Here is a 57671-nt window from a genome sequence, read left to right on the forward strand (position 1 = left end):
CCCTAAATAACGGCCCTGCTTGAGCAGCACAAGGGTCGGCCAAACAGTAAAGTTATAGCGTCCCTGCAGACTCTTTTCCGCATCACGGTGAATTACCGCAGGGACTAATTGAGGAAAAACTTTCAACAGTTCGGGCAGAATCACCGCGACATCCAACGACTCAGGAAAGCGGCTAGAATCTTCCGTAAAGAACAGCACCGAGTAAGGTTGCTGCTGAATAAAGTCATCGACGTTAGCGTGATCCAGTAATGGATACCCTAACTCACTCGTTAAGCGTTCAATCAATACAGACATACCTTTATGACTCCTCTATTGAGCTGCGAAGATGCTCCGGCAGCTGTGGCTCCCGTTGGACAAGATCGGCGAACACCCGATCAAGATCGACCGCCTCCCCTCGCATAACACTGCGTAAAGCATTGACAGCCTCCGCGGTTTCTTTCGCCTGCTGAACGCTAAGATGTTCACGGGCCGTGCCAAGAAATACTAATACCCAGCTACCCAACGCTAATTCGCCCACCAAGCTCAGGTCCACCGTTTGCTGTTCACCATCAGCCTCGCACACCGCCTGCAAACCGTTACAGCTCACAACTTGCATAGGGATACCGATACACATCAGTCTTGACGCTCATTAAGAAAGCGCTCATCACCGACCCGACAAGCATCGGCCTCTGAAGGACGTTCGGCTTCATAGCGATGTTGCTGTAATTCTGTCGGAGCCAACTGCTCTTGGGGTGGCAGAGGCTGCTGACGAGGCTGAGGGATAACCCCAAAACCCTGTAGGTAATCCAAGGCGGTACGAATGGCTGGATCCACTTGAGCCTGTACGGCAGGCCTTAAACTGCCGCCAAAGTCCTCAAGCTCAACCGGTTGCACACCAATCAAAAGCAGATGCTGCGGATAGTTACCGGTAAACTCCGACATCGCTAACACCTCCTGAAAACCGGTCTGGTGTAAGCTCATCTTTTTTGCCCCCATATATTTAGGCACATCATCACCCTGAATCACCTTCATGGTGCCGGGAGCCAAGCCATAATCAATGGCATCAAACACCACCAGCAGGTCGCAGCGCTGCACATGCTGCACCAGGTAAAGCCCTTGCGTGCCGCCATCCATCACTTCAACATTGTCAGCAAACTGATAACGCTGATGCAGGGTTTCCACGGCTCGAATACCAAAGCCTTCGTCGGCCCAGAGCAGATTACCGATACCCATAATGATCACCCGCAATGGCTGCGTCTGATCCGCTGAATTGACTGACCCACTGCTTCCGCTAAGTTCTGATTGAGATCCTGACATGCGACCTACCACTCCCTGCACCGATTATGTTGTTACTCATCACTAAGACTACAAGCTTTATGCCAATTCGAACGATTTCGCCGAAGCACCTAATATGGGGGTGTTACAGAGGGGGTTACAGCCGGCAGGAGAAGACTAAGTGGATAGTTAGTTATCAGTTTGGTATCTAGGTGATCAAATCTTTAGCTTGATTCTCGTCCCACTTGATACAGATCCCAACGTTGTTGTTTTTCCAACCAAAACATCGGCGAGGTCTGAAAGAAGTGAGCTAATCGTAATGCGGTATCGGCGCTAATTGCTCGCTGGCCGTTAACAATTTCATTGACCCTGCGGCGGGAAATACCTAACTCTTTAGCCAAACGGGACTGGCTGAGATGCAGCGGCGTTAGATAGCAGCGTTCCAGAAGGGCGCCGGGGTGCTCAGGGCGTCGTCCATGAAACCGTAGCGGCTGCATCAGCGTCTCCTCGACTGATTGATAAACAAAAAAGGCCGGAGCATGGCTCCGGCAAACTCACTCGCCTGTGATTCATAGCGCATAAATCACCCGATCATCGATCACTGATTCAATCGGGGCGATTATCTTTAAACATACGCCAGCCGCCGATCATGGTCGAAATCAGACTCTGCCGCGACATAATATCTTCACGAATAGCAACATAGACATGCATCATGATAAAGGTGACTAGATACCACATACCCAGATGGTGCCAAGTATGCGCATCCTGACTCTGCCCCATCAAGGGAATCACCCAACCAAACAGCGTATCCGCCCAACTACCCCGCCCGAGTCCTTCGGCGTACAGCGCAAATCCGGTAATGATCATAAAGGTGATACCGATGACAAAAAAACAGAACATCGACAGCTGACCCAACGGGTTATGACCAATATATTTTTTCGGAGTTTTCTCAAGAAACAGATACCAGCGCACCTCATGGAGTACCTCTTTCCACCACCTCTTACTGAAAAAAGGGACCAGGAACAGCTCCCGGGAATGGCTGTTACCGACAAAAGCCCAATAGATGCGCCCTAAAAAACCAACCGCCACAACGTAACCGGCAGCAAAGTGCGCAAAGCGAATATAGCCCATCAGAAAGTGATCACTGGCTTCACCGGGCATCGTTGGCAAAGGCGAGCCAATAAAGTAACCGGTGATACACAGTACAATAATCGACAATACCGTTGTCCAGTGCCATAGACGCAGCGGCGCCTCGTACACATACACCGCGGTCTGCGTTCTCTGTTTGATTGTTTCCATAGCATACCTCCAACATACGGGCCGCAGGGCGACCCGCATGGGGCTCGTCTTAACGAATTTTGACCTTAGTCAGCTCTTGACCATCTTCAGACATCACATGGGTAGAACAGGCCAGACAAGGATCGAAACTGTGCAGCGTCCGCAGTATTTCAACCGGTTCATCCGGACGCTCCATCGGCGTATTCATCAAGGCCGCTTCGAATGCACCGATATTGCCCTCACCATCGCGCGGCGAACCGTTCCAGGTAGTCGGTACAATCGCCTGATAGTTTTCGATTTTGCCATCCTTAATCTTAATCCAGTGACCTAGCGCTCCCCGGGGCGCTTCGTTAGTACCCACCCCGATCGCCTCTTTTGGCCAGCTAGCCGGATCCCATTTTTCAACATTGGCGGTCGAGCTATCACCATTCTTGATATTGCCAACCAACTGATGCCAATCATCCAACATCGTATCAACACATAATTGACACTCCAGCGCCCGTGCCAAAGTACGACCAAGAGTAGAAGGTAGGAACTGCTTTAAGCCCAATGACAAGCCTGTATTTTGATTAAAGGCGGCTAACGAACGGTCCACTTGATCCTGTACATAATCATTACCCGAAGCATACGCGATGATATACCGTGCCAACGGGCCCACTTCCATCGCGTGCCCTTTCCAACGTGGCGCCTTAATCCAGGAATATTTAGCGCCTTCATCGATCTCTTTGATATTAGTGCGACTGCCGACAGTATTCGGCCCTAGCTCAAACTTAGGCGCGGTTTCACCGTCCCAAGGATGCAGACCTTTCTTATCACCTTCGTAGGTGTACCAAGAGTGATCAACAAACTCTTTGATCTGTTCAGGATCGCGGACATCGACCTCATGTACTTCGTTCCAGTTACCATTGACGATCGCGCCACCCGGCAATAGATCGGTGGATTTGTCATAAGGCACTTTTTGATAGGTGCCGTAAGCCAATACATTCTGCGAGGCTAACCCACCACCATAGAGCCAGTCTTTATAAAGGCCGGCAATGGCCAACACGTCCGGCAGATAAACATTGTTGGTAAACGCTTGAGCTTCTTTAATACGCTGCAAAACAAAGTTAAGCGAGGTCATATTCACCGGCGCACCGGATGCACCAATCCCATCGATATTAATCGCGCAAGCAACCCCACCCACCATAAAGTTAGGATGTGGGTTTTTACCGCCAAAGATCGTGTGAATTTTGACGATCTCTTTCTGCATATCCAACGCTTCAAGATAGTGAGCCACCGCCATCAAATCCGCTTCGGGAGGTAATTTATAGGCGGGATTATCCCAATAGCCGTTAGAGAACAGCCCGAGTTGACCAGTCTCAACAAACTTTTTTAATCGCGTTTGCACATCTTTAAAATAACCAGGACTCGATTTTGGATGGTGCGGTGATACCATTTTTTGTAGATCTGAAGTCCCTACTGGGTCGGCCTTCAAAGCATTAACCGGGTTAACCCAATCCAGCGCGTGCAGGTGATAGAAATGCACAATATGATCATGGGCCTGCAGGGTTTTATCCATCAAATGACGTATCAGGTGCGCATTCAACGGAATTTGAATACCCAAGGCATCTTCAACAGCCCGCACCGATGTCAGTGCATGGGTACCGGTACAAACACCACAGATTCGTTCTACAAAGGCCCATGCATCACGGGGATCACGACCTTTTAGAATCACTTCTAGCCCGCGCCACATCGTGCCGGTCGATACCGCATTACGGATTACATTATTTTCATCGACGTTGACTTCACAACGCATATGCCCTTCGATCCGGGTCACGGGATCAACCACAATACGGCGACCAGAGTTATCAAGATCGTTAGTATTCATCGGGGTATTCATTATTCCTGATCTCCTTTGTGCTGCGCCCGCTTAATGGCACTCACGGCTGCATGCGCCGCCACGGCCGCGCCAACACCACCGGCAACCGCCATACCGATCTCATCGGCATTTTTCTCAATACCAAACTGGGGAATATTGGTTAGGCGGTCATAGAATGAGCCCTTATCCCAGAAACCATCTTCAGAGCAACCGATACAACCGTGACCGGCCTGAATCGGGAAGGAGGTGCCTTCGTTCCAGCGCACCGTTGAGCAGGCGTTGTAGGTGGTCGGCCCTTTGCAGCCCACCTTATAGAGGCAATAACCTTTGCGCGCACTTTCATCATCCCAATGCTCAACAAACTGACCAGCATCAAAATGCGGACGTCGATAGCATTTATCATGAATTCGTTGGCTGTAAAACATCTTAGGACGACCCTGACGATCCAGTTCGGGCAACCGACCAAAGGTCAACATATAGGTGATCACCCCAGTCATCACTTCGGCTATTGGTGGGCAACCAGGCACTTTGATAATCGGCTTATCGGTAATCACTTTATGGATTGGCACAGCTTGTGTGGGATTAGGTCGAGCCGCCTGTACACAGCCCCAAGATGCACAAGAGCCCCAAGCGATAACGGCGGCGGCATCTTTGGCCGCATGTTTCAATTGATCAAGAAAAGGCTTACCGCCGACAATACAGAACATACCGTCTTCGTTAAGCGGAGGATTACCCTCAACCGCCAGAATATATTTACCTTTATATTTCTGAATAGTTTCTTCTAGCGCCGCTTCTGCCTGATGACCTGCGGCGGCCATTAGCGTGTCATCGTAGTCGAGCGAGATCATCGACAGCACGACATCTTTCACCAACGGGTGTGCCGAACGGATAAAGGATTCAGAGCAACAGGTACATTCCAAACCATGCACCCAGATAACCGGGGTGCGTTCCTTCGTTTCCATTGCATGGGCAATACGGGGGGCAAACGCCGGCCCCAGACCCAATGCAGCAGCCGTCAGGCTACAGTACTTCAGAAAACTACGACGCGTAATTCCCTGGCGTCGCATCACTTCATAGAAGGTTTCAATCGATTGAGGCATTGCGGTTATCTCCGTCAGCAGGCTCGCCTTGTGGAAGGTGCAAAGAGTCCGCTTTACGATCGGCTCATCCTCTGCCCGGAGGAAATGCAAACGCTAAGGAACTGTTCGTACCGTCTCTCGTTATTATTAATCTTATTGATTTCAGCAAATTACGTTCCAACTCGACCAAGGCGTTGATCCACGGGTGCTACAAAGCATTCACTCATACTCAGAGGACAACTATCTATCCAGCCGTTCACCAAAGCGGTTAATCACTTGCCACCGTGATTGACGCCCTATAGATGGGTCAACACATTTACGATGAATCTAAAATTATGAGCACAATCGACGTGGGGCCAACATGGATGAACGGTGATAGACATGCTTAGGCGATATAGCGAACCCATAACACGAGATCGCTAATCTGCCGTGATCACAGCAAAAGCAACACAGGGAATATGATGAGCGTCACAACAGGTGACATACAATCATGGAAAGGAAAACGAAGAAGCAAGACAAACACAAAAGAAGCGTTAATCGCTCATTGAAAAAATATAAAAAAAGGCCCCGCACGACGGTGCAGGGCCTAAGCGTGAAGTGAAACGCACGATCCTTGATAGGGAGGCCCGAACGTCTGACTGCCACTTCGACAGGGAAATATGCCGGCGATCGCAACTGTCGCCGGACATATCATTCATTTCATCAATAGATCAGAAGCTGTTACCGGGAATACGTACAAAACCTTCCATCAAGACTCGAGCGCTACGGCTCATTACCGCTTTTTTCGCGGTCCAGTCGCCATTGGCTTTTTGCTCTGCCGCCGCACCAACCCGCAATGTGCCAGACGGATGCCCAAAGGTGACGGCTTCCCGCTCACCACCACCGGCCGCCAGATTAACTAACGTGCCCGGAACTGCCGCGGCAGTCGCGATCGCTACGGATGCTGTACCCATCATGGCGTGATGCAGTTTACCCATCGACAAGGCGCGTACACAGACATCGATATCAGACGCTGAAATCTGTTTGCCACTGGAGGATGTGTAATCAGTCGCAGGGGCTACAAAAGCAACCTTTGGCGTATGCTGACGGGCAACGGCTTCGCTAATATCACTGATCAGCCCCATTTTGACCGCACCGTAAGCCCGGATGGTTTCAAAACGCGCTAGCGCCGCCGCATCTGAATTAAGATCTTTTTGCAGCTCGGTACCGGTATAATCAATATCCGCCGCATTCAGGAAGATCGTTGGGATACCCGCATTAATCATGGTCGCCTTAAAGGTGCCAATGCCCGGCACTTCAAGCTCATCCACCAAATTACCGGTTGGGAACATAGACCCTTCGCCATCAGCGGGGTCCATAAATTCGATCACCACTTCGGCGGCGGGAAAGGTCACGCCATCGAGTTCAAAATCGCCGGTTTCCTGTACTTCACCGTTGGTGATCGGCACATGGGCGATAATGGTTTTGTTGATATTTTTCTGCCAGATACGCACCACGCAGATACCATTATCCGGTATACGCGCAGCATCGACTAAGCCATTACTAATGGCAAAAGCGCCGACCGCAGCAGTGAGGTTACCGCAGTTGCCCGACCAATCAACAAAGGCTTTGTTAATCGCGACCTGACCAAACAGATAATCAACGTCATGGTCCGGTTGTTCGCTCTTATCCAAAATCACAGTTTTACTGGTACTGGACGTTGCGCCCCCCATTCCATCGATCTGCTGACCATAAGGATCAGGGCTACCAATCACCCGTAAGAGTATATTATCCCGTGCGGCACTCGGCTCCTGAGCCTCTTCAGGTAAGTCCTGACGACGAAAGAAAACACCTTTACTGGTACCGCCACGGATATAGGTGGCGGGAATTTTGATCTGCGGTACAAATGTCATGGTTATCTTCCTGTGTCTCTAAACATCATCCCTCGATGATGTTTCTGTTCAGAAAATGCTTAATCAGGTCATCGCGTTAAATGCCGTAGGATAGTGAGCAATCAACTGATTAAGCAATTTCAAAGAGTTAACTAAAGGGTCAGACAACAGCGCTGTCCAACCCTCGTTTACCCGTACGGTATTATGCGTTTGCTTCGAGGAAATCCTGTGCAAAACGTTGCAAGACACCACCGGCACCGTAGACATGCACCTCTTCTGCAGTATCCAGACGGCAAGTCACCGGAATCTCAACCACCTCACCATTGCGACGTGTCATCACGACTGTTAGGTCACAGCGTGGGCTAATTTCGCCAACAACGTCATAGGTTTCAGTACCATCAATACCGTAAGTATTGCGATTATCACCGGCTTTAAACTGCAGCGGTAACACCCCCATACCCACGAGGTTGGTACGGTGAATACGTTCAAAACCTTCAGCAACGATGGTTTCAACACCCGCCAGCCGTACCCCTTTCGCAGCCCAATCGCGGGAAGAACCCTGACCATAGTCTGCACCGGCAATAATAATCAGCGGTTGTTTACGTTCCATATAGGTTTCAATCGCTTCCCACATGCGGCTTTCAGTGCCTTCAGGTTCGATACGTGCCAACGAGCCCTGCTTCACTTCACCGTTTTCATCGCGGCACATCTCATTCAGCAGCTTAGGATTGGCAAACGTGGCCCGCTGTGCGGTGAGATGATCGCCTCGGTGAGTCGCATAGGAGTTGAAATCTTCTTCCGGCAAGCCCATTTTGGCGCAGTATTCACCGGCCGCACTGGATGCCTGAATCGCATTCGATGGTGACAGGTGATCGGTGGTGATGTTGTCACCCAATACCGCCAACGGCACCATACCTTTCATGGTTCGCTCACCGGCCAACGCACCTTCCCAATAAGGAGGACGACGAATGTAGGTGGTCTGTGGACGCCAGTCATAGAGAGGGCTGATCGATTTTTCGACCTTACCCAGATCAAACATCGGGATATAAACCTGTTTAAACTGTTCAGGTTTAACACAGCTGGCGACGATCGAATCGATCTCTTCATCACTTGGCCAGATATCTTTCAGCGTAATCGGGTTGCCCTCTTTATCGGTTCCCAATACATCTTTTTCGATATCAAAACGAATCGTACCGGCAATCGCGTAGGCAACCACTAAGGGAGGAGATGCCAAGAACGCCTGTTTCGCGTAAGGATGGATACGGCCATCGAAGTTACGGTTGCCCGACAGAACCGCCGTAGCATACAGGTCACGGTCGATAATCTCTTGCTGAATCTTAGGATCAAGCGCACCGCTCATACCATTACAGGTCGTGCAGGCATAACCGACGATACCGAAGCCCAGCTTTTCCATCTCAGACAGCAGGCCTGCTTCTTCTAGGTAGAGCTTAGCTACTTTAGAGCCCGGCGCAAAAGAGGTCTTAACCCAAGGCTTACGCACCAAGCCTAACTCGTTCGCACGACGGGCGATCAAACCAGCCGCCACCACGTTACGCGGGTTAGAGGTATTCGTACAGGAGGTGATCGCCGCAATGATAACGGCGCCATCCGGCATCAGCCCTTCGGCTTCTTCTGCCAGCGCTTCATCAAGATGAACCGCAATACCGCGGGATTCTAAATCGGCGGTTGGCAAACGACGGTGTGGGTTAGAAGGCCCGGCCATGTTACGGCACACGCTCGACAGATCAAATTCCAACACCCGACCATATTCAGCATCAACCAAGTCATCCGCCCACAGGCCGGTTTCTTTGGCATACTGCTCAACCAGTGCCACCTGTTCAGGTTCACGGCCAGTCAGCTTCAGATAATCAATGGTCTGCTCATCGATATAGAACATACCGGCAGAGGCACCGAATTCGGGGGTCATATTGGAGATCGTCGCACGGTCACCGATGGTCAGGTCTTTAGCGCCCTCACCAAAGAATTCTAGATAGGCAGAAACAACTTTCTCGTTACGCAGAAACTCAGTTATCGCCAGTACAACGTCCGTCGCAGTAATGCCTGGCTGGCGTTTACCGATCAACTTAACACCGATAATATCCGGTAGGCGCATCATGGATGGACGACCGAGCATAACGGTTTCGGCTTCGAGTCCGCCTACACCGATAGCGATAACACCCAGTGCATCAACGTGTGGGGTATGGCTATCCGTGCCGACACAGGTATCAGGGAAAGCAACGCCATCACGGGACTGAATCACCGGTGACATCTTCTCAAGGTTGATCTGGTGCATAATGCCATTACCGGCAGGGATCACATCAACATTGTCGAAGGCGGTTTTACACCATTCGATAAAGTGGAAACGGTCATCGTTACGACGGTCTTCAATGGCACGGTTTTTATCAAAGGCATCGGGATCAAACCCCGGCGCTTCAACTGCCAGCGAGTGGTCAACAATCAGTTGAGTAGGAACCACTGGGTTTACTTTGGCTGGATCGCCACCTTGATCGGCAATCGCATCACGCAGACCGGCAAGGTCAACCAGCGCCGTTTGGCCAAGAATATCATGACAAACAACACGGGCCGGATACCATGGAAAATCCAGATCCTGTTTGCGTTCGATCAGCTGTTTCAGGGAATCGGTCAGCGCTTCAGGTTCGCAGCGACGCACCAGCTGTTCTGCCAATACCCGTGAGGTGTACGGCAGTTTTGCATAAGCACCCGGCTGAATTGTGTCGACAGCCGCACGGGTATCGAAATAATCCAGGTCGGTGCCTGCTAATGATTTACGGTATTCAGTGTTCATATAACACCTGTCTTGAAAATATTATCGTCAGTCAGAAGGGGCAACGCCCCTTCTTGCCTTACTCAAAGGCTTATTGGAGAGGGCTTAAGCGCGATCGGCAATATCAACCCACTCAGCACTTTCTGGACCGGTGTAATCGGCTGATGGACGAATGATACGGTTATTGGCCCGCTGCTCCATCACATGTGCCGCCCAACCGGCTGCCCGAGAGCACACAAAGATTGGTGTGAATAGCTCGGTTGGAATACCCATGAAGTTATAGGCAGACGCGTGGAAGAAATCAGCGTTACAGAAAAGTTTCTTCTCCCGCCACATGACCGCTTCAACCCGTTCAGACACAGCGTAGAGGTATTTATCACCCGCCTGCTCTGAAAGCTTTTTCGACCACTCTTTAATGATCGCGTTACGCGGATCCGATTCACGGTAGATCGCATGACCAAAGCCCATAATCTTATCCTTACGCGCCAACATGCCCATGACTTCCGCCTCGGCTTCCTCAGGAGAACGCCAATCTTGGATCATCGCCATAGCCGCTTCGTTAGCCCCACCATGCAGAGGTCCTCGCAGCGAACCGATCGCCGCCGTGATACAGCTATGGATATCCGACAATGTTGAAGCGCACACCCGAGCCGTAAAGGTCGAAGCATTAAACTCATGCTCGGCATACACAATCAGCGAGGCATGCATCACATCCACATGCAGTGGCTCTGGCTTTTTGTCATGCAGCGTCCATAGGAACTGCTCACCAATAGAGTCCGCATCGGTTTCAACATTGATACGTTTGCCGTGGTGGCTAAAGTTGTACCAGTAGTTGATCATGCCCGGGAAGACTGCCAGCATACGATCAATATGATCGTGTTGCTCAGCAAAGCTCATTTCCGTTTCTAAGTTGCCCAGCATTGAACAACCCGTGCGCATCACATCCATCGGATGAGCATCGGCCGGGATCTGTTCCAATACTGTTTTCAGAGCGTCCGGCAGAGCGCGCATCCCCTTAAGGCGGGCTTTATAGGCATCTAACTCACCTTGGTTAGGGAGTTTGCCGTACAGCAGCAGATAAGCCACTTCTTCAAACTGGGCTTTATCCGCCAGTTCTTTGATGTCATAACCACGGTAAGTCAAACCTGCGCCTGACTGCCCAACCGTACAGAGTGCTGTTTCGCCGGCGGATTGACCACGCAAACCCGCACCACTCAGTTTCTTAGCTTCTGCCATCCTATCTCTCCTTTCTGCTTCCGAGCCTGGACAACCATGGCGACCCGTTACAGTATTATTGCTTTAAGGTTGTTTTATACCCGGCCAGATAAGACCGGGCTCAGCTACAGGCTGATTACTTGTTCTTACCTTCTTTAAACAGCGCATCAAGCTTCTGTTCAAAGTCGTGGTAGTTAAGGAAATCATACAGATCCATACGGGTCTGCATGGTATCAACCACGGCTTTCTGATCGCCGTCACGCAGAATCGCTTCAAATACATTCAGCGCCGCTTGGTTGGCCGCTCGGAATGCCGACAATGGATAGAGCACCATGTTCACGCCGGTTTCAGCCAGTTCAGCCGTATTAAACAGAGGGGTTGCGCCAAATTCAGTAATATTGGCCAGCAAGTTCGCGCCATTGATACCTTCAGCGAAAGCTTTGTAATCGTCCAGCGTATGCACCGCCTCAGCGAAGATGCCATCAGCACCGGCTTCTAAACAAGCTTGAGCACGGTCAACCGCAGCATTCAGACCTTCCATTTGGAACGCATCAGTACGGGCAATCAGGAAGAAATCATCATCGGTTTTGGCATCCACAGCCGCTTTAACACGGTCGACCATTTCAGCGGTTGATACGATCTCTTTATTCGGACGATGACCACAACGCTTCTGCGCTACCTGATCTTCGATATGACAACCCGCCGCACCGGACTTAATCACTTCTTTAATGGTACGGGCAATATTGAACGCCCCACCCCAACCGGTATCGATATCAACAATCAGTGGCGTTTCAACAGCACTGGAAACACGACGAACATCTTCAAGCACGTCATTCATGGTCGTCATACCTAGATCAGGCAGACCATAAGATGCGTTAGCGATACCACCACCGGACAGGTAAACCGCACGATGGCCAACACGCTCAGCCATCATGGCGTGATACGCATTAACAGTACCGACGATCTGTAATGGATTAGTCTCTTCTAGTGCTTTGCGGAAACGGCCGCCTGCGGTTAGCTTGCTCATGGGTTACTCCCTCTCTTCTTTGTTCGTTGGATTCAGACGTTCTTCAATGTTGCGGCGTGCTCGGCCTATATGCCGACGCATCAGCAGCTCTGCTAACTCGCCATCCCGCTCTTCTATCGCATCCAGAATGCGATGGTGTTCCTTTAGGGCGCGTTGTGGACGCGATTTAGAAACGCTGAATTGATAACGGTACATCCGTACCAGGTGATAAAGCTCGCCACCAAGTAGTTCAAACAGCTTAGCATTCTTGCTGGACTGAACAATTCGGTAGTGGAAATCCAAGTCGCCCTCTTTTTGAAAGTAAGCGCGACCATCGATCTCCTGAATATTTTTCTCATGCTGATAAAGCAGCTCGCGCAGACTGTTAATCTCATCTGTCGACATGTTTTCGGCGGCCAAACGACAAGCCATGCCTTCGAGTGCTTCACGAATACGGTAAATCTCAATCAGCTCTTCCGGTGTCAAAGACACCACACGGGCGCCAACATGGGGAATTCGAACCACCAAACGCAGCCCTTCCAGCTGACGAATCGCTTCACGTAGTGGCCCACGACTGATGCCGTAAGTACGCGCTAATTCCGGTTCACTGATTTTTTGACCCGGGGGGATATCGCCGCGCACAATGGCGGTAATTAACTGCCCACTTACTCGGTCTGCTAAGGTGCGTACTGCGGCGGCACTCTCGCTTGATTCAATTATTTCTGTCATTACAACCTTCTTGGTGGATTGTCGACAATCTTGTTATTTCGGTAACAATACAGCCCAATAAGTAGATCGTCAACCATACTAAAGGCGAAACTGTCGACATACCACAAAAGTATAGGGGTATACCCTAGCATCACCCTAGGGTATAGGAAAGATACAAAAAAGCCCCGGAAATCGAGGCTCTAAGTCTAGTAGAGAAGTTTAGGTCAGGCCAGAAAGCGGCTTAACTCCGCATCCATAATACGGGCAATCTGGCGAGGTTTCTGGAATGGCAGGGAATGATCGGTGCCTGGCACGATAAAATAATGCCAATTTGGCAGGCGTTCAGCCAGATCACGCTGGTACTGATGCATCTGTTCGACACTGTGACCACCAATAAAACTGGTCACATCACCTTGAGCGGCGACAAGTGCCTCCCGATCAATCCCATTAATGGCTTCAGTGACACAGTTCAAGGCATTCGCAAAGCCCAGTGGTCGAGCGCCGAGCCTTTGGATTGTCAACAACTCGGTCTGAGGCGTTACTTTACGATGGGGTGAAATCGTATCGAGAAACGCTTTAATACCGCTTTCCGCCTGGTCCTGTTTAAGTTGTTCGGCCGCCGCACTAAACTGAAGACGAAGATCAACCGTCGATGCCCAACTCGGCCTATCCAATACTGCCGCTTCCAACAAAAACTGTTTTTGCACCCGATCATGGTAACGCTGCTTATATAACAGTGCGACCATCCCCCCCATCGAATAGCCCGCCAGATCGAACGCCCACCACCCCAGGTGATCCACGAGACCACTGAGATCATTTACCAGCTCATTCACCGTAAAAGGATATTCTTCACCATCAGGATAACGGGTATTACCGGTGCCCCGCTGGTCTGGAATTAAAATCTCATCCCACTGGGTCACCAGCATCGCAATGGCAGCCCAAGTATCTTGGCCAGCAACACCCGCGCCATGCAACACCACTAGACGGCGGGGCGTCCCCTCACAGGTTTTGCGATAAAGCTGATAACTGATCTGTTGATCGGGAAGATTAAATTGGTGCAAACTGATCTTGTACGGGTGTTTCATCATCGTTCTGTCTGATTACTCTGGTTTATACGGATCCGGGCGAGACAAAAAAGAAGAATGATAGCCTGTTGCGCGGCAGAATGCCTGTCGTGGGCGAAAAAACCTGTGCATCTCGCTTTCACTACCCCAGCCAGCTACAATCGGCTTTCACATTCGCTTGAAACCTTGGCTTCAGAGCGTTAGTACGACATGAATAAGTGGGTTTAACAATCCGACTTTAACGGCACCGCTATACATTGGTAGCGAGTCACTGACATAACAACGACCGGTCTTAACGCAAGACAGGCAAGAACGAAGGTTTATCGGGTGTACAGACTTTTTCCGCTTCCTTATTTGCCCAACTCAACCCACTATTTTGAACGTATCCGCCACTTAGCGGCGCCAGTTTTTCTCGATAGTGGTAAGCCCGCAGGTTTATACGGACGATACGATATTATCGCTGCCGACCCTGACGCGCAGTTAAGTTATCAAAACCAAGTCACCCGGATTAACCGTCAGTCCAGTGAACAGCAATTCAGTGGTAACCCTTTTACCCACCTACAACAGCTGTTTAATCAATATCAAATCCGTTGCCCACACCCGGAACAGGCCGATGTCCAAGCGCTGCCTTTCTGTGGGGGGATCCTGGGCTATTTCGCCTATGACCTCGGCCGCAGCCTTGAAACCCTGCCTGAACAGACCCTTTGTGATATTGATCTACCGGATATGCAGGTGGGCATCTACGGCTGGGCCGTTATCGTCGACCATGAGTTACAAACAGCCATCTTAATGACCACGCCGCTGGTGAATGAGACCGAGGCCACCACGATTCTGCAGCGACTTAACGGTGAACCAGTAGCGCAAACCGACGACTTTCAGCTTAGCTGCCCTTTTAGCAGCAATATGAGTGAAGCGGAATATCACGCCTCTCTGGCGCGTATAAACGACTATATCCACTCAGGTGATTGCTACCAGGTGAATTTTGCCCAGCGTTTCAGCAGCCGTTATCAAGGCGATCCTTGGAATGCCTATAAACGCTTAAGAGAACATGCGCCAACACCCTATTCAGCCTATATCGAAACTGCCAACGGCGCGATCCTATCCCATTCGCCCGAGCAATTTCTAGAAGTCCGTGATGCGAAAGTCACCACCAAGCCGATTAAAGGCACCCGCCCACGGGGTGACAATCCAGCGTTGGATGCACAGCTTAAACTGGCACTGCATGACAGCGAAAAAGACCGGGCTGAAAATCTAATGATTGTTGACCTGATGCGCAACGATATCAGCAAAGTGTGTGAACATGGCAGTGTCCGCGTGCCTAAACTCTTTGCCGTCGAATCCTATGCCAACGTGCACCACCTCGTGAGTACCATTACCGGCAAACTCGCAGCGGATAAAAGCCCGATAGAATTACTCGAACACAGCTTCCCTGGCGGTTCAATCACCGGCGCTCCCAAAATTCGCGCCATGGAAATTATCGAAGAACTCGAACCCCACCGCCGCTCAGTTTACTGTGGTTCAATCGGCTACCTTAGCTTTTCCGGCCAGATCGATACCAGCATCACCATCCGTACCCTGATCTGCCAAAAAGGAGAGGTCCACTGCTGGGCCGGCGGTGGCATCGTCGCCGATTCAGAAACCGCCAACGAATATCAGGAGACTTACGACAAGGTGAACAACCTATTGTGGCCGTTGGAAGAGACAATTGGTAAGCGCAGTGGCTAGGCGTCACTGCGTCGCTTTCTAGTAGTTACATTGCTATACAAAGTGTTGGTTTGTTACACAATGCTATGTACAGGGTCTATTCAGTCCCTAGCCGAGCTACATAGACCGATCAAAGTTACCAACTAAAATACGGCTACGCCAGTAACCTACCGGATTTAACGCTATCGCAATTGTCCCATCGATGACGACAACCGTTGTGTTTTCTAGTGAGTAGCACTGCGACGCTCTAGCATGTGGCGAAGCCACATCTAACAACTCGCACCAGCCTTCATGCTTTTACGCTATACTGCGCTCTACTCTCCTTTGCCGAGCTCCCCGAACCTCTATGCCATTTTCAAACCTTGGATTATCCGATCCGATTCTACACGCCATTAACGAACTGGGTTATACCGCCCCTACACCGATCCAGAAGCAAGCGATTCCGATCATTCTGTCTGGTAAAGATCTGATTGCCACTGCCCAAACCGGCACCGGTAAAACCGCAGCCTTTGTTCTCCCGATACTGGAACGTTTTAATCAGGAACGTACACTGCGGGGTAAGCGCATACGCGCACTGATTATTACCCCTACACGGGAATTAGCGATTCAGGTGGCGGACAATGTTGCGCAATACAGTCGTCATCTGAATCTTACTTCGATGGCGGTGTATGGCGGAGTGGATGTTGAGCCACAAAAAGAGCGGCTGATCGAAGGGGTGGATATTTTAGTAGCGACAACCGGCCGTCTGCTTGATCTCGCCCATCAACGTGCGCTGCATTTTGATGAACTGGAAGTACTGGTGCTTGATGAAGCAGACCGTATGGTAGATATGGGGTTTGCCGGGGATATTAATAAGATCATCGACCGCTTACCTGAAGCCCGCCAGAACCTGCTATTTTCAGCCACCATGAGTGACGATGTCCGTGATATCGCCGATCGCTTCACCGATAGCAAAGTCGCCAGCCCTGCCGTTGAGATATCGGTTTCACCCAAGACTAAGGCGGCCAGCACCATTCATCAGTGGTTAATTACGGTCGATAAAGACACCAAGTCCGCACTGCTGAGCCACCTGATTAATGAACAGCAGTGGGATCAAGCGCTGATCTTTATTGAGAAGAAACACGCAGCGGCTAAACTGGTGGTTCAATTGGCGAAGCGCGGTATTGTCGCGGAAGCTATCCATGGTGATCGAAGCCAAGCGATGCGTGAGAAAATTCTGACGGATTTTAAATCGGGTAAGCTTAAATACTTAGTGGCCACCGGTGTTGCCGCTCGGGGTTTGGATATTGGTGAACTCAGTCGGGTTGTGAATTACGACCTACCTTTCAAGCCGGAAGATTACATCCACCGTATTGGCCGTACCGGTCGTGCCGGCGCTACGGGTGAAGCGATCTCTTTTGTCGCCATGGGGGATTTTAAAAACCTTTGCGCCATTGAAAGTCGTCTTGACCAGATTATCGAACGTAAGGAGATTGATGGTTTCGCAGTGAGAAAAGAGGTGCCGGTCTCCGTGTTAAATTTTGTTCGTACCAGCAAGCCACCGATGCCTAAAAGCGGTTCACAAAAATCTCGATCCAACACAGCGCCACCACAAAACAGAGCGAATGCCGCGCATAAAAGCCGGGGTAAAAAAGCCTCTGTCGATAAAAATGACGACCGACCCAATAAACATATTTGGGGCTAAGAGCTGAGTAAACATCGTCGACAAAAAAGAGCGCCTTGGCGCTCTTCCTCATTTTTGGGTAACGATCACGTCAGTGCTAATCAGTCACCATTGCATTTAAAAGCTCAGCATTGGTTGGATATGTTTCTAATAGCTTAACTAAGCGTCTCGCCCCATCGATCGGTTTCAGGTTCGTCAATGAGCGGCGCAACGTGTGAATTTTAGCGATGTCTTTTGCATCCAACAGCAGCTCTTCTCGACGGGTGCTACTTTTGGCAATATCCAACGCAGGGAAAATACGGTAGCTGGCAATCTCCCGTGACAGTACGACTTCCATATTACCGGTGCCTTTGAACTCTTCAAAGATGACCTGATCCATACGACTACCGGTATCCACAAGGATGGTTGCCAAGATCGTCAGAGAGCCACCGTTTTCAATTTTTCTCGCGGCACCAAATAGCTTACGTGGTATCTCCAATGCACGGGCATCGACACCGCCCGACATCGTGCGACCACTGCTCTTTTGCTCGGCATTATGAACCCGAGACAGCCGTGTGAGTGAGTCAATGACGATCATTACATCATGACCTTCGCCCGCTTCCTGACGCGCCTTATTCAGTAACTCATTCGCCACGCGCACATGCTGAGCATAACTTTCATCCGACGATGAAGCATGCACCTCTGCGGTCACACTGCGCTTAAAATCCGTCACCTCTTCAGGCCGCTCATCAATCAGTAGCGCATAAAGCTTGATCTCAGGATAGGCCGTCCCGACCGACTGACAAATATGCTTTAGCAGCGTCGATTTACCCGAACCCGGCGGTGCAACCACCAGCCCTCGTTGCCCCATACCGATGGGGGTAATCAGATCCATTGCCCGCATAGACAATTCGGCAGAACCCGTTTCAAGACGAATACAGGGAGTCGGATGAATCGCCACCCCATTTAAAAAACGCTTTTGCGGATCAGCCTCAAACGGATCTTCGCTTACCTTATCCGCGGTCTTATCTTTTTTAACCTTTAAACTTAATGTTTTTCTCGTCATGGTCTTGAATTATAACTCTACGAATAAGGAGTGTTAGTCGGATGTGTGGCAGCAATAGTTGTTGCATGATAACTCTCATCATCCCCGGCAAGAGATTGAACTTCTGCTGCCGTTAAGCTGCGCCAATCACCCAGCTCGACATCCAACGAAAGACTACCTATTTGCTGGCGGTGCAACGCCTTCACCCGATTACCGATCGCGGCAAACATCCGCTTAACCTGATGAAAACGCCCTTCTGTAAGGGTTAGATACACATGGTAAGGATCAATAACCTGCAGCGTTGCCGGTCGTGTTAGTACGGCTTCCCCTTGAAGTAGCATACCGACCTGAAAGCGTTGCGCTGCATCAGCCGTCAGTGGCCGTGTTAGCTCCACTTTATACATTTTTTCACAATGATGTTTAGGTGATGTGAGTCTATAAGACCAATGACCATCATCCGTCAATAACACTAGTCCGGTGGTATCGGCATCCAAACGGCCAGCGATATGCAGTTCACTTGGACGATCAACCGTCAAAAGATTAAACACGGACGGGTATTGCTCATCAATATTGGAGCAGATCATATCGACAGGTTTATGCAGTAAAAAGTAGCGAAAGGGACGTGGAATTAAACGTTGAGCATCCAGCGTGACAACATTATTTTGGTGTATCTGATGGGATGCCTCAGTGACAACCTGATCATTGACCACAAGCCGTTGCTGTTTGATTAACGCTAATGCCTCGGGCAACGAATATTCGCTACTTTTACAGATAAATTTATCTAATCGCATCGCACAAACGTCGCAGCATGAATGACAAAAGAGCGCCTCAGCGCTCTTCTTATGATTGTGCTAGCCTGACGAACTACACCTTTAATCAGCTAAAGGCGCGTTGTCTGGCTAGCCGCAAATATTACAGCGTCAGATCGCGATTACTGGCCTTGATAAACTCTTTTTTCAGATCATCAAAGGTCTGTACTGCGGGGAACTGCGGAAATTCATCGATCACATTCTGCGGCGAATGAAACAGTACGCCGGCTTCCGCCTGGGTTAGCATGGTGGTGTCGTTATAGGAATCACCCGCCGCGATTACCCGGTAGTTCAGTAACTGAAAGGCACGTACCGACTGACGCTTAGGATCTTTCTGACGCAGGGTATAATCGGTAATCCGCCCGGTCTCATCTACTTCTAACTTATGACACAACAGGGTTGGATAGCCCAGTTGCTTCATCAGCGGAGCGGCAAACTCGTAAAAGGTATCCGACAAAATCACCACCTGAAAACGCTCGCGCAGCCAATCGATAAATTCCCGTGCCCCTTCTAGCGGCGACAAACGATCGATGGTGGCTTGAATCTGTGGTAGTGTCAGACCGTGCTCATCGAGAATACGCAGACGCTGTTTCATCAGCACATCGTAATCAGGAATGTCGCGGGTAGTCGCTTTCAGTTCTTCAATTCCAGTTTCTTCAGCAAAAGCGATCCAGATCTCAGGGATCAGTACACCTTCTAGGTCAAGACATGCGAGTTCCACAAGCGACTCCTAAATAATGGCAAATGCGAATTGAATGGTTCGCAGTGATTCGTAAATGTGTGCGCAGATTCTACCGGATTAAGCGGGTGTTGCAACGGCTTCAGGCAAGCCCTACTCGGGCTGCGACTCATCAGCAACGCACACTCATGCCCTACTTGTCAGTATGTACGCTCAGATGAGCCCGCTTAAACGCCAAGATAGTCCATCAGCGCCACTGCTCGACCGCGTAATCGATAAAGGCCCTAACAACCGGTTGTTGATAGCTACGCGATAGATATACCGCCCACACCGCCTGTGTCGACAATGCAAAGATGTCCGGTAATGCAACGAGTTCACCATTTTCTAGAAAACCGTCAACCAAGTCCGAAGGCAAACGAGCGATTCCCATTCCCGCACGTGCGGCATCAACCAGTGTTACCGCGTCATTGGCTCTTAGAGGGCCACGCACCTTAACCTCTTCGCCGGAGGGAAAGTGCCACTGGGATTGATTGAGGTGCACCAAACAGCGATGCTGACTGAGCTCGGCCACGGTAGTCGGGGTGCCCTGCTCCGCCAGATAAGCCGGTGCAGCACATAACACCGGCCCCGACTCAAACAACTGACGCGCGATTAGATTATCGTCCGGTTGATGGGTATATCGCAGGGCGATATCCACTCGCTCATCCACCAGTTGGGCATTTTTATCGGAGAGTAAAAACTGAAAACTGACATTTTTATGCTGCTGGCAGAAACCCTCTATCAGCTGTAATAATTTTCCTTGGCCGACGCCAATCGGTGCGGCAATACGAATATCACCCACCAAACCTTGAGTATATTGCTGGGCACTGTTTTCAAGCGCGGCGGCATCATTGAGTATTCGTTCACAAATACGTAAGGCCTCCTCCCCCGCGGTGGTTAAACTCACCCGTCGAGTAGTCCGATGTAACAAGCGCACTTGTAGCCAGTCTTCAAGTTCCTGAATATGTCGTGTCATGCGCATACGCGGAATATTCAACTGATCTGCCGCTTGCGTGAAACTCCCCAGTGCAGCCACCTCAACAAAACTGCGCATCGCATCCAACTGCACCATCAATTAGATCCTTATCTGTTACAAAGAAGAACAATTTTACATATTTATCACTTAATTTGTTATCAATAAACTGTACTCAATCCTTAATCAACAGGCATAACAAACGCCAGGAGTACAAACATGAACATAGCAATTTTAGGTGCATCCGGCTGGATCGGTTCGACTATCGCAACAGAAGCAACGGCACGGGGCCATAACGTCATTGGCCTCGCGCGAGACAGCAGTAAACTGGCTGATAACATCACCAAGCGTGATTTTGATATTCAAAAAGATGATATCGCCAGCGTTATTGACGGTGCGGATGCGTTGATCGTCTCCATTAGCGGACGCGCAAAGGGAAACCATGAGATCGTCGCGGCTAGCGCCAAAAAACTGTTAGCGGCACTACCAACTACTTCACTAAACCGTCTGGTCTGGGTCGGTGGCGCAGGCTCTCTCGAAGTTGCACCGGGTGTTAAGCTAATCTCTATTCCGGAGTTTCCAGCAGAGTTTAAAGATGAAGGCCTCGCCCAAGGCGAAGCGCTTAATATATTCAAAAACAGTGGTAGCACTGTTAACTGGACCTTTATTAGCCCAGCGGCTGACATTTTCCCGGGTGAAAAAACGGGGCAATATCGCGTGGGTGGCGATCAACTCCTGAGCGATGCCGAAGGTAACTGCAAAATCAGCGTACAGGATTATGCTGTAGGTTTACTCGATGAAGTTGAATCCGGTGCACATCCACAACAGCGGATCTGCCTTGCTTACTAAGAAGAGACTCGGCGTCTGACGCCGGTTTAAAATACACAGCCGAGTTACAGACATCGTAACCGGCTGTGATGGATGGCAAGATGTGCCATCAGAACAACACCTTATATAAAGCCTCTGTATTAGGGTGCTAGTGTTAACACTATTTTACCAACATGCTGTTTTTTCAAGAACTGCGCTTGGGCCGCTTCGATCTGTGCCAAAGGGAAAGTTTGCGCCACAATCGGTTTAATCTCTCCCCGCTCAATCCGCTGCACTAGGTTTTGGAATACCTCCTCGCCAAGCACTGTACAGCCCAATAGACTTAAATCTTTCAGATACAGCGTTCTAACATCCAACTCGACTAAAGGTCCACCAATCGCGCCCGATACCGCATAACGGCCACCCGGCTTTAGCAACTGTAAAAATTGTGGCCACTGCGGTCCAGCCACCAGATCAATCACAACATCGACACTGTTTTCTGCCAAGACTTCGATTAAATCAGAATTCCGTAGAACGACTTCATCGGCCCCAATGCTAACAACTGTTCACTTTTACTCGAACTCGTAATGGCGATGACATAAGCACCCCGTGCTTTGGCCAACTGTACCGCCGCCGAGCCGACACCACCCGAGGCACCAGAGACCAATACCCGATCTTGTGCGACAACCTTAGCACGGGTCAGCATATTTTCGGCGGTGGAATAGGAGCATGGAAAAGAGGCAAGCTCGATATCCGTCAACGCACTATCAACTGCATAGGCATGCCGCGCGGCGACCACCGTATACTGTGCAAATCCGCCATTGCATTCAGAACCATAGTACCAAGGCTGATCCAACCATTGGCCATCGGCTTCGCGAAGACAGGGCTCAATCAACACACGTTCGCCGATACGTTGGGCGTCAACATTGTCACCAACCGCAACGATGGTTCCACATACATCAGCCCCTTGAATCAGCGGAAAACGTAAGGCATTCCCAGCCCAACTGGCATCCTCCGCGGAGATCTCACTGCCAGTGTTATCACCGTCAACAGCCTGTTTGGAATACCAGCCAATACGCGTATTGATGTCGGTATTATTAACTCCTGCTGCAGCCACCTGAATCAATACCTCATTCGCTGAGGGCGTTGGCACGGCAATCGTTTCATTGAATTGCAACATCTCCAGGCCACCGTGACCGATTAGCTGAATACCCTGCATCGTTGTTGGTATAGTCATCATTGATCCTCATTAAAAAGTGTTAATAGCACCTGTTGAGCCGCCATCACCGCATCTCGGCCTAGTACTGGCCAAGCGCTGGACACGCCTTCATGTAAGATAAAAATAGCCGTCGCTAGATCATCCCTCAGGCTTTGTTCAGCCAAAAACTGATGTACCGCCGTCTTATGCGCTTGTACCGCCGCGTTTATCTGCTGATTATCAGGAAAAGCCGCGATGGCATTCATGGACAAACAACCGTGCGGCGCATACTCCGCCATCCACTGCTCTAGCCGATTGAAAATATAGATAATCGACTCAACACCTGCTGGCGGATGCTCATGTAATAGAAATGCCAAATAGCGTTGATGACGATAGGCCAATGCCGCCACCACCATCGCCTCTTTCGAGGGATAGTGTTTATACAGAGTGCGAAGGCTGACCTCACAGGCCTCTTTTAACTGTGCAACGCTGGGTTCGGCAAAACCGTATTGACTAAATGCCGCCTCAAGACGCGCGGCTATTTGCGTTTTAAGCATGACTACCTCGTAAGTAGAACAACCATTCTACCCGCAGAGTAGAACAAACACTCTACCCTGTCAACGACTCTGCGCAGCAAGCCTATTAGGGATAGGGAATAGGGAATAGAATCAACGTGGAGTTGTACGAAGATATCAATAGGTCTCACGGAATGAGGCATCACCACTAAAAGCGATGTTCAGCATTTATCTATGATATTCAAGAAATATCGGCAGCTTAAGTCGCTGTAATAATCCGTGCGTTAACCTTAGTTAGCCAATAGAAGGAGTACAAAGATGCAGAGGGAGATACACCGTCAAATCCTAAGTTAGTCTAACAAGACTAACTTAGTGATATTCGCTCAGCCGAGATTAAACAGCCACAGGGTAGTGTGTTCCCGTAGGTACGGGTCCGATCTGACGATGATATTATTCAACTTTTATATTTAGGAATTGCCCCTTCAACACCCACGTCTAAGCGGGGACGATCAGCTTCCACTTCCGTCAGGGGTTCAACTTCTTGCATGGTATTCATACTACGCAGCGTCAAATCTTGATACTGACGGGTGCCTGCCGATTTCCAGTCGATCTCTTTATCGGTCAACTCTTTGATAATACGCGCCGGCGAACCTGCCACCAACGTACGATCAGGCACTTCCATCTTAGCTTTCACAAAGGACATCGCTGCCACAATGGATGATTCACCCACGACCGCGCCATCCATAATGACAGAGTTCATGCCGACCAACGCATTTTTGCCAATCACACAGCCATGCAGCACCGCTCCATGGCCAATATGGCCGTCTTCTTCAACCGTCGTATCGGTGCCAGGAAAGCCATGCATCACACAGGTATCTTGCAGATTAGCACCGCGCTTTAACTCTAGGCGACCAAAGTCGCCGCGCAAACAAGCGTTAGGGCCGACATAACATCCCGGCCCAATGATCACATCACCAATTAGCACAGCGGTTGGATGAACATAAGCGGTTGGATCAACCACGGGTGTAATACCATCGATTGCATAGACTTTCATAATGTAATATCCACTTTCCTGATTATTCTCACATGGGTGCTATTTTAGCGCATTCTTATATACAGGAATACCCGTATTTATATTTTCACCGAATATAATTAACATGCTAAGTAACTTGTTGTTATGATGCAGCTTAACTTTTTACCCAACACCGCAACCAGCTCGCATGGCTGAACGTTACGACGGAAATTCGATGTTTAAACCGCACTCCACCGCTGTCATCATCACCCTCGCCGCCTCGGTTGCGCTAGGGCCGTTATCGACCGATATGTATCTACCTAGCTTACCGGGACTAACAGAGACCTTTAATACCAGCGTCGATCGGGTGCAGATAACCCTCTCCGTCTTTCTCTATGGCTTTGCCGTCGCCCAACTGTTTTATGGCCCGCTGGCTGACCGCTTTGGACGCAAACCCATCCTGCTAGCAGGTCTGGCACTCTTCACTATCGCATCGTTTGGTTGCGCTCAAGCAAGCTCCATTGAAGAGTTAATCCTCTATCGATTCCTACAGGCTCTCGGCGCCTGTAGCGGGCCGGTGTTAGGGCGCACCATGGTGCGTGATATTCATGGGCCAGTAAACGCAGCCAAAGTGCTCTCAATGATGGGTAGTCTGATGGCGTTAGCCCCGGCGGCGGCTCCGATCATTGGCGGTTATATGATCATCTGGTTCGAGTGGAGCTCGACCTTTATCTTTCTCACCGCGTATGCCCTGATCTCCCTGTTACTGATTGCCTTTAAAGTGCCAGAATCACTCACAGTTGAGAATCGTAGCTCATTAAAACCGGCTATCATTGCGGCCAATTTTTCAACCCTGCTGACACATCGGGTTTATCTTGGCTACACCCTCTGCTGTAGCTTTATCTTTGCAGGTCTATTTGCCTTTCTCTCCGGTGCCCCTTTTGTACTGATCGATTACTTTAAGGTACCCGCCGAACACAGTGGTATTTTCTATGCCTTAGCTTCCGGCGGTTTTATAAGCGGTACCTTAATTGCCCAGCGCATCGGTTCTCGACGGGGCATCAATGGCGTACTTAAACGGGGTACACTTGTCAGCGTGACAGCCGGATTCTGTATGCTACTGCCCGCCTTATTTGGCATACATAACCTCTGGCTGACCGCCATCACTCAGGTGGTTTATATGTGTGGAGTTGGAATGGTGATGCCACAGGCGATGGCTGGTGCATTGGCCCCTTTCGCCAAGATGGCCGGCACCGCCTCCTCACTACTTGGTTTTACTCAATCGCTAATCGCCGCCAGTGTCGGTATGCTGGTAGGTCACTATCACAGCGGCACCCCCACGACGATGGCTACCACCATCGCGCTGATGGGATTACTGTCATTGATAAGCTTTCGCTGTTGGGTACTGCCCGCAAAAACACCCCGTTAGTCCTTTAAAATCACCGCCTAGCAAGGCCATAGCCAAATACAAACCGAGGGTATATTCTTACCAGCATTAGGTTTCTGTCGGCCTGCTTTCACTTAATCAATAAAGCATGTAAGTCCGATATTTAAGCTTGGCTTCAGCCATTGTAATGCGGAGAATTGATATGCTGATCTACCCAAACTCATCCTGCCTCTTGGTCGTTGATATTCAGGAAAAACTCGCACCGGCAATACATGAAGGCGATGCGGTTATCGCCAATGTCCGCTGGCTGGCCGAAGTCGCCAAACTCGCCAATGTGCCCGTGCTGACCACCGAACAATACCCCAAAGGTTTAGGCCCAACGGTTGCAGAGCTGCAGGATGTTTTACCGAAAGAGGGTTTCATGGAAAAGATGCACTTTTCCTGTATGGCAGAGCCTAGCTGTAATGAGAAGATCAACAGCATTAAACCTAATCAAGTGGTTATTGTCGGTATGGAAGCCCATGTGTGCGTTTTACAAACGGCAATACAGATCAAGCAGCAAGCCCGAGAAGTATTTGTGGTAGCCGATGGAGTGTCATCGCGTAACCCCGCCGATAAAGCCGCGGCATTAGAACGAATGCGCCACTGCGGCATTCATATTGTCACCAAAGAGATGGTCGGCTTTGAATGGATTCAAACATCAGGCACCGATCAATTTAGAGAGTTTAGCCAAAACTACCTGCGTTAATCGATACTCTATCGACTCATGTAATCGGTATCGCCATCGTCAATAAAAGTAAAGGAGCCACCGACTCCTTTTTACTAATCATCGACTTTGCCGCTTTGTGGGCAACAAGATCAACGTCAGGCGTTAGCCATTTTCATCGATGCTGCTAACAAATCCCGGCGGTTTAACCACCATTAAATCCGCCTTCAGGTCATCTAGAATCCGTTCGATAGTACTACCCACTAAGATTCGATCGACCATTCCCCGCGCCACACCACCGACCACTAAAATATCGATATGAGCTTCATCCACATATTCCAAAATCGCCTGTGGTGTCTCTTTTTCTTTGAGGGTGACCGCCGGGCTATCCGTCGTCAAACCATAGGGTTTAAGCAGTTTCGCTAGCGCCTCAACGTGCAGTGTTCTCACCGTGTGTTGCATGCTTTCAAAATCGGTCACGAGGTGCTCATCAAAAATAACGGAATGGGGTAGCACACTGAAACTATGCATCACTTTCAGATCCCCTTCGAGGGTATGAACCATGCGCCGCGCCCACTCTAAAATCATATGATCCAACGCGGCAGGAAGATCGCATTCATGGAAAGGGTCTACGGCGGCAGCAACATGCCCTCCATCAGACCAGACCTTCTGCTTCACTAATAGCAGTGGCACCGGGCACTCCCGAATTAACTGCCAATCCGCTTGATCAAAAATATAGTGGCCAAGACGACTGTGCTGCTTAACCGGATGTAACACAATATCAGGCCCAAAACGCAAGGTTTTTTGCACCACCGCTTCGGCCTGATGTCGGTGCCAACACACATCCATATCAACCTCAATATTGAGTTCCTTGAAAGGTGTGGTGAGCGGTTCTAATTCTGCTTCAATATGGCGCTGATAAGCTTGCTCGGCATGGCTGAGAGCGGCTTTATCAAAGAGGTAACTATTACGTAATGAGGCATTGTAACAGCAGCAAAAAGTTCTACTTTGGCACCGCTACCCTCGGCCAAACGCAGCGCTTTTTCTAACAGCAGTGCCGAATCAGCCCCCTGTTCGATGTTCACCAAAATTTTACTGATATCCACAATAGAACCTCCTTAGTGGTTATGCTTAAAGCATGAGCTAGCCAGCCTCATTTGCCAACTCAAATCGTTGATGCAGCACAAATAAATTAGCCTTAATCACCTCGCCAAACAACGACGAAATACGAGACTATGTAAATCTCATTTAATATTAGTCATTTCTAATATATACTTATCATCAAGCCTAAAGGCACATTAACTAACAACGAGGTTAACTTCTATGACGCTTAACGCTGCGCTTCGCCTATTAGCCGGATCAGTTATTCTTATTAGCCTAGCGCTAGGCACTTATCTCAACCCAGTGTGGTATTACCTCACCGGCTTTGTTGGCCTAAATTTATTGCAATCAGCCTTTACCCAATGGTGTCCCGCCATGACGATTTTTCGGATGTTCAAGCTAAAAGAGCAAACCTGTATAACGGGTATGAGTGTACACCAGGGTGTCCATATTATTGCGGGTTCACTGGTACTGGGCACCGTGGCCGCTTATCTGATTTTTGCTGCACCACAATGGGTGCTATATATCACCACCATCGTCGGTGCCAGTTTGCTGCAATCGGCTTTCACCGGCTGGTGCCCAGCCTTTACTATCGCCTCATTACTGGGCTTTAAGAAAGTCTCATAATCGCGTTATATTAGTGCTCTCAACGCGCTAACAGAACAGCTAAAAATGCCGCCATTGCGGCATTTTTTTATCACTCTTCATTAGATTACCCCCATCAAAACCCGCAGTAACAATAACGCATCACAGTCCCATGATAAGAATGATGAAATAGCCCAGTGCGATACAGGACGAAACATCAGGCTACCGATGAAAAACTTTCATAACAGAAAACCACCTTGCTGCCGATAACCTTCTACCTGACTGGGAGCGGCTGAACACAGCCACCCTGCAACCTTATATATAAAGGAGATGATATGGAGATCAAATCTACAACCCAGACGATCACCGATCAGAGTAAAACCGAGGCTACTCAGGCACAGCAGACTAAGACCGCGCATAATCAAGCGATTTTAGAGGCCTCGTTGGAAGTCAGCATCTCCTCGGGAAATGACTCTTTAGCGCTGCTCTATCGCACCGCCGTAAACGAGCTAAACAACGTCCTCGAAGCGGACCTGGGTGCATCCTCTATTCAGCAAGCCTATGATTCTGGCCTAGACGTCACCCCGGAAGCCACCGCGGAGCGCATTGTGTCATTGAGTGCGGCGTTTTTTAGTAGCTATCAAGAACAACATCCAGAAATGGATAGCCAAACTCAAGCGCAAAGCTTTGTTGACATCATTAGCGGTGGTATTAATCAAGGGTTCGCCGAGGCCCGCGATATTTTAGAAGGACTGCAGGTACTCGATGGTGATATCGCCGCCAATATCGATAAGACCTATGAGCTAGTGCAGGATAAACTCTCTGCTCTCACCGATACCCTGCTGAAACAAACACAAACCTTAGCGGATAGTACTGACGAGCAAGCTTAAACAGGCAGAATAAAGTCGCAGCAGAACTGACTTAAAAAAACCGGGCATCGCCCGGTTTTCTGTTTTACCTCGGAGACAAACTTATCCATTAAAAAGCATAGCGTATGCGACCATAAACATTACTGGCATCTTCAAACTGACCAAAGAAGGTATGCGCCTTAGCCCCTTCAAAGATATTCGCTCCCACGGCGAAACTCAGATTATCACTGTAGCGATAGCTGACCGAAGGTCTGAAGTAATGATCTTCATCACTGGGTGAGTAGAATGCAAACAGTGACCACACCAGGTTATCCTGCCACATTCGGTAGTTCAGTCGCGTTGTATAGAGATAACGGAACTCTTCCGGGTTGTAAGGCGAAGCGGATGCCGCTTCTAGCGCTTGATAGTCTAAGGTCTGCTCAAGATAATACTGTAATCCCAAGGTTAACCTTGGCAGTAGTTCCCGTTCATAACCCAACAAAAAGCGGAACTGACTATTAGGCAACGCAGGATCACTGCCATCACTATCGTCCGCCATATGCCAAGCAACCTCTGCATTGGCTAAACCCGCCCCGAGATTACCCCGCACACTGGCACCCAATACATTCAGACGGCTAAAGATGGCATTTCCGGCATTATCCAAGCCATTCGGTTGCTTCTGAAATCCCCGATAACCATAAAGCGCCCATTCGGTGCTATCAATATTACCGGAGATACGCGCAGCAAACTCGCCATTAGCAAAGCTATTCGCAGGCTCTTGCGCATCGATACGGCCTTGCGGTGCCGCTACATTCTGCCCTGCCTGGGGCGAAAACCATGAATACCGCTCACCATTAATATAGCGATCAGAGGTATAATCCGGCATCCATACCAGATCAATACTGGCAGCATCACCGTAATAACTAGCCTTCGCCGCCAGCACCGGCGCTTTCAGGTATTCGGTATCTCGACCGGAAAAAAACGACTGCCAATCTTTCGGAAATAGATCATTCAAAAACAATAAGTCGCCAGTCCCCCAGGTCAACACCTGCTGACCCAGTTTCAAGTCCGTACGCTCACTCGGGGACAAAGTGTAGGAAGCTTCACGCAGATCGATTCGCCCCCCTCGCTCGACCCCATCCGCGTACACATCGGCCTTCAATGCATAACGGTCATCACCAACAAAGCCGCTGGTTTCTAAGCGTACTCGTAAATCCGCGAGGCTAGCATCATCCATCGGTGAAAAACGCTCATTGAGCGCTGGATCATAACCGACCCGATTGCCTAGCCCAGCTTCAATAAAGCCATGCCAGACCTGAATGCTCGCCTCAGCACTACTGTCTTCACTCCAGCTATCATCACCCCACCCATCGTCGCCCCAGTCTTGCTCACTCGGCGCGGACCCGACAGGTACATCCTCTTGCGCCATCACCTCAGCAGCAAAAACCAATGCCATCGACAACACGATACTTTTTATCGGCATATTCATATCCTGCCTACTCATGACGCTGGACGTTTAAGCCACTGACGGGGCGGATTACGCAATGAACGCTCGGAGAAGACCGCACTGTCCATGCCGAGATCATAACGAATAAAGCGAAATTCCATGGTCGTACTGGCGCCACTAACAAGGTCGCTAACCCGCGATTTAGTCACCGTAGGAACACCTTGAATAACCTCGGTTTCCAACACTTCGACCCGACGATACAACTTATCATTGGTATCGTAATAATCGGTTTTCACTGGCAACATCGTGGTTTTATCGATCCATACCCGATAACGACTAAACTCAACTCCACTGGCATCTTTAGGGATGTTATCGAGCACATAATTCTCAGCGGTAATATCCGATAGTTTATGCTGATCCTCTTCAGGATTTCGGCCAGAAACATCTTCATAAAAATAATGGGAACCAACAAAGCTGGTACGTTTATCCCCGGCGGAAATCCGTTTAACGAGGTCGAGTCCCGGTAGATAGAGCCAGCGGTCATCATCTTTCTGGGTATGCTTTTCAACCAAAAAAACCGTATCCCGAACATCCGCAGGGCGACTAAAGGCCACCAAGAACTGCTGATCACCGCCGTCTTCATAATCCCGGCGCAAAATAGTGAACTGACGTTGTTGTTGACGCCCTTGGGAATCTTGAATCAACATCCGCGCTTCAGAGCGGCCATCGGCACCTTGATAATAGGATGCTAGGTTAGCCTGCTTAACGATCTCGTTCACATCAGTAAGATCGGCCGCATTGAGCTGAACCGGCGCACTCAAGGTTAGCCCAATCACTAATGTGGTAAATAGTTGCTTAATCATGAGTTACTCTCCTTTGCTGCGGACTTAACACCAAACAAACTATCTTTATCGTTAATCATCTGCATCACCGCCGGCAATAACATCACGGTGACCACCGCTGACACCGCCATAATGGTGGCTAAGAAGAAGCCCACCGTGATGTAGGGCACCAATGGGGCAAACAACAACGGAGTAAAGCCGATAGCCACCACCACCGCATTACGGCTAATGGCGCGTGAAGGCCCGCGATACACCTCAGCAACGGTTTGCTCCCAGTCACCACATTGACGATAAATCGCCCGAGTGCGTTCCAGAAAGTGGATCGCAAAATCCACCGACAAACCCAATGTCAGTGCCGACAATACGGCTATCGGCATATCATAATCTTTACCGACCAAGCCGATCAGACCATAGATAAACAGAATAGTGACGGTTAACGGCAGCATCGACAACAAACCAATCTTGATCGATCTAAACAGCACCACCATGATCAGCAGCACCATAAAGAACGCGCCTATTAAGCTGCTCAACATGCCGTTAACCATCTCATCCTGCCAGACAACATTAATATAGGTCAGACCCGCCCAGTTTAGGGCAACACCTTCGGGCAGCGGATGCTCGGCCACATAACCATCCACCAGCGCCAACACCCGGCTCATATCCTGATTATCACCGCTGCTAAGTTGTAGCCACAACACGGTCGAACGGAAATCCGGTGTCACCATATGCCATAGATCATCCGGACGATGTGATCCCTGAAAGCTCAACACGGTTTGCGCGGCAGCGGCGGCGCTGGGAGGCAGTTTAAATTGCTCTTCAACCCCTCCGTTAAGCTCCCGATATACGGTTTTCAACAGTGTCGGTAAACCGTTGCTTTTGCCTATATAGTCAGACTGATCCAAGAAGGTCTGCAACTCATCAAGATAGTGCATCGCTGCCGGCGTCAGAAAATACTTGCTGCCTATCTGCGCCTGCTCACTCATCTCTAGCAATGCAAGCCACATCGATTCATGGGCACTATCGTCATAACTCAGCTGATCAAATAAATTGATCAGGCCGTTGGTATATTCGATAAAGCTGTCGGTCTTAACGCTATCCAATTTCTGCTGTAACTCGACCCCCTCTTGCGCCGCGCGACTCAATAATTGCCGCTCTAACTCACCGCGAATATCACTGGTCTTGTCGAGGACTAAAAAGGCGTTATAGGTGCCCGGAAAGTGATGATTCATAACTCGGTCGGCCACCCGTAATGGATGATCCGGTTTAAACCAACGCACAGGATTATCGTTAATTTGAATCTGTGACACACCATAACCACTGCCAACCACAACCAGGATAAACAGCACGAGCAAACCTTTTGCCCGGGCAATCGAGAAACGGCCAATAAAAATCAATAAGCGGCCAAGCAATGACTGGTCATCTTCATCGATATTATGGTCTTTCATCTGCGCCATACGCGCGGGCGAAAGGCTAATAATATAAGCCGGCACCAGTGTAATGGTAAGCAGGAACGCCAGCATAATTCCAAACGCCACATGCAAGCCAAACACCTGTACCGGCGGTATGGGCGTAAACGCCAAAGAGGCAAAGCCTACCGCAGAAGTCACCGAGGTATATAACATGGGTGTAAACAGATGCCCTAGGACCTCTTTCAAAGCGGCTTTAGGATCTTCACCGGGACGATAGCGATCAGCGAACTCCGACAAAATATGCACAGAATCCACCACGGCAATCGGCATCAAGAAGATCGGAATCATCGAACTCATGATATGAACGGTGTAACCCTGCCCGATCAACAGTCCCATCGTGACGATCACAGCGGCCATCGCCACCAGCATCGGCGCAGTGATCAGCAGTAAGCTGCGAAAGAACACCCACATCAGGATAAAAATCATTAACCCAGCCAACGGCGCAGAAATCGCCATTTGCAGAAACATCTCAACACCGAAAGTGTCTTCCGCCACGGGCAAACCGGAAATATAATATTCATTACTGCCGCTGAGAGTCTGAATCTCATTTTGAATCAGTCCCGAAATTCGATAACTTTCCGATTTCTTAATAATCGGCACATAGATTCCAGCCGCCTTACCGTCCCCCGATACCAAGGTATTGTTCAGCAAGGGTAAGCGCTCAACCGAAGCCCGAATTTGTTCGACGCCGGCTTGGTCTTGCGGCACCTGCTTCATCATCCACTCGAAACGAATAGTGCCCGGCCCTTCCTGACTAATATTGTCCACCCGATCGAGTGACATCAGGTCTTGGCTGACCACCCCATCCATCTGCACAATCGCATCGGAAAGCTGCTGTAACTCCGCGAGGCTTTGCGGGTTATAGATGCCCTTAGCTGAGTTATTCACCACCCCAACCACAATCATGTCATGCAGACCAAAACGCTCTTTGACATGATCATGAAACACTCGTGCCTCATTATCAGCAGGCAACATATTTTCGGGATCGGTATCGACTTGAATCGAGGGAATTTGCAATCCCGCTATCAAGGTCAGTAGTAATACGCCCAAAAACACCCACTTAGGGCGATTCATGGACAGATTAACCAGTGAAGTTTGCAGCATCGGTTGTTCCTGTTTTTTATATCGGCACTTTAATGTCACTATTATATTAGTATGTGCTAATATTTAAAAGCACTACATTAGTAAATTGAGATTCAAGCGCTGCTACAGTAGAATAACGGCTCTATTGTCGGGCGTTTGATCAGTTGTTAACGTTCCGTAAAATAATAACAACAGGCGGAATATCGATTGAATACAGCGATCCAACAGATGACTCCCGAAACACTCGCGATGATGAAAGAGAACTCAACCAAAGCCGCCAAACTCATGAAGGCATTGGGCAACGAAAGTCGCCTCTTAATTTTATGCTATCTCGATGGTAAAGAACTTTCGGTTACCGAATTAAACAATTGCCTCGACCTGAGTCAATCCGCGCTATCCCAACACTTAGCCGTGCTGCGCAAGGACGGTTTGGTCAGCACTCGACGCGAGTCACAAACCATCTACTATTCTCTCTCGGGTAATACCGCGACACGTATTATTCATACGCTGCATGAGATGTTTTGCCCCAACGTATAAACACCCACGATCACCAACGCAGGTTGTAAAAACGTTCGGCATAAAAAAACCACCGATAACGGTGGTTTTTTTTACACTGCAATTACCCCTGCAACCGTGTTCGCTGCCAGTCTTCGGTTGGCTCGTTCAACATCATCTCCATTTCCACCACATCTTCTTCCATATTGTAGTGGTTTTTAAAGCCAAGCTTTTGCGCTAGCCCCTGCATGCCTTTATTGGATGTCAGTGTCGACCCCATTAACAGTAGCGTGCCTCGCGCTTTACAATGATCAATAACCTTCTTCATCAGCACCGCACCTAATCCCTCGCCCTGCAGGTCGTCTCGAATGACGACTGAGAACTCAGCACGCACATTATCAGCATCGGTCACCGCCCGAACAACCCCGAGGGTTTCCCAACCGGGCTCACCCTGTTTTGGCGCTGTGACTATGAAAGCCATCTCCCGGTCATAATCAATCTGAGTCCAATTGGCGAGTTCCTGATGGGTCGGTATGCCGCGACTGTAAAAATAGCGTAAGCGAATCGATTCAGGGCTGAGCTTATTATAAAACTCCAAATGGCTCGGCTCATCCTCCCCCCGAATCGCCCGTACAATTGCTTTACGGCCCGATTTACGTAGCGAGATATGCTCACTCAAATACTCAGGATAGGGTGAAATCGCTAAGACCGATGGTTCGCCTAATGACACCGAAACATCGACCGCCAAGACACCCCGCCGATTAACCAGCAGCGGGTTAATCTCCAGCCCTTTAAGGTTGGGCAGTTCGACTACCATCTGTGACAACTTAATCAACAGATCACTGAGCTGTTCCAGATCCCGTTCCAACTGCGTGCTACTCTCTTTTAACACCGAGAACATATGCGAGGTACTGATCAGCCGACGCGCTAGACTCAAATTCAGCGGTGGTAACATCACCTGACGATCCGCCAGCACATCGACCGAATAACCGCCTTTGCCAAACAGCAACAAGGGACCAAATACCGGGTCTCGAGTGATACCCATATTAAACTGCAACGACTGAAATCCACGCTTCATCTGTTGTACACAGAACCCCTTTGGCCCTTCTTCGCCAAAGCGTTCCTGCACCCGAAAAGCCAAATTAGTCGCCGCCTGTCGCACCTCTTCTTCTGAAAACAGATCAAGCGCGAGATCCTTCCAACGTGGTTGAGCGCGATTGTCATAGTTAAAGGGGTAAACATTATCCTTATGCATCACTTTAACGGCGACAGTTCCGCCCAACCGCTTAGCAATCTCAACCACCCCATCAACATCTTCGGCATATTGGCTGTGGGAGACAGGAATATCATATTGATCCAACAGATCGGTCGCTTCACTGTGGCTCAAATAATCACGCCCCTCAGCCAAGGCATTCGCAATCAGGTTTTTCGCCTGTAGATGGTTTTGCTCGTTCGGGTCGACAAAGGGTGCCGGGGTTTGTCGCATCACTTCTTGGTTGCGACGAAACTCCACCATATGCATAAAGGCATCAACCGCCTCTTCCGGAGTAATAAAGGTAGGCAAACCCGCCGCGTTAAAATGATTACGTGATTCGATCGCCGTACTACGCCCCATCCAACAGGTGAGAATATTACGCGGTGTATTGCGAGCGACATTGATGACCGCCTTGGCGGTGTCGGCACCGGGAGCCATGCGAGTCGGCGCATGAATCACCAATACGGCATCTACATTGGGATCTTTCGTTAATAACTGAGTAACTTTAGCAAACCGCTCGGGAGTCGCATCGGCATGCAGATCGATAGGGTTTTTCAGATTCCAGTGGTTATCCAACACCTCTCGCAAAGCACTAACCGTTTCATCACACAGTTGAGACAATTCACCGCCATTGCGCAATAACTGATCGGTCGCCAATGCATTAGGGCCCATACCGTTACAAACCAGCGCTAAGCGCTCACCGCGCATCGGTTTCATTCGCGACAATGTTTCTAACGCGTTATACAGCTGATCGACCGTACTCACTCGCACGACACCGGCACGACGCAGCGCCGCATCATACACAAGGTCTTCATCTTTGATGCCCAAAGCAGGAAGGTGTTCTTTATCTTCGGTGAAGATCATATTGGACTTCAGCACCAGCACCAGTTTATTCCGCGAAGCAGAACGCAGCGAACTCAGCAGGTTGCGGGATGACCCCACGAGGTGATCCAACTGAATCAAAATCGACTGGGTATATGGGTCTTGGGCGTAATAATCAATAATCGACGGCAGGTCGATATCGACCCCCTCACCCAAGGTCAGGAAGTGTGAGAAACCGATCTCTTGACCATTGGCCCAATCGATCATCGCGGTGCCCAACAGGCCGGACTGGCCAACATAACTGACCTTGCCCTTACGGATATTCAGGTGTGAATAGCTGGCATTCATATGATGGCCCGACACCAGCATGCCCATACAATCAGGCCCGAGTATGCGCACACCGTGGGCCTTAGCCGCTTCGGTAATCTCATCACGCATATTTTTACCCATCGGATCACGGGCCCGGGACAAACCGCCGGTGAGGATCATCGCCGCCTTCACCATCTTCAGCCCTAACCTGCGCACTAGATCGGCAACGCTCTCAGGAGGCGAACAAATAATGGCGAGATCGGGCATCTCGGGAAGTTGCGCTAAACCGTTATAGCAGGTGATGCCATGCACCGTATCGTAGCCGCGCTTATTAACCGCCATCAGCTTGCCCTGATAGCCACCCTCAATAAGGTTGTGCAGCACCACGCCGCCCATACTGTTTTCTTTGTCAGAGGCTCCAAACACCGCAATCGATTTAGGTTTAAAAAAGCGTTTGAGATATCGTGTACTCAAGAGACTTACTCCGTAGGCCATTAGAACCGATCAGAAATTTAATCGAACGACAAATGTATATATTCCATATTACGCAGGTGCAGCACAAACATTATTAGCAGAAAAACGTGACTAACATCATAAAGCCCTAACTAAAAGTGTGAAAATACAGTTTAAAGCCACTTTCAGCATCAAATGGAAAGCTACTTTCCAGTTTATTGTAGTCATTATAGAAGGGGTTGCTAATCGTTTAGCTCCCTCAACCGGTTAACGGTGAGGGCTGTAGTAAACGTTAAGAATATCTGCATTATTTTGACTATCTTGGCCTTAGATTTGCTTATTGCTATTGTATTCGATGTTTCGTGACATTTTTCAGAACAAAGGTGATCGATCTGCACAGCGCAATCACACCATAAATGTGAATCTAACAATAAAAGGTAGCACCGATGAAATTCAGCCCTTTGCTAAGCAGTGCAACGTTTCTCTCCCTTCTTGTTGCTGCACCCGCCATGGCACATACCGGCCACGGGGCGGCTACAGGTCTACAGGCAGGACTAACCCATCCGTTTACAGGACTAGATCATATGTTGGCGATGTTAGCCATCGGGGTGTGGGCCGCCATGCAAAAAAAATCACAGCAGCTGAGTATTCCCTTCGCGTTCCTGATTTTTCTGGGAGTTGGCTTTGCCCTCGCGATTAACGGCGCGGTATTACCCTTTATTGAACAAACTATTGCGGCCTCTGTATTAATCGGCGGCCTGATCATTGCCACCACCGCACGCCTGCCTGCGGCTATCAGTCTGACATTAACCATGCTATTTGCCTTGGCTCACGGCCAAGCCCACGGTCTAGAAGCAGCGAGCGACTCAACTCTGCTGTTTGCGTTAGGTTTTATAGGCAGTTCGGCGATATTACATTTCACCGGTATGGTGGCGCTGGCGACAAACCGTTGGATTACCCCACGGATAACCCATTATGCAGGCCTCATGCTTGCGGGCATCGGCAGCTATCTTTTCCTAGCGGCCTGATCTCCTATCCGGCAGGCAGGATGGCCCCTGTCTGCCAGATCTACCTTACGCGTCCCCGTAAGGCCCTGCTGTTTTGATCACCCAAAACAGTTTCTACATCTTTGCCGGGCTCTGCCCGGCTTTTTTTCATCTTGCCCATTGAGCCATAATTAAAAACAGAAGAGTCTGCAGCGTGGTGTTTTACGCCAGCAATTAGTGACCGATGTAACGCCGTCAGGGCCGTATCCAGGAGGCTGAGGCTCCATTAATACAGTAACAGCCCCTCGCATGAACAACTTACGGTAGAGATAACTTAGCTCTCGTCTAGCAATGAAAAAGAGATGAAAGTGGTAAATAACCCTAAGCCAATAATCACCGGCGGAGAGGGTATCGCTAGCATCAACAGAGCTGATCCTAGCCAGATACGATATGCCCAGCGTAAGCGGGCTTTATAGGCCTCGGTAAACTTACGGCGGAAGAAGTGATCTCTATCGGGACGATTATCACGCATCCATTCGGGTAATAGCAGTTGCAGATAAAAGCGTATTAATGCCAACCCCATCGTCTTACTCCTTTAATAAACCTGTATTCAGCTTATCAAAGAATCAGCATTTTGCCCGTTTGAGCCGGCAATACGTAAGGTAATTATAGATCAGCGACACGGTAGAGAATGGCATCGCGATAACCGGTCACGACCCGTATTAATCCTGCAAGCTGATGATTCAATTCAAGATCACCGCTATCAACAATCAGAGGACGTCCCTCTAGCGCCTTTATCTTGCTTTTAGTCGCCACCACAATAATATTTTCACGCCCGAGTCGACGCAGCAGTTCGGGGCTGAGTTGCTGATTACCGCGACCAATAATATGCCCCTGTCCGCCGATCACTGTAATCACCAGTTTAGTATCGTAGCCCGCCGTCATATCCAATAATTGCTGAGCCGTCAGATCCTCACCGATCAACTCACCATTCTCAACCAGGTCGACACCTAATAGGGTGTTTTCCAGCCCAAGGTTATCCATCAATGCCTGCACTGTAGACCCGGAACCCATGATATAGCGCACATCATCGTGCATATTCTCAGCAAAATCGGCAGCGATATCATCCAGTACCAGCTCTTCAACTTCTCGGCCGCCATGTTTGACATGCTGCAAAAAACGCCCCTCTTCCGGTACTAACAGCTCACCATAATATTTGGCCCGCACCTGCCCTGCACGAAACGCTTCTTCATCAATATCCCGAACCTCTTGGTCCGCTAGCGTCACCAGTTCACCGCGCACCAGCATCGCAACCACTTCGCCAGCAGCGCTCGGGGTGACAGCATAAACACCGGAATGTATTTTCACGCCGGCGGGAATTCCCAATACCGGGCTCGAGTCGCCGATCGCATGACAAATATTCCGCGCAGTGCCATCACCACCGGCAAACAGAATCAGATCAACCCCTTGAGCCGCCATGTCTCGAGCCGCCCGTTCAGTATCTTCCGCGCCCGTCTGTCCGGCGGTAATCTGGCCGATCACCTGCGGATCAAACCCTGCTTGTCGGGCACTCTCTTCACCCATCTCACCGGGGTAGGTTAAGATCTCAAGTTCCAGCCCAGTCAGCGCCGCTAATGCCTGCTGCGTGCGTAGATTGGCTTTGGGCTCGGCACCTAGCGACAGTGCCTTCTGGGCCGTCGCGTCACCATCACTGCCCTTTAACGCAACACTGCCACCCACTCCCGCCAAAGGATTCACAATCAAACCAAGCCGAAACATCTATAACTCCTGTCCGGTCTGATCGAGATTACCGGTTTCTACTAATAACTGCTGATAGACAAAGGCCGCGATGATCAGTCGGGTATCTTCATCCAGCTCAAAAAATTTAAATCCGTGATGATATAAACTGCCTGATTCCACCGAGCTACTATGAACATTTCTCAACTCAACAGGCACCAACAACACCTGATCAATATCGCCGATCTGCACCCGCGTGGTGAGATAAAAATGCTCACCCACCTCGCCCAAGGTATAGGGCAATTGCAGGCATAAGCCGCTCTGGCTAATATCCACACAGAGGGCGCTGGCCGGCAGCCCTTCCCGTTCAGACATCTCATCATAGTCATCGATGGAACAACTTAGATTGACGGGCACTCGGCTATGTCCACGAATCCGCTTAGACTCGACCGCTTGAGGGTATTCCAACACCCAATAGCCAAATGGCTGATCATACTGCTTGAGGATTTTGCAGGTCATATTGCAGATACGGTTGCCCGTAATCAAACGCAGACTGGCTAAATTACCCTCATTAATCAGTGTGGGCACGCCACTGGTGGCCGACGGTGCCGAAATCATAATGCCGCCGTTGTCCATATACCCCACCAACCGAGCGGTAAATTTTGCTCGAGGTGAACGGATCTCAACACGAACAGGATCGCCAATCTGCACACGCAGATCCGCTAGTGTTTTTTCCGTTTGAATGGATGCCAGTTTCCGAGCCATTAGACCGTTTCCGCATTCTGAATCATAAAAGTTAAATCACTCAATCGCGCGATTAAAGCAAATCCGCCAACCAATAGCAGCCCAGCAACGCGCAACAGTTTCAACTGACCGGTCAATCGATCACAAACCCCACCGCTTCAAGTTGCGCCAACAGTGATCCAGTGGGTTTCTCACCACACAACTGCGCCGCGACAAACTCCCGTCGCACTGGGTAATGTTTACGCAACTGATCAAACGCCAATGGCTGAGCGGCAACATCGACTAACGACGCCATAAAGCGCTGATGATCAGCCTCCGGTTGATAAATCGCATGGACAATATCGCTGAGGTTCTCTGTGCCCTGCAACTGAACCTGGGGCACGGCCACCTCGGCCAAACAATCCGACAACCTAATCGCCGGATCGATCCCTTGGTGCTGACAAAACGCTTGATAAAGCATCCAGGTACCGCGAATTTTACCATCCAGGGTATAGCCAGCGATATGCGGAGTGCCGATGCGAACCCGTTGCGCTAGTTGACCGTTGACACGAGGCTCATGCTCCCACACATCGAGTAACAAGGTGACATCTGTACGTCTTTCATGCCAAGCCAACAACGCCTCATTATCAATCACCGGGCCTCGACCTGCATTTAACAGCACGGCTGCGGGCCGAATAAGCTCAAGATTCTCAGCATTCAACAGGTGATGGCTCGGATGATTACCAGCGATGGTTAGCGGTGTATGCAAACAGATAATATCCGCCTCTTGCAGTAGTTGTGTCAAAGCGACAAAACCAGCTTCACCGGCATCCGCCCGAGGAGGATCATTTAGCAACAACGGCACACCAAGTCGCTCCAAGCGTTGCTGTAAACGTCGTCCGACATTCCCTACCCCGATGATGCCCACCACCTTATCGGTCAACTCAAAACCTTGCTCACCGGCCACCAGCAACAGATTACTGATCACATACTCAGCGACTGCATCCGCATTACAACCCGGCGCACTGGCAAAACCGATCTGCTGGTGCGCCAACCAAGCGGTATCAATGTGATCTGTACCAATGGTCGCGGTACCAACAAAGCGCACCGGGGTATTTTCAAGCAGTTGCTGATTGACCTGGGTGACGGAGCGCACTAATAAAAGGTCGGCATGTTTTACATCAGCGTGACTCATCGTCCGGCCTGACACCTTATGGATCTCACCTAGATCACCAAATAAGCGCTCCAATGCAGGAATATTTTCGTCGGCAACGATGTTCAGTCTGGATTGTTTCAAAGATCACTCCAAAGGTTATAAAATCAGCTGGTTAAGGGAGGAAACGCCGATTATAATTGCCCGCCTTACGGTTTGACATCATTTCTCGGGAAATAAGTTCAGGTTACTTTTTGATTATTCGTTGGCGCAAGCATCAGGATTATTTTATTGTCCGACTCTATCAGGATCTGATGGGGGACTGGGTGCTGAGCGAATCCTGGAGCAACAGCCAGAATAACAAAGATGCGATCAATCACACCATTTTTCATTGCTATCATGAAGCGCGGGCGCAACTGCGTGAGATCAGTCGTCGCCAGAAAGCCCTCGGCTTTAAAAAAACCGCCACCAAAGAGCAGCAGATCGAACTCGATTTCGGCTAATCCTCTGCACAACACCCCGCTATTAGGCAAATAATTGCCCCGAACAGTTGGCATCCACTGGCTGCAGCGATATATTTCTTCTCTTGTTGCAAAAACATTACAAACATTTCAGTTATTCGTCACTGACGGTATCACGTTATAGCGCCGTTGCGGATGCACTAAGAGAGGTCCTATGAGTAAGTTTGATTTTGCCCCGATGCCCGACAAAGAGGGATTCTTTGGTCATTACGGTGGCCAGATACTTCCCCCAGAACTGAAAAAAGTGATGGATGATATCGATCGGGCTTACGAAGAGATCCGTCATACAGAATCATTTCAAACCGAGTTGATACAACTCAATCAGGATTATGTGGGTCGCCCAAGCCCGGTCTATCATGCGAAACGTCTAAGCGAACAGCTCGGCGGCGCACAGATCTATCTTAAACGTGAAGATCTCAACCACACCGGGGCGCACAAAATTAACCATTGCTTAGGTGAAGCGCTACTGGCCAAGTTCATGGGCAAAAAGAAAGTCATTGCCGAAACCGGTGCTGGCCAACACGGTGTTGCCCTCGCGACGGCTTGTGCTTTAGTGGGCATCCCCTGTGAAATCCATATGGGTCAGGTCGATATTGAGAAAGAACACCCTAATGTCACCAAGATGAAGATCCTCGGCTGTAAACTGGTGCCCGTTACCCGTGGTACTGCCACCCTCAAAGATGCAGTCGATAGCGCCTTTGAAGAATATCTGAAAAACCCGGAAGAGTTCATCTATGCCATCGGCTCCGTGGTTGGCCCGCACCCGTTCCCGAAAATGGTACGTGATTTCCAAAGCATTATTGGCCGCGAAGCGCGTCAGCAGTTTAACGACAGGCATGGCAAAAACCCGGACATTATCACCGCCTGTGTCGGTGGTGGCTCCAATGCGATGGGTCTGTTTACCGCGTTCTTAGACGATGATGATGTTAAAATCGTCGGCGTCGAGCCTGCAGGGAAAGGACTGGATACCAAAGACCACTCCGCTACCTTAACACTAGGCACACCCGGCGAAATCCACGGATTCAAATGCTATGTTCTACAGGATGAGAATGGCGAGCCGCTGCCGGTTCACTCCATCGCATCGGGTCTCGATTACCCCGGTGTCGGCCCACAACACTGCTATCTGAAAGATATCGAACGGGTTGAGTACCAATCCGTCACCGATGACGAATGCCTCAATGCCTTTATGACTCTCTCCCAAGTGGAAGGTATCATTCCGGCACTGGAAAGCGCCCACGCGGTCGCTTGGGCGATGCGTGAAGCACCGAAGCTTGGCAAAGATAAAACCATTCTGGTTAACCTATCCGGCCGTGGTGATAAAGACGCTGACTACGTGGCTGAGAAGCTAGGATTGTAACTTTAGAAAGATACCCTAAAACATAAACGGTTACGCCTGTAGCCGTTTTTTAGTCCTTCTACATTTAGCCCTTCTACATACAACCGCTGTTGTAGGCTGTAGCGGTATAGTGGATGCTAAAGATGAAGTCGCTAAAATCTTTTATGAGTATATAGACCTGCTAAGTAGTGGGCACAAAAAAAGGGCTGTTAAAGGCCCTTATGTCCGCTGATTAAAATACCCTTTAGACACTTACCGCTTCGGCCTCTGGCGCAGCACGAGTGACCGCTTCAGTGCCAGACTTAGCCCCCGCTTCCGTTGTATACCCTTGACTGGTCATAATGATTTCATGATTGCCGGCTTTAAGATTGAAGTACCACTTACCACTCTTTCCTTCAAATACCGTAAACCGTTCTGGCAACACCGAATTTTTCCTGACGGATTCAACACCATTTTTGGCGCTCGCTTTAGCCTTATAGCCTTCAGAAGCACCGATGTTTTCGCCATTCCCCGCCTTTAAACGAAACCTAAACTCACCCGCTTTATCTTCATATATCTCAAATTTTGCAGCCATATCCACACTCCTTACCCTTTATCGTTATTTAGCATTTCGTCAGTACGAGTCATTCGGTATAGCTCAGTTCTGATGATAATGTGTAAAAAACAGCCAAAAATTGATCAATCATTAGTCTATAGCGAGTTTAACGTTGCTCTTTCTCCAACAACGGCTAGGCTTTTTATGCGCTTAAACTGTAGCGCTGGAAATAACGTCTAGGGAGAGCCCGATGCAAGGTTACCGTCAAGATTTTCTGAAAGGCATCGTCTTACCGCTACCCACATTCTCAACAGAGCTATCCCAAGAAGTGCTGGATGTGGGCAAAGTATTCGACTACCCCAACTATTCAATCATTATGAATAGTGCCCAAGTAAAGCGATCAGCCGTGATCGTCTGCCTCAATATTGATCAAAGTAACCTGAAAAATACCACTCGCTCGGATGCCTGGAAAATAGATAATCGTATTGGTTTCAGTCACCAATTGGATAACGCTTATTACGCGAGTAATCCGTGGGATAAAGGCCACATGGCCAAAAGAACCTCGGCAGCACAGGGCGAAACCGCCAGAGATGCTCAATATGCGGCAAATGAAACCTTCTACTACTCAAACAGTTGTTTACAGCATGAAAACCTCAACCGAGATGAGTGGCGCGGTTTAGAGGATTGGGTTTTCGATCTCGATCTTGATACCGATGGCAAAATCACCTCATTCTCGGGACCTTTTTACGGCGCAAACGATAGGACGGTAAGACCTTCAGGTAGAGAAACCGCGTTAATTCCCGCCGGCTTTTTTAAGATTGTTTGTTTCATCAATAAAAACACCAATAGCCTCGACGTACGTGCCTTTATTATTTATCAAGATGAAGAGGCCCTGAGCGATAAAAAAGGACGGTCCCGTTACAATAACCAACACTATCAAGTGACCGTGAGTGAGATTGAGGCGCTAACCGGTTTACGTTTCGATAACCGAATTTATCAAGCCAACCCATTGTATTACACCGGCGATCATGTCACCGCTGAAGAGAATGTCAGTCATTTTCCAGAGAATATTGAAATAGCTAAACCCGCCGATATCCTAGCCAAAGGACAAACTCGGCAAACGGTTCATGATGATATTTGTGATATTTTCATCTGTGCCGCATTAGTTGACCCCGTCGGAACTGATTCGGGTCATGAATGGGTTAGCTTGATAAATCTTGGCGCAACAGAGATTGACCTTGCCGGCTGGCAACTCGCGGATAACTCAGATAGAAGCATCCCTTTAACCAGCCTAATTGATAACACCCTCTTACAACCGGGCTGCTCCGTTATACTGAGAAAGCTATCGCCATTAAGGCTGTCCAATAAGGGTGATATTATCAAATTGTATGATCAACAGGGCGCCAGAATTGACTGGGTCAACTACACAGAAGAGATGGTAGCAAAAGGCAAACCGGTGCTCTTTCTAAGCCCACGGGATACCCTCAATATCTGAACCGACCGACACCAATCAATACACAGCGCTCAGGGCTGGGGAATCAATAATGCCCCACCCTTTGCGATAATTTGCGATAACAACGCTTTAGCTCGAGGTTTTACCCTGACTCTTGTTAGCTTTGTCTTGCATCGCTTGCAGCTCTTTCTCTGTTTTTAGGCGACATACCGCCAACTGCTCTAAACGCATTTTTTTAATGGCGGCTAACGGATCATCAACCTGTTTGTGCCGTTGCTCGTCATCATAGCTAAAACTATCATCGGTTGGATGATCGGCCTTATTGTCAGTTGCCATAACCCTCTACTCTTTTGTGCCACGCTTTTGTGCAAAGCTTTAGTGCTGTGCTTTTTTGCTGCTCTTTGGCGCGGCTTTTTTAAGGTTTTGATACGCTGTTAATTTAATCCATTAAAAGCATCACGAGTATAGTTCTCGACCCCATTAGCCGTCACGCAGACATTATCTTCAACACGAATGCCTCCCCAAGGTATCAGTTGGTTTACTAACGCCCAGTTGATGTGATTGGCTAGCGCGGTAGCTTTCAACTGCTCCAGCAGTAAGGGAATAAAATATAAGCCCGGCTCAATCGTCACGACCATATTTTCAGTCAGCGTTCGCGTTAAGCGTAAAAAGGGATGCGGCTCCGGCGGTGCGGCCATTAGGCCATGCTTGTCCTGCTGCCAACCACCGATATCATGCACCTGTATGCCTAATAAATGGCCTAATCCATGCGGATAAAAAGTGCGGGTGATGATCAGTTGATCAAAAGGACTGAGCAGCGAATTATGCTTAACAATGCCGGCATCAGACAGCATCAAAAACAGCTGCTGATGCATCGTTTCATGGAGCGTAACAAACGAGATACCCGGCTTAATGGTTTCAATCAGCGCCTGTTGTGCTTGATCCATCGCAGACAACAACGCTTGAAAGTCCTGATTACCTTGGCTTACCGTGCGGGTAATATCGGCGACATAACCGTGATATACCGCCCCTCCATCAACCAATAAAGTACGCATCTGTGGGGGAGCAACACGATCTTTATACTGATAATGCAATACCGCAGCATGTTCATTAAGGCCGACGATATTGCTGTACGGTAACTCTTTTTCAAGATGAACCGTGGCACTCAGATAACCTTGGTGCAATTCAAACTCACTCAATCCTGCTAAGAAACCACGCTGAGTAGAACGATGCCCTTTAACGGCGATAGCGTTAGCTTCACGAATGCAGTGCTGCTCCCATGCCGTTTTCTCGGCGCGTCGATAGTGCAAGGCGTGCATCAATGCTTCGGGATTATGCTGCACCTTGCACTGTAAAAACTCGATATAATTTTCAGCGATCAAAGCAACCTCACCCTTGACCTTCATCTGCTTTATCTGAGCGGCGCGGTCCGTATATAACTGCACATCAAATAGCTCACACCAAAAGTCCGTGGGCGTTGATGCGGTCATATGCCAAAAATCATCCGGCGAGTAGATATATAAACTCGGCTTACTACCGGGTTTGATGAGCAGCCAACATTCGGGATGTTCGGTTAGAAACGGCATCCAGTGTACAAAGTGTGGATTGGGCTTAAACGCTGGGGCATAGTCATCGAGAAAGTAGTTTTTACTCCTGCCTGAGTGAATCAGCAGGGCATCCAGCGCCTCTTGCGCTAATAGATCGGCACTGCGTTGTTGCAGAATCGCTAAGTGATCTTTAAACAGAAACTCTGTCATTAATTCGGCACCTCTATAAGACCATCGGTTTCTAGCTCTTCACTCAGCTTTCGCCAAAAAGAATCGAGCGTTGTACGGTGGCTATTTTTTAAACGGTATAAACGAATTTGTAACGGGATATTCCATTGTTCATCCCCTGCCAAGGCAAGGCTGTTATACGCCAAGCTCTCATTCACCAGACGCTTCAGCAACCACCCCACACCAAAGCCCTCTTTTACCATCGCTTTAACATTCACCGAGTGCATATTTTCATTAATCGTCACTAGATGAGGCTGCTGCTCTACCTGCAATAGCGAATGATCAACCAATGGCCTTAAATATGAGCTAGCGTGATAGTTGATATAAGGAAGCGGATTACGGGAGCTGCCCGGTAGCTGAAACAGAGGCTGATTATCCTCCCCTAATCCTGTAACCGGCACTAACTCCTCCTCACAGACGACGATGTGTTCAAATTCCGGCCCTTCCAGCTCTTGAAATACATGGGTCAATGGATGCCAGTAACACAACACCAGATCGCACTGCCCCTGTGTTAGAGCGGTGACAAAATCACTGGCGGCCCAAGAGGTTGAATTCAGGTTCAAATCTACAGGCGTGCTGTGCCGCTCAGAAGCCGGCATTAACCAGTTGCGATAAAATAGCAAATACAGGGTTTGGGTGGTGGCAAACCGCAAACGGCTTTCGACTTGTTTGCGTATTTCTCGGCATTGCGATTTGGTCTCGCGTGCAATACGCGACATATTCTCAGCGCCTGATAGAAACACCTCACCGGCGGGCGTTAAGCTCAATGGCAGGGTATTTCGATCAATCAGTGTGACCCCCATCTCATCCTCAAGCAACTTAATGCGACGACTCAAGGTTGGCTGAGTGACATTGCATTCCTCCGCTGCTCGTGAGAAATGGCGTGTACGAGCCAAGGCGATAAAATCATCGAGCCACCTCAGTTCCATGCGCTATATGCTCCGAACATTATCCACCCCACATCCCTATCCCTATCCCTAATGTTATTAGCGCGTCGCCAGCCAATCTTGAATGGGATGCAATATAGACGCACCCAGTTTTCGAGAACGTTCAGGAGACCAACCATAAACAGGGTCTGGACGTTTATCGTAATCCTTAAACGGCATCTCTATCGTCATCGCTGGGCACTTAAAATGGTGGCCAACCCAAAATGAACCCACCGTCAGGGTCTCTGGGCCAAACTTGCCGGGCTCATATCCCCGGTCCATTTGGAAATCTGGGTTAACACGACAAAGCTCTGCAACAAACTGCGCTTCTTCAGCTAAGATTTTATCCGTCACATCGGGCGCGCCTGCTTGCCCAGCAATGAAATTACACGGTAACGCTTCATCACCATGAATATCAAGGAACAGATCGACACCATGAACCATCATCTGATCTCTGACAAATAAAATTTCAGGGCTTTTTTCTAAGCTCGGTGTTTGCCATTCTCGGTTGAGGTTAGCGCCGGCAGCGTTAGTACGCAGGTGCCCTCGAACAGAGCCATCAGGATTCATATTCGGCACCAGCCAAAAAACACAACGCTCTAATAACCAATTGACCAGTGCATCGTCTTCGTCAAGCAAACGCTCTAACACCCCTTCGACAAACCACTCTGCCATGGTTTCGCCTGGATGCTGGCGTGCCGTTATCCAGATATTCATTCGATGGTCAGCGGCTGATTCATCGGGCGCTATACGCAACAGATTAATATCTCGACCATCTATTGTACTGCCAATATCGACAACCTCACAGCGCCAAGACTGCTGCGCCGCAGCGATTAAATCAAGATGCTGTTCAAAGCTATAAGGGGCAAAATACGCATAATAAATACTGTTTTGATCTGGTGTATGCTCAATGATCAATTCACCATTTTCATAGACGGTCGGCACCCGGAACCAGGTTTGACGATCATAAGAAGCCACCGCTTTATAATCATCCCAACCATCGGGATAAGCCGCCTCACCAGCATTCACTAGACGCATTCTCAGCGCTTCACCTTGACCGCCTTGCACGCGAAAATAGAACCACTGAAAAAAGTCAGAATGCTGATCTTTGCGAATGCTAAGCTGAATATTTTGTAACGATGAAGCTTCGACAACCTCGATATTGCCCGCATCAAACTGGCTGCTGATCTTGAGCATGCTCATGCCTATATAAAAAGGGTTATAACAATTTTTTAAAAACAAGTAGCGCGATATTTAAACGTCATTATCGCTACTTTATCGGCTTAAGCGCCCCATTTAAAGACGATCCTCTTCGACACCATGGCAAGCTACCTGAGTACCATCATCAAGCAGGGTAAGCACGGGAATTTCCCGCTTGCAGCGCTCATTAGCATGGGGACAACGGCCATGAAACACACAGCCAGAAGGCAAGTTAACGGGCGTGGGGACTTCACCGCTTAGCTTAATGTAGTCGGGGCGGTCATCTTCTAAACGCGGAATAGCCGACATCAACGCCTGTGTATAGGGATGACGAGGGCTAGAAAATAGCTGTTTAGTCGATGCCAGCTCACACAATGTACCTAAGTACATCACCGCCACACGGGTACCAAAATGCTCAACGACCGAAAGGTCATGGGTAATAAACAGATAGGTTAAATTACGCTGTTCCTGTGCATCCATCATCAGGTTCAAAACCTGCGCCTGAATTGACACATCCAACGCTGAAATAGGCTCATCGGCCACGATAAACTCAGGGTTAACCGCTAATGCACGGGCAATACTGATACGCTGCCGCTGGCCACCCGAGAACTCATGGGAGTAACGCTCTCCCCAACTAGGGTCAACTCCAACCGATAACATCACCTCGGCGATTTTGTCCTGAATCTCACCGCGGGTCATCGACGGGTTATGAAACTTAATCGGCTCTTGCAAGGTTTCGACAATGGTCATCCGCGGATTCAACGAGGCATAGGGATTCTGAAAAATCATCTGCATCTTTTTACGATAAGGCAACATCTGCTTATCGCTCAAGTTATCAATACGCTCGCCTCGATACGCGATCTGCCCAGCGGTCGGCGAGAGTAACCCCATCACCGTTCTGGCAACCGTTGATTTACCACACCCAGACTCGCCGACCACACATAGGGCTTCGCCCTTCATCACATCAAGTGAAACCCCATTGATGGCATGCACATACTCTCGATGACGGGTTAACTTGCCACCTTTAAACTGCAATTGGTCTAGCAAATCGCCAGAGATAGAAAAACGTTTATATAAATCTCGGATCTGTACCAGTGAATTAGCTTGCTCTGCCATCATCAGACCTCTTTAATCAGCAATTTATCTTGCATAGGCTCAGCCACCATATGGCAAGCAACCTGACAGTTACCCGACTGAGTGAAAGACGGCAGTGCTTGTTTGCAGATATCCATGACATATTCACACCGAGGGTTAAACGAACATCCCTTAGGAATACGCTGTAAAGACGGCATCGTGCCCTTAATCTGATTCAGTTTCTGCCCCGGCAGCGCCATTTGCGGCAAGGCATTCATAAGCCCTTGCGTATAGGGGTGCTGTGCATCATTGATGATCTCTTTCGTCGGCCCCTGCTCGATAATACGCCCAGCATACATCACCAACATACGCTGAGTTACCTGCGAAACAACGCCCAAGTCATGGGTAATGAGGATCAATGCCACATTATTTTGCTCACACAGATTCAGCATCAAATCCATAATTTCCGCTTGGATGGTAACGTCCAGCGCCGTCGTTGGCTCATCGGCAATAATGATATCGGGGTCAAGCAACAAACCGATGGCAATGACAATACGTTGACGCATCCCACCAGAGAGTTCATGGGGGTATTGATCCAAACGTTTTTCCGGTGAGGGGATCTGCACCTGCTGCAATTTCTTCAGGGCGATACGTTTAGCATCCGCCTTCGAGATTTTGCGATGCGCTAAAAGACACTCGACCATCTGTACCCCGATGGTCAGCACCGGATTGAGGGTCATCATCGGGTCTTGAAAAATCATCGAGATACGGTTACCACGAATGGAACGTAGCTCTTCTGGGGCTAAACTTGCTAGATCTTTGCCTTCAAAATGCACACTGCCGGATGAAATATGGCCGGGGCGTGATAACAGATTGATAATCGAGAAACCCAGTACTGATTTACCCGCACCGGATTCACCCACCACACCCAGACGTCCACCGCGCTGCAGCGTAAAACTGACATCGCGCAATGCTTTAACCGCACCACTACGCAGGCCAAAGCAGACTTCTAAGTTATTAACTTCTAACAACGGCATGCGTTACCCCTTATACAGTTTTGGGTTAAGAACATCGCGCATCCAGTCGCCGAGCAGATTCATAACGAGGACAAGCACAATCAGCACAACACCGGGAATAACGGTAATCCACCACACACCAGAAAAAATATACTCAAAGCCACTCGAAATCAGCGACCCCAGCGAAGGCTGCGACACCGGCATACCCAGCCCCAAGAAAGATAATGAAGCTTCCGAGATAATCGCATTGGCGATCTGCACGGTCGAGATCACCAGAATAGGCGACAACGTATTCGGTAGAATATGGCGAAACATGATTCTTAGCCGCCCAAAGCCCATCACCCGCGCCGCATCGACATATTCTTTCTTTTTCTCGGCTAACACCGAAGCACGAATCGTACGTGCATATTGCGGCCACTCAGCAATACCGATCACCAAAATCAACATGATCATGGCCAGTTGTTGATACAGTTCGGTACCGAAGGTTGCCTGAAACACCGCCAACACAATAATAGCGACCATGAGCGTCGAGAAAGACAGCTGAATATCGGCGATACGCATCAAGAAACTATCGACCCGCCCGCCGATATAACCCGCCGTCAAGCCGATAACAATCCCCAACAGTGCTTGCAACGCCACCGCACAAAGCCCAATCATCAAGGACACCCGTGTGCCATAGAGAATGGTCGACAGCATATCCCGGCCCTGCGCGTCGGTGCCCAGAAGAAAGTCGCTTTCACCTTCCTCTTGCCAACTAGGCGGTATTTCTGAATTCATAATATCAATTTGAGAGGCATCGTATGGATCATACGGTGCGATCAATGAAGCGGAGACAGCCAGTACCACATAGGCTAAAAAAATCAAAAAACTTAGCTGGGCGACCCGGTCAATTTTAAAACTATGCCAAAAGTGCGATGCTTTAAAACGCTGTAAAGCGGTCGGCGGCTGTTCCATCTTTAAACTAGAATCAGACATTATTTTTTACCTGCCAGCTTAACGGTCGGATTAACCAAACCATAAATAAGATCAACCAAGGTATTGGTCACAACAAAGATGGCACCCACCACTATCAAATAAGCCACAATCAATGGCGTATCGACGCGATTCACCGCTTCAAGAAACAAAAAGCCCATACCTGGCCATTGGAAAACCGTTTCGGTCAAAATGGTGTAAGCCACCATGGTACCTATCTGCACGCCGCCCACTGTAATAACCGGCAACATGGTATTTTTGAGCGCATGTACAAAGTAGATACGTCTTGGGGAGATCCCCTTAGCCCAAGCAAACTTCACATATTCAGACTGCAACACTTCCATCATTTCTGAACGAATCAGGCGAATAAACAGCGGCAACATAATGGATGCTAAGGTGAAACTCGGCAATATCAGGTGTTTTAAACCGTCGACCGTCAAAAAGCCGGTTTCCCAACCTAACTGGTTGGAGGTTTCACCACGCCCATAGGAGGGCAGCCAGTTCAACTCAATGGCAAACAGGTAAATAAGCCCTATTGCCGTCAAGAATACCGGAATCGATATACCGACGATGCTCAAGCCCATCACTGTTTTTGAAAACCAACTCTGGGGGTTTATCGCAGAATACACACCAATCGGTACTGAAAAAAGAATGATAATAATGGTGGCGCCAAAGACTAACTCCAATGTCGCCGGTAGTTTTTTCATAATCACGTCAAACGCGGGTTTCTTGAAAAAATAGGAATCACCAAGGTCACCCTGCACTGCTTTTTTAGCGAAACGCAGATATTGCACCAGAAAGGGATCATTTAAGCCCATCTCTTCACGCAACGCTTGGCGTTCCTCTTCTGATACGGATTGCCCTACTAGCTCTCTCAGAGGATCACCTAAGTTATCCTGAATAGAAAAACTAATAAGGCTGATGACAAACATCACAACAACCGCTTGAAAAAACCGTTTTACAAAAAACGCAATCATGATGATCAGCCTTAGGGTTTGGCGTTGTTGTTCCAACGCCAGGTTATCTGCTTATTATTTTAGGGGGGCAACGCTCCCCAAAGGCTATAGTAATGCCTGAATACATAAAGCTGTAAACAGGCATTACAAAACGCGAGGTTTAAACTAAAGCGCGTTACTCTTTGATGACAAGGTCACCGATATAGGGGAAGTTCATGCCGTTAACAATAGGCGCAATATCAACACCTTTACGCGCACCCCAGCTGAGGTTCTGCCAATGCAGTGGCACAAAGCCAGCATCGTCATAGACGGCTTTTTCCATCGCTTGCATCAAGCTGGCACGTTTGACCGAGTCAGTCATTGCATTCGCTTCAGCCATCATCGCATCGACTTTAGGATTGCAGTAGTTACCACTGTTGTATTGTCCAGCACCTGTTTCTTTATTGGCACAGGCAGACAAAAACTCAAAGAAGTTGTTGGTATCTTCAGTATCTGAATGCCAACCAATCATCATCATATCAGCAGCACGCTCATCAAAGGCAGGCCAGTATTGTGCTTTTGGCATGGTTTTCAAATCCACCTTGATGTTGATTTTTGCCAACATAGACACCACCGCCTGAGCAATTTTCTCATCATTCACATAACGGTTATTAGGTGCCATCATGGTGACTGAGAAACCATCGCTATAGCCCGCTTCGGCCATCAACGCTTTCGCTTTTTTAAGGTCATAACGTGGCGTTAAGGCAGGGTTATAACCTAAATAGCCCTTAGGAGAGAACTGTGCCGCAGGCGTCGCAAACCCCTTCATGATTTTCTTAACGATGCCCTCTTGGTTGATCGCATAGTTAACCGCTTGACGAACGCGTACATCTTTAAAGGCTTCATTGCGCTCTTGGTTCATCTGAAAGGTAATGATGCGTGTGCCACTCATGGTGACCAAATCAACATTATCACTGCTTTCAATACGCTTATGATCCGTCGGTGGCACTGGGGCGATAAAATCGACATCTCCTGCCAGCAGAGCCGCTACCCGGGTCGGCGCTTCTTTGATCGGTGTGAAGACAATCTTATCAACGTTACCCGGGGAATTGGTATCCCAGTAATTCGGGTTACGCGCAAACTCAACTTTTACCCCCTGCTCGCGATAAGAAACCGTGAACGGTCCGGTACCCGAAATAGTCCGTGAGGCAAACGAATCACCATGCTTAACGAGCAAGTCTTTTGGCTTACCATTAGCATCTTCACCAGAGAAGAAAACGCTATCCATCGGGAACAGATAGGTCATGTTATTGAGGACGAGCGGGAATGGCTTAGCGGTGACTAAATCAAAAGTGTAATCATCGATAACATTGAGAGCTCTGAACGGCGCAAACACACCTTTAAAGTCTGGGGAGTCTTGTAAGCGTTTAAAGGTAAATTCAATATCTTTTGTCGAGAGCGTATTTCCGCTGTGGAACTTAACGCCTTTACGCAGATGGAAACGCATGGTGTTATCGTCAATACGTTCCCACTTTTCCGCCAAACGCGGCTCAAAGCCTAAATCCCTATCCCAACGAACTAATGGGTCATAGGTCATATGAGAAAGCTGCAGCGTACCGCCTGAAAGCTGTTCATATGGGTCAAGAGAAACAGGGTCTGCATCATAGGCCATTCTTAACGTAGCAGCCTGAGCACTGGCTATATTTAACGCAAGTGCGACACCTGCAAATAGCAAAGAGGTCTTTTTCATCTCGGTATCCCTTGTTAATGTTTTTGTTAGGGTCTTCATAGTCATTAGGACTCAAACCAGACTACCGGAACGCTGTCAGCATACCAATTGAGATTACAAGTGGGCCTATACACAATCTAAATAGCCATTTAATCAATTGTTTTTAAAGTAAATTAAAATAATAACTCAGCACTTTGACACAGAAATAAAGATCGAAAAATAAAAGTAACATCAAAACTACATTGGTATTTCACTGATAACCAACCGATCACAACCCTCATAAAATGAGATTTAGTAGTGCACTTTTGGGCATGAATGACAGCGATAATCTAGCCACAATTGTGTCGCCTTTAGGCCTTAATCATCGACGGACTAAGCTCTGCAGTACTGTATCAAAACGGGATAAAGCACAGGGATGGTTCAAGCAAAGCTGATTACTTATAGCCCGGCGCAAAAATTGAATGATTGACATGCCATATACGGCCTTTCTGTTTATTGGGTTAGCCTTTTCGATACCCTATACTCTTTCCATCCATCGTTTTAGCTATCTGACTACCTTCGGGGAGACCTCTAGAGTGAGGAAGAAATTCGTTTAGCGCTTTGATTAATCGCCTCGCGACAATGAGTTGTTTGGGCGAGCGATGCACGTTCTATCGCTGTGAAAAATGAGAAAATTATAATGAAACAATCAATTCATGAGTATCTTGCCGAGTTTGAAGACATACCCGGTACCCGGGTGTATACCGCCCAAAGAGGCCGGAAAGGCTATTGGCTAAATCAGTTTTGCATGAGTCTGATGACACCGGAAAACCGCGAACGCTTTAAAGCGGATGAGCGAGCCTACCTCGATGAATGGGCAATGACTGAAGCTCAGAAACAGACCATTCTTAATCGTGATTACAATGCAGCCCTCGATGAAGGCGGCAACATCTACTTTTTAGCCAAGGTATTTTCAACCGATGGCTTAAGCTTCTTACAAGCGGTCGGCACCATGACCGGCATGACCCCAGAAGACTACCAAGCAATGATGATCGCCGGCGGCCGCTCGCCAGAAGGCCTGCGCTCAATAAAGGATGGAAATTAATCATGGCAAGAATTACCGCAGGCATCGCCAGTAGTCATGTCCCCGCCATTGGCGCGGCCATCGATAACGGCAAAACCGAAGAGGCCTATTGGCAACCCCTGTTTGCAGGCTATGACTGGACCAAGCAGTGGCTAAAAGACGAGAAACCCGATGTCGTTATTCTGGTGTATAACGACCATGCGTCCGCCTTCTCGATGGATATAATCCCGACCTTCGCTATCGGCTGCGCTGAAGAGTATCAGTCGGCGGATGAAGGTTGGGGCCCAAGACCAGTACCACCGGTCGTTGGCGAACCTGATCTAGCATGGCACATTGCCCAGTCCTGCATCTTAGATGAATTCGATCTGACCATTATTAATAAAATGGATGTTGATCATGGCCTGACCGTACCGATGTCACTGATGTTTGGCCAGCCTGATGCTTGGCCGGTTAAAGTTGTACCAATTGCCGTTAATGTTGTGCAATACCCGCCACCAACAGGCAATCGCTGCTGGATGTTAGGTGAGGCCATTGCCCGCGCCGTAGAGAGTTTCCCTGAAGACCTCAATGTACAAATTTGGGGAACCGGTGGCATGAGCCACCAGCTACAAGGGCCACGGGCAGGACTAATTAACCAAGCATTTGATAACGCCTACCTAGATGATCTGACCGCCAACCCCCAACGCCTAAGAGAGATGCCTCACATCGAATATCTGCGTGAAGCAGGCTCTGAAGGTATTGAGATGGTTATGTGGCTGATTATGCGTGGCGCATTGGGCGATCATGTTAAACCGTTACACCGCCACTATCACGTACCAGGTTCAAACACTGCCGTGGGTCATCTGGTTTTAAAACCAGAGTAATCTAGCCCCATCGTCAAGTTTGTACTTTTGATTTGTTCTCAGGCCATCATCGCTATGGTCTGAGAACCCTCGTTTGACACTCTGAGTATTACCCCTGATCCCCCCGCCCACAGGCAAGACAATACCTGTAATGTAAGCGGCTTCATCTGAGGCTAAAAATAGAATAGCACTGGCTTGCTCAGCTGGTGTGCTATTGCGGGCCACGACATTGGTCCGTATCCCTTGTTAAACGCTCCCCCACTCAGAGCAAGCCATCAATGCATTTGCATTCTCTTCTGCTCTCCCTCATCAAAGTCGCTTAACTTAAATTCGATTGGTATTGACTATTAAC

At 49.1% G+C, this 57671-nt stretch carries 56 protein-coding genes (1 of these 56 only partly in view); 14 read left to right on the top strand and 42 right to left on the bottom strand.

The window, feature by feature from the left end:
• The 13 genes from AC0L4K_RS10950 to AC0L4K_RS11010 all read right to left on the bottom strand — a co-directional run.
• Positions 1 to 294, bottom strand: partial view of a thioredoxin domain-containing protein gene (locus AC0L4K_RS10950; RefSeq protein WP_417222451.1) — the 5' portion only. 135 nt of this gene lie to the left of the window's left edge; the window shows 294 of its 429 coding nt (coding positions 1-294); the start codon lies at positions 292 to 294; the stop codon falls past the left edge of the window.
• 4 nt (positions 295 to 298) lie between these two features.
• Entirely contained in the window at positions 299 to 613 is a 315-nt protein-coding gene (locus AC0L4K_RS10955) for a HypC/HybG/HupF family hydrogenase formation chaperone (RefSeq protein ID WP_417222448.1), read from the bottom strand.
• Positions 613 to 1296 carry a HyaD/HybD family hydrogenase maturation endopeptidase gene (locus AC0L4K_RS10960; protein ID WP_417222446.1) on the bottom strand — a complete coding sequence of 228 codons (684 nt, stop codon included), beginning with the start codon at positions 1294 to 1296 and terminating at the stop codon, positions 613 to 615. Before AC0L4K_RS10960 ends, AC0L4K_RS10955 begins: the two co-directional genes overlap by 1 nt.
• A 182-nt stretch (positions 1297 to 1478) precedes the next feature.
• On the bottom strand, positions 1479 to 1751 hold the full coding sequence (locus AC0L4K_RS10965) for a HigA family addiction module antitoxin (protein ID WP_473266099.1): 273 nt from the start codon (positions 1749 to 1751) through the stop codon (positions 1479 to 1481).
• 109 nt (positions 1752 to 1860) lie between these two features.
• The gene (cybH, locus tag AC0L4K_RS10970) at positions 1861 to 2553 is read right to left on the bottom strand and encodes a Ni/Fe-hydrogenase, b-type cytochrome subunit (RefSeq protein ID WP_473266100.1); all 693 of its coding nucleotides are present in this window, start codon (positions 2551 to 2553) and stop codon (positions 1861 to 1863) included.
• A 49-nt stretch (positions 2554 to 2602) separates the two neighbouring features.
• Positions 2603 to 4411: a nickel-dependent hydrogenase large subunit gene (locus tag AC0L4K_RS10975; RefSeq protein WP_473266101.1), complete on the bottom strand. Its 1809-nt coding sequence runs from the start codon at positions 4409 to 4411 to the stop codon at positions 2603 to 2605.
• Complete coding sequence (locus AC0L4K_RS10980; RefSeq protein ID WP_473266103.1) at positions 4411 to 5490, bottom strand: hydrogenase small subunit; 1080 nt, start codon at positions 5488 to 5490, stop codon at positions 4411 to 4413. The genes AC0L4K_RS10975 and AC0L4K_RS10980 overlap by 1 nt, the downstream gene beginning before the upstream one ends.
• 689 nt (positions 5491 to 6179) lie before the next feature.
• Positions 6180 to 7361, bottom strand: coding sequence for a 2-methylaconitate cis-trans isomerase PrpF (gene prpF, locus AC0L4K_RS10985; protein WP_473266104.1), 1182 nt, complete (start codon positions 7359 to 7361; stop codon positions 6180 to 6182).
• A gap of 181 nt (positions 7362 to 7542) precedes the next feature.
• A complete protein-coding gene (gene acnD, locus AC0L4K_RS10990; protein ID WP_473266106.1) occupies positions 7543 to 10146 on the bottom strand; it encodes a Fe/S-dependent 2-methylisocitrate dehydratase AcnD in 2604 nt (867 codons plus the stop codon).
• Between the two features lie 84 nt (positions 10147 to 10230).
• Positions 10231 to 11361, bottom strand: coding sequence for a bifunctional 2-methylcitrate synthase/citrate synthase (gene prpC, locus AC0L4K_RS10995; RefSeq protein ID WP_417222428.1), 1131 nt, complete (start codon positions 11359 to 11361; stop codon positions 10231 to 10233).
• A 115-nt stretch (positions 11362 to 11476) separates the two neighbouring features.
• Positions 11477 to 12367 carry a methylisocitrate lyase gene (prpB, locus tag AC0L4K_RS11000; protein WP_417222425.1) on the bottom strand — a complete coding sequence of 297 codons (891 nt, stop codon included), beginning with the start codon at positions 12365 to 12367 and terminating at the stop codon, positions 11477 to 11479.
• Positions 12368 to 12370: 3 nt separating this feature from the next.
• Positions 12371 to 13075 carry a GntR family transcriptional regulator gene (locus AC0L4K_RS11005; protein ID WP_417222423.1) on the bottom strand — a complete coding sequence of 235 codons (705 nt, stop codon included), beginning with the start codon at positions 13073 to 13075 and terminating at the stop codon, positions 12371 to 12373.
• A gap of 203 nt (positions 13076 to 13278) precedes the next feature.
• Positions 13279 to 14142 (bottom strand): alpha/beta fold hydrolase, encoded by an 864-nt coding sequence (locus AC0L4K_RS11010; RefSeq protein WP_473266110.1) that lies wholly within the window; start codon positions 14140 to 14142, stop codon positions 13279 to 13281.
• Between the two features lie 303 nt (positions 14143 to 14445).
• On the opposite strand from AC0L4K_RS11010, the gene pabB reads away from it, so the two are divergent.
• Together pabB and AC0L4K_RS11020 are read left to right on the top strand one after the other, a co-directional pair.
• A complete protein-coding gene (gene pabB, locus AC0L4K_RS11015; RefSeq protein WP_417222419.1) occupies positions 14446 to 15843 on the top strand; it encodes an aminodeoxychorismate synthase component I in 1398 nt (465 codons plus the stop codon).
• 325 nt (positions 15844 to 16168) lie between these two features.
• Positions 16169 to 17506 (top strand): DEAD/DEAH box helicase, encoded by a 1338-nt coding sequence (locus AC0L4K_RS11020; RefSeq protein ID WP_473266112.1) that lies wholly within the window; start codon positions 16169 to 16171, stop codon positions 17504 to 17506.
• Between the two features lie 76 nt (positions 17507 to 17582).
• On the opposite strand, the gene rho is transcribed toward AC0L4K_RS11020, so the two are convergent.
• The 4 genes from rho to AC0L4K_RS11040 all read right to left on the bottom strand — a co-directional run bounded on the left by rho (position 17583) and on the right by AC0L4K_RS11040 (position 21108).
• On the bottom strand, positions 17583 to 18530 hold the full coding sequence (gene rho, locus AC0L4K_RS11025) for a transcription termination factor Rho (protein ID WP_473266114.1): 948 nt from the start codon (positions 18528 to 18530) through the stop codon (positions 17583 to 17585).
• A gap of 17 nt (positions 18531 to 18547) precedes the next feature.
• Positions 18548 to 19300, bottom strand: coding sequence for a pseudouridine synthase (locus AC0L4K_RS11030; RefSeq protein ID WP_473266116.1), 753 nt, complete (start codon positions 19298 to 19300; stop codon positions 18548 to 18550).
• A 121-nt stretch (positions 19301 to 19421) separates the two neighbouring features.
• On the bottom strand, positions 19422 to 20039 hold the full coding sequence (thrH, locus tag AC0L4K_RS11035) for a bifunctional phosphoserine phosphatase/homoserine phosphotransferase ThrH (RefSeq protein ID WP_417222406.1): 618 nt from the start codon (positions 20037 to 20039) through the stop codon (positions 19422 to 19424).
• Positions 20040 to 20244: 205 nt separating this feature from the next.
• Positions 20245 to 21108, bottom strand: a complete 864-nt coding sequence (locus tag AC0L4K_RS11040; protein WP_417222403.1) for a LysR family transcriptional regulator — start codon at positions 21106 to 21108, stop codon at positions 20245 to 20247.
• A 120-nt stretch (positions 21109 to 21228) separates the two neighbouring features.
• On the opposite strand from AC0L4K_RS11040, the gene AC0L4K_RS11045 reads away from it, so the two are divergent.
• The gene (locus AC0L4K_RS11045; protein WP_417222401.1) at positions 21229 to 21858 is read left to right on the top strand and encodes an NAD(P)-dependent oxidoreductase; all 630 of its coding nucleotides are present in this window, start codon (positions 21229 to 21231) and stop codon (positions 21856 to 21858) included.
• A gap of 119 nt (positions 21859 to 21977) precedes the next feature.
• Here AC0L4K_RS11045 and AC0L4K_RS11050 read toward each other — a convergent pair whose 3' ends face one another.
• From AC0L4K_RS11050 to paaY, 4 genes are all read right to left on the bottom strand, one after another.
• On the bottom strand, positions 21978 to 22322 hold the full coding sequence (locus AC0L4K_RS11050) for a zinc-binding dehydrogenase (protein ID WP_417222398.1): 345 nt from the start codon (positions 22320 to 22322) through the stop codon (positions 21978 to 21980).
• A gap of 8 nt (positions 22323 to 22330) precedes the next feature.
• Positions 22331 to 23056, bottom strand: a complete 726-nt coding sequence (locus AC0L4K_RS11055) for an alcohol dehydrogenase catalytic domain-containing protein (RefSeq protein WP_473266119.1) — start codon at positions 23054 to 23056, stop codon at positions 22331 to 22333.
• Complete coding sequence (locus tag AC0L4K_RS11060) at positions 23053 to 23571, bottom strand: TetR/AcrR family transcriptional regulator (RefSeq protein ID WP_473266122.1); 519 nt, start codon at positions 23569 to 23571, stop codon at positions 23053 to 23055. The genes AC0L4K_RS11055 and AC0L4K_RS11060 overlap by 4 nt, the downstream gene beginning before the upstream one ends.
• 412 nt (positions 23572 to 23983) lie before the next feature.
• Complete coding sequence (gene paaY / locus AC0L4K_RS11065) at positions 23984 to 24583, bottom strand: phenylacetic acid degradation protein PaaY (protein WP_473266124.1); 600 nt, start codon at positions 24581 to 24583, stop codon at positions 23984 to 23986.
• 193 nt (positions 24584 to 24776) lie between these two features.
• Between paaY and AC0L4K_RS11070 the strand changes: the two genes are divergently transcribed.
• The gene (locus tag AC0L4K_RS11070) at positions 24777 to 25970 is read left to right on the top strand and encodes a Bcr/CflA family multidrug efflux MFS transporter (RefSeq protein WP_473266125.1); all 1194 of its coding nucleotides are present in this window, start codon (positions 24777 to 24779) and stop codon (positions 25968 to 25970) included.
• A 160-nt stretch (positions 25971 to 26130) separates the two neighbouring features.
• On the top strand, positions 26131 to 26676 hold the full coding sequence (locus AC0L4K_RS11075) for a hydrolase (protein WP_417222387.1): 546 nt from the start codon (positions 26131 to 26133) through the stop codon (positions 26674 to 26676).
• Between the two features lie 123 nt (positions 26677 to 26799).
• On the opposite strand, the gene AC0L4K_RS11080 is transcribed toward AC0L4K_RS11075, so the two are convergent.
• Both AC0L4K_RS11080 and AC0L4K_RS11085 read right to left on the bottom strand, forming a co-directional pair.
• Positions 26800 to 27483, bottom strand: coding sequence for a universal stress protein (locus AC0L4K_RS11080; RefSeq protein ID WP_473266127.1), 684 nt, complete (start codon positions 27481 to 27483; stop codon positions 26800 to 26802).
• Positions 27484 to 27527: 44 nt separating this feature from the next.
• A complete protein-coding gene (locus AC0L4K_RS11085; protein ID WP_473266129.1) occupies positions 27528 to 27740 on the bottom strand; it encodes a hypothetical protein in 213 nt (70 codons plus the stop codon).
• A gap of 217 nt (positions 27741 to 27957) precedes the next feature.
• Between AC0L4K_RS11085 and AC0L4K_RS11090 the strand changes: the two genes are divergently transcribed.
• Together AC0L4K_RS11090 and AC0L4K_RS11095 are read left to right on the top strand one after the other, a co-directional pair.
• Positions 27958 to 28362: a YgaP family membrane protein gene (locus AC0L4K_RS11090; RefSeq protein ID WP_473266130.1), complete on the top strand. Its 405-nt coding sequence runs from the start codon at positions 27958 to 27960 to the stop codon at positions 28360 to 28362.
• Between the two features lie 293 nt (positions 28363 to 28655).
• A complete protein-coding gene (locus AC0L4K_RS11095; RefSeq protein ID WP_417222380.1) occupies positions 28656 to 29210 on the top strand; it encodes a DUF5610 domain-containing protein in 555 nt (184 codons plus the stop codon).
• Positions 29211 to 29298: 88 nt separating this feature from the next.
• Here the strand turns inward: AC0L4K_RS11095 and AC0L4K_RS11100 are convergent, their stop codons facing one another.
• The 3 genes from AC0L4K_RS11100 to AC0L4K_RS11110 are packed head-to-tail and all read right to left on the bottom strand — an operon-like array spanning position 29299 to position 34030.
• A complete protein-coding gene (locus AC0L4K_RS11100) occupies positions 29299 to 30651 on the bottom strand; it encodes a hypothetical protein (protein WP_473266131.1) in 1353 nt (450 codons plus the stop codon).
• A gap of 17 nt (positions 30652 to 30668) precedes the next feature.
• A complete protein-coding gene (locus AC0L4K_RS11105) occupies positions 30669 to 31478 on the bottom strand; it encodes an outer membrane lipoprotein-sorting protein (protein WP_473266133.1) in 810 nt (269 codons plus the stop codon).
• Positions 31475 to 34030: an efflux RND transporter permease subunit gene (locus AC0L4K_RS11110; RefSeq protein WP_417222373.1), complete on the bottom strand. Its 2556-nt coding sequence runs from the start codon at positions 34028 to 34030 to the stop codon at positions 31475 to 31477. Before AC0L4K_RS11110 ends, AC0L4K_RS11105 begins: the two co-directional genes overlap by 4 nt.
• Before the next feature lie 207 nt (positions 34031 to 34237).
• Between AC0L4K_RS11110 and AC0L4K_RS11115 the strand changes: the two genes are divergently transcribed.
• Positions 34238 to 34546, top strand: coding sequence for an ArsR/SmtB family transcription factor (locus AC0L4K_RS11115; protein ID WP_417223374.1), 309 nt, complete (start codon positions 34238 to 34240; stop codon positions 34544 to 34546).
• 82 nt (positions 34547 to 34628) lie between these two features.
• Here AC0L4K_RS11115 and AC0L4K_RS11120 read toward each other — a convergent pair whose 3' ends face one another.
• A complete protein-coding gene (locus AC0L4K_RS11120; RefSeq protein ID WP_417222371.1) occupies positions 34629 to 37364 on the bottom strand; it encodes a bifunctional acetate--CoA ligase family protein/GNAT family N-acetyltransferase in 2736 nt (911 codons plus the stop codon).
• A 425-nt stretch (positions 37365 to 37789) separates the two neighbouring features.
• Between AC0L4K_RS11120 and AC0L4K_RS11125 the strand changes: the two genes are divergently transcribed.
• The gene (locus AC0L4K_RS11125; RefSeq protein ID WP_473266137.1) at positions 37790 to 38371 is read left to right on the top strand and encodes a HupE/UreJ family protein; all 582 of its coding nucleotides are present in this window, start codon (positions 37790 to 37792) and stop codon (positions 38369 to 38371) included.
• A 292-nt stretch (positions 38372 to 38663) separates the two neighbouring features.
• On the opposite strand, the gene AC0L4K_RS11130 is transcribed toward AC0L4K_RS11125, so the two are convergent.
• The 4 genes from AC0L4K_RS11130 to pdxB form a co-directional block, all read right to left on the bottom strand.
• Positions 38664 to 38912, bottom strand: coding sequence for a hypothetical protein (locus AC0L4K_RS11130; protein ID WP_417222367.1), 249 nt, complete (start codon positions 38910 to 38912; stop codon positions 38664 to 38666).
• 83 nt (positions 38913 to 38995) lie between these two features.
• A complete protein-coding gene (locus AC0L4K_RS11135; RefSeq protein ID WP_473266139.1) occupies positions 38996 to 40108 on the bottom strand; it encodes an ATP-NAD kinase family protein in 1113 nt (370 codons plus the stop codon).
• Positions 40109 to 40831, bottom strand: a complete 723-nt coding sequence (locus AC0L4K_RS11140) for a flagellar brake protein (RefSeq protein ID WP_473266141.1) — start codon at positions 40829 to 40831, stop codon at positions 40109 to 40111.
• Positions 40832 to 40943: 112 nt separating this feature from the next.
• Positions 40944 to 42086 carry a 4-phosphoerythronate dehydrogenase PdxB gene (gene pdxB / locus AC0L4K_RS11145; RefSeq protein WP_417222360.1) on the bottom strand — a complete coding sequence of 381 codons (1143 nt, stop codon included), beginning with the start codon at positions 42084 to 42086 and terminating at the stop codon, positions 40944 to 40946.
• A 110-nt stretch (positions 42087 to 42196) separates the two neighbouring features.
• On the opposite strand from pdxB, the gene AC0L4K_RS11150 reads away from it, so the two are divergent.
• Positions 42197 to 42445 carry a hypothetical protein gene (locus tag AC0L4K_RS11150; protein WP_417222357.1) on the top strand — a complete coding sequence of 83 codons (249 nt, stop codon included), beginning with the start codon at positions 42197 to 42199 and terminating at the stop codon, positions 42443 to 42445.
• A 172-nt stretch (positions 42446 to 42617) separates the two neighbouring features.
• Positions 42618 to 43820, top strand: a complete 1203-nt coding sequence (gene trpB / locus AC0L4K_RS11155; protein ID WP_473266142.1) for a tryptophan synthase subunit beta — start codon at positions 42618 to 42620, stop codon at positions 43818 to 43820.
• Between the two features lie 223 nt (positions 43821 to 44043).
• Here trpB and AC0L4K_RS11160 read toward each other — a convergent pair whose 3' ends face one another.
• A complete protein-coding gene (locus AC0L4K_RS11160) occupies positions 44044 to 44373 on the bottom strand; it encodes a YegP family protein (RefSeq protein WP_417222354.1) in 330 nt (109 codons plus the stop codon).
• Positions 44374 to 44584: 211 nt separating this feature from the next.
• Here AC0L4K_RS11160 and AC0L4K_RS11165 point away from each other — a divergent pair, with 211 nt between their 5' ends.
• Positions 44585 to 45829 carry a DNA/RNA non-specific endonuclease gene (locus AC0L4K_RS11165; protein ID WP_473266144.1) on the top strand — a complete coding sequence of 415 codons (1245 nt, stop codon included), beginning with the start codon at positions 44585 to 44587 and terminating at the stop codon, positions 45827 to 45829.
• A gap of 87 nt (positions 45830 to 45916) precedes the next feature.
• Here AC0L4K_RS11165 and AC0L4K_RS11170 read toward each other — a convergent pair whose 3' ends face one another.
• The 9 genes from AC0L4K_RS11170 to AC0L4K_RS11210 all read right to left on the bottom strand — a co-directional run bounded on the left by AC0L4K_RS11170 (position 45917) and on the right by AC0L4K_RS11210 (position 55435).
• The gene (locus tag AC0L4K_RS11170) at positions 45917 to 46123 is read right to left on the bottom strand and encodes a hypothetical protein (protein WP_417222350.1); all 207 of its coding nucleotides are present in this window, start codon (positions 46121 to 46123) and stop codon (positions 45917 to 45919) included.
• A 98-nt stretch (positions 46124 to 46221) separates the two neighbouring features.
• Positions 46222 to 47544: a Xaa-Pro dipeptidase gene (pepQ, locus tag AC0L4K_RS11175; protein WP_473266146.1), complete on the bottom strand. Its 1323-nt coding sequence runs from the start codon at positions 47542 to 47544 to the stop codon at positions 46222 to 46224.
• Positions 47544 to 48491 carry a LysR family transcriptional regulator gene (locus AC0L4K_RS11180; protein ID WP_473266148.1) on the bottom strand — a complete coding sequence of 316 codons (948 nt, stop codon included), beginning with the start codon at positions 48489 to 48491 and terminating at the stop codon, positions 47544 to 47546. The genes pepQ and AC0L4K_RS11180 overlap by 1 nt, the downstream gene beginning before the upstream one ends.
• Positions 48492 to 48548: 57 nt before the next feature.
• Positions 48549 to 49685 (bottom strand): M14 family metallopeptidase, encoded by a 1137-nt coding sequence (locus AC0L4K_RS11185; RefSeq protein WP_473266150.1) that lies wholly within the window; start codon positions 49683 to 49685, stop codon positions 48549 to 48551.
• A gap of 99 nt (positions 49686 to 49784) precedes the next feature.
• Positions 49785 to 50807 carry an ABC transporter ATP-binding protein gene (locus AC0L4K_RS11190; protein ID WP_473266151.1) on the bottom strand — a complete coding sequence of 341 codons (1023 nt, stop codon included), beginning with the start codon at positions 50805 to 50807 and terminating at the stop codon, positions 49785 to 49787.
• Entirely contained in the window at positions 50807 to 51799 is a 993-nt protein-coding gene (locus AC0L4K_RS11195; protein WP_473266153.1) for an ABC transporter ATP-binding protein, read from the bottom strand. Before AC0L4K_RS11195 ends, AC0L4K_RS11190 begins: the two co-directional genes overlap by 1 nt.
• A gap of 3 nt (positions 51800 to 51802) precedes the next feature.
• The gene (locus AC0L4K_RS11200; RefSeq protein WP_473266155.1) at positions 51803 to 52753 is read right to left on the bottom strand and encodes an ABC transporter permease; all 951 of its coding nucleotides are present in this window, start codon (positions 52751 to 52753) and stop codon (positions 51803 to 51805) included.
• Positions 52753 to 53727 (bottom strand): ABC transporter permease, encoded by a 975-nt coding sequence (locus AC0L4K_RS11205; RefSeq protein ID WP_473266157.1) that lies wholly within the window; start codon positions 53725 to 53727, stop codon positions 52753 to 52755. Before AC0L4K_RS11205 ends, AC0L4K_RS11200 begins: the two co-directional genes overlap by 1 nt.
• Positions 53728 to 53881: 154 nt before the next feature.
• Positions 53882 to 55435: an ABC transporter substrate-binding protein gene (locus AC0L4K_RS11210; RefSeq protein WP_473266159.1), complete on the bottom strand. Its 1554-nt coding sequence runs from the start codon at positions 55433 to 55435 to the stop codon at positions 53882 to 53884.
• Between the two features lie 658 nt (positions 55436 to 56093).
• Between AC0L4K_RS11210 and ligA the strand changes: the two genes are divergently transcribed.
• Together ligA and AC0L4K_RS11220 are read left to right on the top strand one after the other, a co-directional pair.
• Positions 56094 to 56498: a protocatechuate 4,5-dioxygenase subunit alpha gene (gene ligA / locus AC0L4K_RS11215; protein WP_417222326.1), complete on the top strand. Its 405-nt coding sequence runs from the start codon at positions 56094 to 56096 to the stop codon at positions 56496 to 56498.
• 2 nt (positions 56499 to 56500) lie between these two features.
• Positions 56501 to 57340, top strand: coding sequence for a class III extradiol dioxygenase subunit beta (locus tag AC0L4K_RS11220; RefSeq protein ID WP_473266160.1), 840 nt, complete (start codon positions 56501 to 56503; stop codon positions 57338 to 57340).
• On the opposite strand, the gene AC0L4K_RS11225 is transcribed toward AC0L4K_RS11220, so the two are convergent.
• Entirely contained in the window at positions 57326 to 57544 is a 219-nt protein-coding gene (locus AC0L4K_RS11225; RefSeq protein WP_473266162.1) for an SDR family oxidoreductase, read from the bottom strand. The two genes, AC0L4K_RS11220 and AC0L4K_RS11225, sit on opposite strands and share 15 nt — an antisense overlap.
• Positions 57545 to 57671: the final 127 nt, after the last annotated feature.

This window comes from Amphritea sp. GJ51-11, assembly GCF_055808735.1.

What these genes read in the sequence shown, in the direction of transcription:
- AC0L4K_RS11070 (WP_473266125.1), top strand. Translation starts at nt 24,777, where the DNA reads ATGTTTAAACCGCACTCCACCGCTGTCATCATCACCCTCGCCGCCTCG.
- AC0L4K_RS11020 (WP_473266112.1), top strand. Translation starts at nt 16,169, where the DNA reads ATGCCATTTTCAAACCTTGGATTATCCGATCCGATTCTACACGCCATT.
- AC0L4K_RS11185 (WP_473266150.1), bottom strand. Translation starts at nt 49,685, where the DNA reads ATGCTCAAGATCAGCAGCCAGTTTGATGCGGGCAATATCGAGGTTGTC.
- AC0L4K_RS11210 (WP_473266159.1), bottom strand. Translation starts at nt 55,435, where the DNA reads ATGAAAAAGACCTCTTTGCTATTTGCAGGTGTCGCACTTGCGTTAAAT.
- AC0L4K_RS11040 (WP_417222403.1), bottom strand. Translation starts at nt 21,108, where the DNA reads ATGGTGCAGTTGGATGCGATGCGCAGTTTTGTTGAGGTGGCTGCACTG.
- AC0L4K_RS11130 (WP_417222367.1), bottom strand. Translation starts at nt 38,912, where the DNA reads ATGGGGTTGGCATTAATACGCTTTTATCTGCAACTGCTATTACCCGAA.
- AC0L4K_RS11160 (WP_417222354.1), bottom strand. Translation starts at nt 44,373, where the DNA reads ATGGCTGCAAAATTTGAGATATATGAAGATAAAGCGGGTGAGTTTAGG.
- AC0L4K_RS11030 (WP_473266116.1), bottom strand. Translation starts at nt 19,300, where the DNA reads ATGCGATTAGATAAATTTATCTGTAAAAGTAGCGAATATTCGTTGCCC.
- AC0L4K_RS11075 (WP_417222387.1), top strand. Translation starts at nt 26,131, where the DNA reads ATGCTGATCTACCCAAACTCATCCTGCCTCTTGGTCGTTGATATTCAG.
- AC0L4K_RS11100 (WP_473266131.1), bottom strand. Translation starts at nt 30,651, where the DNA reads ATGCCGATAAAAAGTATCGTGTTGTCGATGGCATTGGTTTTTGCTGCT.
- paaY (WP_473266124.1), bottom strand. Translation starts at nt 24,583, where the DNA reads ATGAAAGTCTATGCAATCGATGGTATTACACCCGTGGTTGATCCAACC.
- AC0L4K_RS11205 (WP_473266157.1), bottom strand. Translation starts at nt 53,727, where the DNA reads ATGATTGCGTTTTTTGTAAAACGGTTTTTTCAAGCGGTTGTTGTGATG.
- AC0L4K_RS11090 (WP_473266130.1), top strand. Translation starts at nt 27,958, where the DNA reads ATGACGCTTAACGCTGCGCTTCGCCTATTAGCCGGATCAGTTATTCTT.
- prpB (WP_417222425.1), bottom strand. Translation starts at nt 12,367, where the DNA reads ATGAGCAAGCTAACCGCAGGCGGCCGTTTCCGCAAAGCACTAGAAGAG.
- AC0L4K_RS11140 (WP_473266141.1), bottom strand. Translation starts at nt 40,831, where the DNA reads ATGGCTCGGAAACTGGCATCCATTCAAACGGAAAAAACACTAGCGGAT.
- AC0L4K_RS11055 (WP_473266119.1), bottom strand. Translation starts at nt 23,056, where the DNA reads ATGATGACTATACCAACAACGATGCAGGGTATTCAGCTAATCGGTCAC.
- AC0L4K_RS11170 (WP_417222350.1), bottom strand. Translation starts at nt 46,123, where the DNA reads ATGGCAACTGACAATAAGGCCGATCATCCAACCGATGATAGTTTTAGC.
- rho (WP_473266114.1), bottom strand. Translation starts at nt 18,530, where the DNA reads ATGACGAGAAAAACATTAAGTTTAAAGGTTAAAAAAGATAAGACCGCG.
- AC0L4K_RS11005 (WP_417222423.1), bottom strand. Translation starts at nt 13,075, where the DNA reads ATGACAGAAATAATTGAATCAAGCGAGAGTGCCGCCGCAGTACGCACC.
- prpC (WP_417222428.1), bottom strand. Translation starts at nt 11,361, where the DNA reads ATGGCAGAAGCTAAGAAACTGAGTGGTGCGGGTTTGCGTGGTCAATCC.
- prpF (WP_473266104.1), bottom strand. Translation starts at nt 7,361, where the DNA reads ATGACATTTGTACCGCAGATCAAAATTCCCGCCACCTATATCCGTGGC.
- AC0L4K_RS11115 (WP_417223374.1), top strand. Translation starts at nt 34,238, where the DNA reads ATGACTCCCGAAACACTCGCGATGATGAAAGAGAACTCAACCAAAGCC.
- cybH (WP_473266100.1), bottom strand. Translation starts at nt 2,553, where the DNA reads ATGGAAACAATCAAACAGAGAACGCAGACCGCGGTGTATGTGTACGAG.
- AC0L4K_RS11135 (WP_473266139.1), bottom strand. Translation starts at nt 40,108, where the DNA reads ATGTTTCGGCTTGGTTTGATTGTGAATCCTTTGGCGGGAGTGGGTGGC.
- AC0L4K_RS11105 (WP_473266133.1), bottom strand. Translation starts at nt 31,478, where the DNA reads ATGATTAAGCAACTATTTACCACATTAGTGATTGGGCTAACCTTGAGT.
- AC0L4K_RS11195 (WP_473266153.1), bottom strand. Translation starts at nt 51,799, where the DNA reads ATGCCGTTGTTAGAAGTTAATAACTTAGAAGTCTGCTTTGGCCTGCGT.
- AC0L4K_RS11060 (WP_473266122.1), bottom strand. Translation starts at nt 23,571, where the DNA reads ATGCTTAAAACGCAAATAGCCGCGCGTCTTGAGGCGGCATTTAGTCAA.
- AC0L4K_RS11180 (WP_473266148.1), bottom strand. Translation starts at nt 48,491, where the DNA reads ATGGAACTGAGGTGGCTCGATGATTTTATCGCCTTGGCTCGTACACGC.
- AC0L4K_RS11095 (WP_417222380.1), top strand. Translation starts at nt 28,656, where the DNA reads ATGGAGATCAAATCTACAACCCAGACGATCACCGATCAGAGTAAAACC.
- acnD (WP_473266106.1), bottom strand. Translation starts at nt 10,146, where the DNA reads ATGAACACTGAATACCGTAAATCATTAGCAGGCACCGACCTGGATTAT.
- pepQ (WP_473266146.1), bottom strand. Translation starts at nt 47,544, where the DNA reads ATGACAGAGTTTCTGTTTAAAGATCACTTAGCGATTCTGCAACAACGC.
- AC0L4K_RS11110 (WP_417222373.1), bottom strand. Translation starts at nt 34,030, where the DNA reads ATGCTGCAAACTTCACTGGTTAATCTGTCCATGAATCGCCCTAAGTGG.
- AC0L4K_RS10960 (WP_417222446.1), bottom strand. Translation starts at nt 1,296, where the DNA reads ATGTCAGGATCTCAATCAGAACTTAGCGGAAGCAGTGGGTCAGTCAAT.
- AC0L4K_RS11125 (WP_473266137.1), top strand. Translation starts at nt 37,790, where the DNA reads ATGAAATTCAGCCCTTTGCTAAGCAGTGCAACGTTTCTCTCCCTTCTT.
- AC0L4K_RS11045 (WP_417222401.1), top strand. Translation starts at nt 21,229, where the DNA reads ATGAACATAGCAATTTTAGGTGCATCCGGCTGGATCGGTTCGACTATC.
- AC0L4K_RS11080 (WP_473266127.1), bottom strand. Translation starts at nt 27,483, where the DNA reads ATGGATGTGTGTTGGCACCGACATCAGGCCGAAGCGGTGGTGCAAAAA.
- AC0L4K_RS11165 (WP_473266144.1), top strand. Translation starts at nt 44,585, where the DNA reads ATGCAAGGTTACCGTCAAGATTTTCTGAAAGGCATCGTCTTACCGCTA.
- AC0L4K_RS11190 (WP_473266151.1), bottom strand. Translation starts at nt 50,807, where the DNA reads ATGATGGCAGAGCAAGCTAATTCACTGGTACAGATCCGAGATTTATAT.
- AC0L4K_RS11200 (WP_473266155.1), bottom strand. Translation starts at nt 52,753, where the DNA reads ATGTCTGATTCTAGTTTAAAGATGGAACAGCCGCCGACCGCTTTACAG.
- AC0L4K_RS10955 (WP_417222448.1), bottom strand. Translation starts at nt 613, where the DNA reads ATGTGTATCGGTATCCCTATGCAAGTTGTGAGCTGTAACGGTTTGCAG.
- AC0L4K_RS10980 (WP_473266103.1), bottom strand. Translation starts at nt 5,490, where the DNA reads ATGCCTCAATCGATTGAAACCTTCTATGAAGTGATGCGACGCCAGGGA.
- AC0L4K_RS11220 (WP_473266160.1), top strand. Translation starts at nt 56,501, where the DNA reads ATGGCAAGAATTACCGCAGGCATCGCCAGTAGTCATGTCCCCGCCATT.
- ligA (WP_417222326.1), top strand. Translation starts at nt 56,094, where the DNA reads ATGAAACAATCAATTCATGAGTATCTTGCCGAGTTTGAAGACATACCC.
- trpB (WP_473266142.1), top strand. Translation starts at nt 42,618, where the DNA reads ATGAGTAAGTTTGATTTTGCCCCGATGCCCGACAAAGAGGGATTCTTT.
- AC0L4K_RS10975 (WP_473266101.1), bottom strand. Translation starts at nt 4,411, where the DNA reads ATGAATACCCCGATGAATACTAACGATCTTGATAACTCTGGTCGCCGT.
- AC0L4K_RS10965 (WP_473266099.1), bottom strand. Translation starts at nt 1,751, where the DNA reads ATGCAGCCGCTACGGTTTCATGGACGACGCCCTGAGCACCCCGGCGCC.
- AC0L4K_RS11010 (WP_473266110.1), bottom strand. Translation starts at nt 14,142, where the DNA reads ATGATGAAACACCCGTACAAGATCAGTTTGCACCAATTTAATCTTCCC.